The following is a 56876-nucleotide window of genomic DNA, read 5'->3' on the forward strand; positions in this document are numbered from 1 at the left end:
ACGCAAGGAGGCGAGCCACTCCACGGTGTCGTGCATGGGCAGCAGGCGCTGGCCAATGCCACGCACCAGTGCATCGAAGCGCGGCTGGTCCAGCCCCAGTCTCGCGCTGGTGCGGGCAATGACCTCGTCCATGGAGTGCACGCCGCGGTCGTAGTTCTGCCAATCCTCGTGCCCGAAGACCGCGTGGGCCAGGTGCCCCGCATGGGCCGGTGTGTCTGCCTGCTGCGGAAAGCACTCGGCCAGCAGATTCAGCGGTTGCCAGGTGACGAGCACGGCGCCGAAGTCGAATACGTAGTTCATGGTTCTTCCTGTGTCTGCAAGGCGCGGCGAAGCGCCGCGGCCAGTCGTTTCGGTTGTGTCTGCGCCAGTGTCACGCGGGTGAGCCCTTGCCAGTGCGCGAAGCGCGCCACGCACCGGGCCACGTCCTCCACCTGAGCATCATTCCAGGGACTTCCCGGCTCGGCGTACAGTGACTTGACCTCCAGCACGCCCTCCTGCCGGTGTGCCTTGGAATCGAGCCGCCCAATGAGTTCGCCCCGACAGAGAATGGGCAGCACGAAGTAGCCGTAGCGACGCTTGGCTTCCGGCGTGTAGCACTCCAGCCGGTAGTCGAAGCCAAAGAAGTCCAGCGCGCGGGCGCGGTCCCACACCACCGGATCGAAGGGAGACAGCAGGGCCGTGTGGGTGGCCTGCAGTGTGCCGCGCTGCGCGCGCCGCAACAAGGCAGCGTGGTCGGCATGGACGTAGCCCGGCTCATCCCAGCCTTCCACCGCCACCGACAGAAGCGTGCCCGACGCCACTGCCGCATCGAGCTCAGTGCGGCTGAAACGGGGCTTCAGGCGGAAATAGTCATGCAGCCAGCTGGCTTTGGCCACGCCCAGCGCCCGCACCGAGTGCTCGAGCATGTAAGCGCGCACTTGCGCGGGCAACGGCAGAGGTGCGTCATGCAGCGCGGCAGGTAACACACGCGCGGTGAGGTCGTACACGCGCTGGAACTTGTCGCGGCGCGCCACCATGAGGTCGCCATTGGCGAATAGGGCTTCCAGCCAGCGCTTCTCGTCCTTCCAGCCCCACCAGGGGCTGCTGGCCGCGTCGGGCCGGGCAAAGTCGGCACTGCGTACCGGGCCGGTGGCAGCAATATGCTGCAGCAGCTGCGCCACCTGGTCGGCGTCGCGTTGCAGGGTCTGCTTCGCATGCTTCAGGCCCCAGTGGCTGCGCACGCTGGCATTGCAGGCGCGGTGCAACGGCCAGTCGGGCATGGGGGCGAAGCAAGCCTCATGCGCCCAGGTCTCGAAGATGTGGCCCCGCGCCAGCGCCTCGTCCAGCCACTGGGCGGGGTAATCCCCCAGCCGCGCGTGCAGCACCAGGTAGGGGCTGCGCGCCACCACGTGGATGGTGTCGATCTGCAGCAATGCCATGCGGTCGATTGCTGCGAGCAGGTGCTTGCGGGTCGGGGTTTTGGGAGGTGCGCTCAGCAGGCCCTGGGCCGCCAGGTGCAGGTGGCGGGCTTGCTGGAGAGAAATCATGTCCGTTGCGTAAGTCGTGGAGCAGCGCGATGGGGGCGGGCGGCGGGCTCATGCTGCCAAATGCGCAGAAGTCGCCCGCCACCCTCCCCCATCGCGCTTTTCACTATCTTGCTACTTTCGCAACAAAGCCAACAGACCCGCCGTAGAGCCATCCAGCCCCGTCACATCACCGGACGCCAGCCGCGGCTCGATGTCCTTGGCCAGCACCTTGCCCAATTCCACACCCCATTGGTCAAAGCTGTTGATGCCCCACAGGCTGCCCGACACGAACACGCGGTGTTCCTGCAGCGCGATGAGGGCGCCCAGCGACTCGGGAGTGAGATCGTCCAACAGCAGGAAGGTGCTGGGGCGGTTGCCGGTGAAGTGCTTGTGACCACCAGCATCCGATTTACCCAGCATCAGTGCCTGGGCCTGGGCCACGGCGTTGGCCAGCAGCATGGGGTGGTGGCCGGCCAGGTCATGGCGCACCTTCTTCACGACGATGAACTCCACAGGCACCACGTCGGTTCCCTGGTGCAGCATCTGGAAGTAGGCGTGCTGCCCGTTGGTGCCGGGCTCGCCCCACAGCACCGGCGAAGTGCCATACGCCAGCGCCTCGCCCTGTGCGTCGACGCGCTTGCCGTTGCTCTCCATTTCCAGCTGCTGCAGGTAGGCCGGCAGGCGCGCCAGGGCGCTGTGGTAGGGCGCGATGGAGCGGCTGGTGAAGCCGTGGAAATTGCGGTACCAGACGTCGAGCAACCCCAGGCGCACCGGCAGGTTCTGCGCCAGCGGCGCGGTGCGGAAGTGCTCGTCCATGGCGTGGGCACCGGCCAGGAAGCCGCGGAAACCTCCTGCGCCGATGGCGATGGCAATCGGCAGACCGATGGCCGACCACAGCGAGTAGCGCCCGCCCACCCAATCCCAGAAGCCGAAGGTGGTGGAGATGCCAAAGGCTTTGGCCGCCGCCACGTTGGTGGTCAGCGCGGCGAAGTGGCGTTGCGTGTCGGTGCCGCCCTGCGCCAAAAACCAGGCCTTGGCCGACTGCGCATTGGCCATGGTCTCCACGGTGGTGAATGTCTTGCTGGCAATGAGGAACAGCGTGTTCTCAGCCTTCAGGCCCTTCAACACAGCGGCCAGTTCATGGCCGTCCACATTGCTCACGAAATGCAGGCGCTTTCCCGGGTGGGCGAAGGCTTGCAAGGCGCGCACTGCCATCTGCGGGCCGAGGTCGGAGCCACCGATGCCGATGTTGACGATGTCGGTAATGGCCGCGTCGGCACGCACTAGCTCCGCATAGGCCAGCATGGCGTCCAGCGTGACATGCACCTTGGCCTGCTCTGCCGCTACGAAATCAGTAGCTGCTTGCGCAATATTCACGTGGGCAGAAGCCGGTTTTCGCAACCAGACATGGGCCACAGCCCGGTTTTCCGTGTTGTTGATGGCCTCGCCCGCGAACATCGCATCGCGGTGCGCTTCCAGGCCGCATTCCTGCGCCAACTGCAGCAACAGGGCCTCCGTGGCCGTGTCAATGCGGTTCTTGGACAGGTCCGCAAACACGTGGGGGGCCTGCTGGCTGAAGCGTTGAAAACGCGCGCTCTCCTGCGCAAAGGCCTCGCGCAGGTCCATCTGGCGCCCGTTCGCATCGAACGCTGCGCGCAATTGGGCCCACACGGGCGTGCGGTCACACCGGGTACGTACCATGGTGTGCCTCCCTTACGCCGCGAGCAGCAGTTGCTCGAGCTTGACCGCATCCACGCAGAACGCGCGGATGCCTTCGGCCAGCTTTTCGGTCGCCATCGCGTCGTTGTTCAGCGCGAGGCGGAAACCGCCCTCGTCGTAGCGCACGGGCTCCAGCGGCAGGGCCTGGGCGGCTTCAGCACTCAGCGCCTGCTGCAACGGTGCGTTGCTGGCGGCCAGTTCAGCCAACAGCTCAGGGCTGATGGTCAGCAGGTCGCAGCCGGCCAGCGCGGTGATCTGGCCCACGTTGCGAAAGCTCGCACCCATGACCTCGGTGGCAATGCCGAACTTCTTGTAGTAGTTGTAGATCTGGGTCACCGATTTCACGCCCGGGTCGTTGGCACCGGCGTTCTCGGCCTCCACCCAGCCCGCACCCGCCGACTTCTTGTACCAGTCGTAAATGCGGCCCACAAAGGGGCTTATCAGCTGCACCTTGGCCTGGCCGCAGGCCACAGCCTGGCAGAACGAGAACAGCAGCGTGAGGTTGGTATGGATGCCCTTGCGCTCCAGCGCCTGGGCCGCCTGAATGCCTTCCCAGGTGGACGCCACCTTGATGAGCACACGCTCGGGCGAAATGCCCTGGGCCTGGTACAGCTCGATCAGGCGCTCGCCACGGGCCACGGTGGCTTCGGTGTCGAAGCTCAGGCGGGCGTCCACTTCGGTGGACACGCGACCGGGAATGATGGACAGGATTTCGCAGCCGAAGCGCACCAGCAGGCGGTCCACGATCTCGTCGAGGGCACGACCACGGAACTGGGCCACCGTGTCCTTCAGCAAAGGCGCGTATTCGGCCTTCTGCACTGCCTTGAGGATGAGCGACGGGTTGGTGGTGGCATCTTGCGGCTTGAATGCGTCGAGTTGCTTGAAATCTCCGGTGTCGGCGACCACGGTGGTGAAGGATTTGAGTGCGTCGAGTTGGGTCATGGAAACAAGAAGTGCTGGCCGCGAACGGCGAGGTCGATGTAACTAAGTTAGCGAGGGCTTGAATTATCAATGAAACAAAGTTACATTACAACCGTAATTTTCTTGTAACTATTGAACATCAATCAGTATGAGCTTTGATTTGGTTCTCTTTGGCGGCACGGGTGATCTGGCATGGCGCAAGCTCATGCCCGCTTTGTTTCAGGCTTTTCGCCACGGTACCTTGCCCGAGGGTGGGCGCATCATCGGCGTGGGACGTGACGACCTGAGCCACGAGCAGTACCGCGACCTGATTCGCCAACGCTTCGACAAGGTCGACCTGGCCAAACGCCCCTCCGCGGACGAATTTGCGCGCTTTGCTGCACTGCTCGAATTTGTGCGCATGGACCTGTCCAAACCCGACGACTACACCCGACTGGCACAGACCCTGCAGGAACGCCAGGCCGACACCGTGGTGATGTACGTGGCCACCGCCCCGGCGCTGTTCACCACCGTGTGCGAGCAGCTCGCAGCCAGCGGGCTTAACACGCCGCACACACGCGTGGTGCTGGAAAAGCCGCTGGGCCACGACTTGGCCTCGAACCGCGCCATCAACCAGACCGTGCGGCGCTTCTTCAGCGAGAACCAGATCTTCCGAATCGACCACTACCTGGGCAAGCCGTCGGTGCAGAACCTGTTTGCGCTGCGCTTTGGCAATGCGCTGTTCGAGCCGCTGTGGCGCCGAGAACACATTGCCAATATCCAGATCACCATGGCCGAAGACCTGGGCGTGGAAAGCCGTGGTGCCTTCTACGAAACCACGGGTGCGTTGCGTGACATGGTGCAGAACCACGCGCTGCAGCTACTGTGTGCCATTGCCATGGAACCGCCCATCAACGCCCATGCGGACGCCATCCGCGACGAGAAGCTCAAGGTGCTGCGTTCGCTCAAACCCTGGACGACCGAGTCGCTGACGCAGGACGTGGTACGCGGCCAATACAGCGCGGGTGTGAGTGGTGGCAACAAGGTCCCTGCCTACCGCGACGAACCGGGCGTGAACCCGCACAGCAACACCGAAACCTTCGTCGCGCTGCGCACCGAAATCGCCAACTGGCGTTGGGCCGGCGTGCCCTTCTACATCCGCACCGGCAAGCGCCTGGCCGGGCGCGATGCGCGCATCGTGGTCAACTTCCGCCCCACCCCACACGCCATCTTCAATACCCATGCCGGCCTGGCCAATCGCCTGGTCATCAACCTGCAACCCAAGGATGGACTGGAACTGCATCTGATGGCACAGGGGCAGGAAAACCGCAGCAGCCGCGCGGCCGCGGCGCAGAACCTGTCACCGGTGCAACTGGACCTCGACTTCGACAAGCGCTTCGGTGCCGAACGCGTCGGTGCCTACGAACGCCTGCTGCTGGACGTGATCGACGGCCGCCTGAACCTGTTCGTACGCAGCGACGAACAGGAAGAAGCCTGGCGCTGGGTCGAACCCATGATCAACCACTGGGCCACTGACAGCCAAGGCCCGCGACCCTACGCCAGCGGCACCTGGGGCCCCAGTGCATCGAGCGCCATGATCGCGCGCGACGGCTTTTGCTGGTCGGAAGAGAACTGACATGCACCGCCGCTCCTGCGCGCTGAACCACCTTTAGGAAGGAGCACCCATGCTCGACCGTATCAAGGCTTCCCTGCCCTCCCTGGCGCCCGCGGAGCAGCGTGTAGGCAAACTCTGCCTGGCCGATCCACGCGAATTCGCGCGCATGCCGGTCAGCGAACTCGCCGACCGGGCCCACGTGAGCAAGCCCACCGTGGTGCGCTTTTGCCGCAGCGTGGGCTACGACGGCTTGGCCGACTTCAAACTCAAGTTGGCCGGCACGGTCAACGAAGGCGTGCCCTTCATCCACCGCAGCGTGGACGCCGACGACAAGACCGGCGATGTGGCGGTCAAGGTCATCGACAACACCGTGGCGGCCTTCCTGAAATACCGCAACGACGTGTCCACCGCGGCCATCGACAAGGCCGTGGAGAAGCTCGTCGACGCCTACCATGGCGGGCACCAGATCCAGTTCTTTGGCGTGGGCAATTCGGGCATCGTGGCCCAGGATGCCCAGCACAAGTTCTTCCGCTTAGGGATAAATTCCGTGGCCTACAGCGATGGGCACATGCAGGTCATGAGCGCAACGCTCCTGCGGCCAGGCGACTGTGTGGTGGTGATCAGCAACTCGGGCCGCACCCGCGACCTGATGGATTCGTGCGACATCGCCCGCAAGAACGGCGCCACCACCATCGTCATCACCGCTAGCGGCTCGCCCCTGGCCAGTGCCGGCGACATCCACCTCAGCGCCGACCACCCCGAGGGCTTCGACCGCTACAGCCCCATGGTCTCCCGCCTGCTGCACCTCACCATCATCGACATCCTAGCCACCTGCGTGGCCCTGCGCATAGGCGGCGGCAAGCTGCAGCCGCTGCTGCAAGAGATGAAGCAGAACTTGCGCAGCAAACGGTATGCCTGACTACCCAAAAAAAAAGCGACCGCATCTCTGCAGTCGCTTTTTTGATCACTAAACAAACCGGCCAAAGGCCGATGATCAAACTTTAGAAGTTGTGAACCAACAAAATGCTTGTTTCTGAAGCGCGGTCGCCATAGCCAAACTTACCAGCTTGGGTCATGTCGCCTCCGTTAAATGCGGCGCCATCAAAAGACTCAAACTGCTCGTACCCGCTCTTGACCCAGCTCGCATAACGCACCAACACATTGGTTCGCTTAGACAGGTTGTACTTGGCCCCGAGGCTGAATCCATTGGCAGAACCATCGGCTTGTTGCATGATGCTTTTCAACGTAGCGCTACCACTGAAAGCAGAAAGCGGCGTATCAGCCACGCCCGACACGGTTGAAAGCGCATAGGTCGCACCGAACGTCCAAGCACCCATAGGGAAGGACGCACCAAGCAGGATATCCTGTACCTTAGGCCCAACACTTGCCGTCGCCTGTTGGTACCCCACACCAAATTTAGCGAACCCAGCGTCATATCCAAACTGGAAGTTGTAGACGTTGTCTTTCGTCAGCGAGTCAGCAGTAGTGATACTTGTCTTGTTGGTGTTGTCGTATGAACGATAGGCACCTACGATCTCCATCGCACCCGAAGAATAGGCCAGAGCAACATCTGACGTGCGTTGACCAACTGCGGAAGCACCTGCATTCCCCTGAAAGCCAAGGCCTAATCCTTTGGAGGCGCTACTCTCTGAAAGTTTATAAATAAAGATAACGGGGCCAATGGGCGCGGCGTAGCTAATGAAGTCACTGCTTGACTTGATCTGGAAAAGCTTCCCGTCCATGTCAATCACTGGGGCATCGGCGCTGGGAATACCTGCATGCACTGCCGCGCCTTCGGTCGAACCCATTTGAATGCGCCCAAAGGATGTATTTGTATAGGACAGGGTTGCGTCTCGACCGGTCACAGCACCTGAGCTGGTGGTGTTTGACTCGCCAGAGCGGTCGGCACCAGCAAAAGCCATATTCGCTTCGACCGTTTGACCTCCGCCCAAGTCTTCCTTTGCAGTCACGTTGATTTGGGATGTATCCACGCCCAAACCAGCTGATTCTGCGCCACCCGCGTAAGTCGTACCAGTGGCAGCAAACGCATTGCGATTGGATGCCTTGGAGGCCTTATAACCCATGGCCAGACTGCCTGTGATTGAGACTTGGGCAAAAGAAGCACTGCTAAAGGCCAATACAGCCAATGCAACGATCGATTTATTCATAGCTTGTCCTAAATAGATATTAACGTCCGGCGCGCAATGGACGCCGCCGACCTGTCTCCTCGAATTCGTCAAGTTTTCAAGGCATATCAATTGAAACAGAATCGATACAAATCGAAAACAAAAAATTGTACGATCGTGCCTATTAACGACAAAACAGCGAAGGCTCGTAGTTTCGCAGCAACAAAAAAGCCCGCGCTTTTCGGCGCGGGCTTTTTGTATCTCGAATTCAATGCTGGCTTACACCAGCCTCAAATTAGAAATCCTTGACCAGCAGAACGTTGTACTGGCTGGAAGCGTTGGCAGCGCCAACGGAAGCATCCCAACGAGCGTAGTTGGCAACCACGTAAGTGGTCTTGCTCATGTTGTACTGAGCGTTCAGGCTGTAGCCACCGCGGGAACCGTTGGTCAGAACGGTGGAGTCATCCACACGACGGTTAGCCAGTTGAGCACCCAGAGTCAGAGCACCCATGGGAACCTTGATGGCGACCAGAGAGTCGGTAACCTTTTGCTTGCCGGTGGTGGAAGCTTGGGTCAAGCCAGCGCCCAGTTGCACAGAGCCCAGATCGTAAGAACCGGACAAACGCAGTTGGTCCTTAGACAGAGCGTCGGTGTTGTCACCGCGGCTGTCGAATTGGAGCCATTGGCCGTCGACCACCAGAGCGCCGGAAGCGTACTTACCAGCGATCACGTTCAGACGCTGGCCGGTAGCCACGCCGTCACCGGTTTGACCAGCGCCAATACCTTGCAGACCAGCGGACTCTTGGGTAGACAGGGTCAGGGTGAAAGCGCCAACAGGCAGAATGTAGGACAGGGTGTCGCGGTTAGAACGGGCAGAGAACACCTTGTTATCGAAACCGTTCCAGTACACGCCCAGACCAGCAACGCCGCCGGACAGGTAGTCAGCAGCCTTGGCAGAGCCCAGAACGAAAGCACCGACATTGGTGGTCAGGGTCAGGGTGGCGTTACGGCCACGGACGGAACCGTCGCCAGATTCGCCAGAACGGTCAGCACCGGCCAAAGACATGGAAGCAGCAATCTTGGTACCGCCGCCCAGATCTTCGTTCGCGTTGAACCACAGTTGGGAGGTATCAACACCCAGACCACCTGCGTCGGCAGTGGTAGCGCCACCGGTGGTGGTAGCTTGGTAACCCATAGCCAGTTCACCAGTGATAGTAACTTGAGCGAAAGCGCCGGTGGCAGCCAGAGCGGCCAGAGCAACGAGAGTCTTTTTCATGTAGAAATCTCCAAGGTTAAACAAAGGGCACCGGTCCGATGTCTCGGTACCCAGGGCCAACCTCCTAGTTCAGGAAGTTGGGTGTATTCCACCAGACGAATGCCCCGATGGCAAAGAAAAGGGGCAAAAAAACCGGATTCAGGCGCTTTTACGTTGCATGGCTGCAACAAGCAGTTACCTTGCCTGACAAAGCAGCGCAGCGGTAGACTCCAACGCGGCCCTCGCTCGGAAACAGAGGGTTTACCCTGATTCAATCAACACCCTCTGGAAGTCGCCCCGCATGGACGCCCTGTTCCACACTTTCGACACCGCGCTACGCACGCTTTTTGCACCGCACCACAGTGCCCACGCGACGCCCCAGGCCAATGCGCCGAGCGCCGAAATGAGCGATGAAGAGAAGCGCCACGCCGCGGCCCTGATGCGGGTGAACCACGTGGGGGAAGTCTGCGCCCAGGCGCTGTACACGGCGCAGGCCTACGCCACCAGCAACCCCAAATTGCGAGAACATTTCACCCAGGCCTGCATCGAAGAAACCGACCACCTGGCCTGGACGGAGCAACGTCTGGCCGAACTGGGCTCGCGCACCAGCCTGCTGAACCCCCTGTGGTACGCGGGCGCTTTTGGTATTGGCTTGGTGGCGGGCAAGCTGGGGGATGCGGTGAGCTTGGGTTTCGTCGTGGAAACGGAAAAGCAGGTCGGCGCACACCTGCAGAGTCACCTCGATGCCGCCAACGGCGGACTACCGGAGGGCGATCAGGCCTCGCGTGCCATCGTGTCGCAGATGTACGACGACGAAATCAGGCATGCGGACAACGCGACCGCGTCGGGCGCCATGGAACTCCCCACACCGGTCAAGAAGCTAATGCACGCCGCGGGCAAGGTGATGACCACCGTCGCCCACCACATCTAAACGAAACGCAGCCGAACTCAGGCCTCTACCACCTCAAAGCTGGTGGTGATCTCTGCCGTCTTGCCCAGCATCACGCTGGCCGAGCAGTATTTCTCGTGGCTCAGGGCAATGGCGCGCTCCACGGCGGCAGCGGGTACCCCCTTGCCGGTCACCGTGAAGTGCATGTTGATCTTGGTGAACACCTTGGGCTCGGTACTGGCACGCTCGGCGCTGAGCTTGACCGTGCAACCCCGCACCTGGTGGCGGCCGCGGCGCAGGATCAGCACCACGTCGTAGGCGGTGCAGCCGCCGGTACCTGCCAGCAGCAGCTCCATGGGGCGGGCCGCCAGGTTCTGCCCCCCCATTTCGGGTTTGTCGGCATCGGGCGCGCCGTCCATGGCGACGATGTGGCCACTACCGGTTTCCGCCACGAAACCCATGCCCGAGCGGGTGTTGAGGGCGCCGGTCCAGCTGACGGTGCATTCCATGGATCAATCCTTTCAAGACACTCCGCGCGGAGCAAAATTTTGTGAACCTATAATGGGATCAGGAGTTTAACCGCGATGCCTTCCACACCCGCCACAGCCGCTCTCACCCCGGCCGATTACCTCAAGAAGATCCTGACTGCCCGCGTCTACGACGTGGCCGTCGAGAGCGCGCTCGAACCCGCACGCGCCCTGAGCAAGCGGCTGCACAACAGCGTGCTCCTGAAACGCGAGGACCAGCAGCCGGTGCGCAGCTTCAAGCTGCGCGGTGCCTACAACAAGATGGCGCATCTGGACCCGGAGAGCCTGCAGAAGGGCGTGATCTGCGCCTCGGCCGGCAACCACGCACAAGGCGTGGCCCTGAGCGCCACCAAGCTCGGCACCCGGGCGGTCATCGTCATGCCCACCACCACCCCGCAGGTCAAGGTGGACGCTGTGCGCGGTTTCGGTGGCGAAGTGGTGCTGTTTGGCGAGAGCTATTCCGACGCCTACGGCCATGCGCTGGCGCTGCAGAAGAAGGAAGGACTAACCTTCGTCCATCCATTCGATGACCCGGACGTAATCGCCGGCCAAGGCACCATCGCCATGGAACTGCTGCGCCAGGTGCAGACGCTGGGTGCAGACAAGGCCGCCAAGGCCGGACAGAAGGGTCGGGGCAAGGGTGCTCCGCTGCTCGATGCGGTGTTCGTGGCCATTGGCGGTGGCGGGCTGATTGCCGGCGTGTCGAACTACATCAAGGCCGTGGACCCGCGTATCAAGGTCATCGGCGTGCAGATGAACGATTCCGACGCCATGATCCAGTCGGTCAAGGCCGGCGCGCGCGTCACCCTGCCCGACGTGGGCCTGTTTTCCGACGGCACGGCCGTAAAGCTGGTGGGTGAGGAAACCTACCGTGTGGCCAAGGGCTTGGTGGACGACTACATCACCGTCGACACCGACGCGGTCTGTGCCGCCATCAAGGACATCTTTGTCGACACCCGCTCCATCGTCGAGCCGGCTGGCGCCCTGGCCGTGGCGGCGATCAAGCAGTACGTGGCCACGCACAAGACCAAGGGTGAAAGCTACGCGGCCATCCTGTGCGGTGCCAACATGAACTTCGACCGCCTGCGCTTCGTGGCCGAGCGCGCCGAGGTGGGCGAGGAGCGCGAAGCGCTGTTTGCGGTGACCATTCCCGAGGAGCGCGGCAGCTTCAAGCGCTTTTGCGAACTCATCGGCAACCTGCCCGGCGGTGCCCGCAACGTGACCGAATTCAACTACCGCATGAGCGATGCCCAAAAGGCGCACGTGTTTGTGGGCCTGAGCACCCACGGCAAGGGCGAGTCGGCCAAGATTGCCGCCAACTTCGGGCGCCATGGCTTCGACGCGCTCGACCTGACCCATGACGAACTGGCCAAGGAGCACATCCGCCACATGGTCGGGGGCTATTCGCCGCTGGCGAATGACGAGCGTCTGCTGCGTTTCGTCTTCCCCGAGCGCCCGGGCGCGCTGCTGAAGTTCCTGAGCCTGATGCGACCGGGCTGGAACATCAGCCTGTTCCACTACCGCAACCAGGGCGCCGACTATGGCCGCATCCTGGTGGGCCTGCAGGTGCCGGACAAGGACGACAAGGCCTTTGCCAAGTTCCTGGAGACGCTGGACTACCCCTACGTGGAAGAAACCGCCAACCCGGTATACCGGATGTTCCTGCAGCGCAGCTGAGGCACCACGTCGCTACGACTTTCGTAGCTGCATGCGCAATACCTGCGTGGGCCTCAGGGTGTTTTGACCAGCAAAGCCGCCGGCGCAGGCAGCTCCAGCACCGATTCACCGGCACCGCTGGTACTGCGCAGCACCGCGCGGCGCGGCGCCACAGACGCCAGCACCCAGCCCTCGCCCACCGCCGCGCCCACCGCCACCGGCTTGGGCGGTTTGCCGTCCACGGCAATGAGGGCCGCGCCTTGCGCCCCCCGATCCGCTACGACCCCCACCAGCACCAGGCTGCTGGGCGCCTGCGTCGCGGGGGTTGCCGCGCCCGCCGCACCAGCCCCCAGCGCCTGCGCCACCAGTTGCGCATCCACCTGGAGCGGCAGTTCTGGCGCCACCGCCGCGGCGGCAGGTGCCACCAGCGCGCGCAACTTCAACCCCCAGGCCACGGCACTGGCCATGGCCAAGCCTGCGAACGCGAAGGCACTGATGCGCGCGGGCCAGGAGGATGTGGGGGAGAACGACATGCGCCGCATTATCATGGAAGCTTTACCTCCCCCGCCACTGTCCCTGCCATGAAACGTTCCCCCGCTGCCTTCACCGTTCTGCGCCGCTCCCTGCAACGCGGCTTCACGCTGATCGAACTCATGGTGGTACTGGTCATCATCGGGGTGCTGGCCGCACTCATCGTGCCCAACGTGCTGGACCGCGCCGACGATGCACGGGTGACGGCAGCCAAGACCGACATCGGCAACCTGATGCAGGCGCTCAAGCTCTACAAGCTCGACAACCAGCGCTTCCCCACCGCCGAGCAGGGGCTGCAGGCCCTGCTTGCCAAGCCCAGCACCGGCCCCGCACCCGCCAACTGGCGCCCTTACGTGGAAAAGCTGCCCAACGACCCCTGGGGCCGCCCTTACGTCTACATGAACCCCGGCGTCAAGGGCGAGGTCGATGTGCTGTCCTTCGGGGCCGACGGTCAGAGCGGCGGCGAAGGCAACAACGCCGACATCGGCAGCTGGCAATAACTCCGTTGCACCACTGGGCCATGCGCCAGCGCTTTTCCGGCTTCACCTTGCTGGAGCTGCTGGTAGTGGTCGCGCTCATCGCCGTCGGCACTGTGGGCGTGGGCCTGGCCCTGCGCGACAGCGGGCAGGCTGCGCTGGAGGCCCAGGCCCAGGCCCTGGCCGCGCTGCTGGAAAGCGGCCGCGCCCAATCGCGCGCCACCGGCGTGCCCGTCCGCTGGAAGCCCGTTCCCGGCGGGTTCGAATGGGTGGGACTGGACAACAGCGGTCCGGACGCCCTGCCGACCACCTGGCGTACCGAGGGCATCCAGGCCCAGGTAGCCGCGCCACTGCTGCTGGGGCCAGAGCCCCTGATTGGCGCGCAGTCGGTCCAACTGTGGCGCGCCGAGCAACCCCAGCAACGCATCACGGTGGCGACCAACGGCGTAGGCCCTTTTGCCATCGTGTACAACGAAAGCAAGCCATGAGCCGGCAGCGCAACAGTGGCTTCACCCTGGTCGAAGTGCTGGTGGCGCTGGGCATCGTGGCCATCGCGCTGCTGGCTGGTCTGCAGGCGAGTGCGGCCCTGGGCACCAACGCCGAACGCCAGGCCGACCGCGTGCTGGCCACGCTGTGCGCGCAGAACGCCCTGGCGCAGATCCGCCTGGCCCGCCAGTTGCCCGACGTGGGCGAAAATACGGCGGCTTGCGCCCAGGCCGGGCGCACGCTCGAACTGCAACTGCGCGTCCAGCCCACGCCCAACCCGAACTTCCGTCGCGTCGATGCACGGCTGGAACGCGAGGGCCAGTACATCCTGCAGCTAAGCACCGTGGTGGGGCGCTACTGATGCAACAGCGTCGCGCCCGTGGTTTCACCCTGGTCGAGGTGCTGGTGGCCCTGGCCATCCTGGCACTGCTGGGCACCATGGCCTGGCGCGCGGTCCACACCATGACCGAGACCAGCCAACGCACCCAGGCCCACACCGATGCCGTGTGGACCGTGGACGCCGCCCTGGGCCAATGGAATGCCGACCTGGACGCAATCCAGGAAGCCCCGTTCGTCACCCCGCTGGAGTGGGACGCCCGGGCACTGCGACTGACCCGCCGCCCCGCGGCCGACCCCAGTGGCGGCCTGGTGGTGGTGGCCTGGACACGCGGCGAGCGCAACAGTCAGACCCAGTGGCTGCGCTGGCAATCGGCGCCCGTGTTCACGCGCCAGCAATGGAGCACGGCCTGGGCCGCGGCGGGCCAGTGGGCCCAGAGCCCCACCGACACGCTGCGCGCCGCCGAGGTCGCCCTGGTGCCGCTGGCAGGCTGGCAGCTCTACTACTTTCGCGGCGGCACCTGGAGCAACCCCCTGTCCTCCGCCGGCATCGCGCCCGGCGCCCAGGTACCCAACGCCAGCAACACGCCACTGCCCGACGGTGTGCGCCTGGTGCTGGAGGTGGCCGCACCGCACCCGCTGGCCGGCACGCTCACGCGCGACTGGGCCCGGCCCGTCACCCTGCTCGGAGTCACCCCGTGAGTTCGCGCAGGCACCAGCGCGGCGCCGCCATCCTGCTGGCCATGCTGATCGTGGCGCTGGTGGCCGCGCTCAGTGCCGGCGCGGTGTGGCGCCAGTGGCGCAACATTGCGGTGCAGAGTGCCGAACAGCAGCGCCTGCAGGCCGCGTGGATCTTGCAGGGCACCACCGATTGGGCCCGCCTGCTGCTGCGCGAGGACGCCCGCGAAGGCGCGGTGGACCACCTGGGGGAACCCTGGGCCGTGCCGCTGGCCGAAGCCCGACTCTCCACCTTCCTTGCATCCGGCCAAGGTGCCACCGACACCAGCACCGACCTGCCGGAAGCCTTCCTGTCCGGGCGCATGCAGGACCTGCAGGCGCGCCTGAACGTGACCAGCCTGCTCGACGGCACCAGCCTGCACGCCCCCACCGTGCGGGCCTTCACAAGGCTATGGCGCGCCCTGGCTCTGCCCGAGGCCGAACTGCTGGCCCTGACCAGCCAGCTGCAGCGCAGTGCCCAGGAGCCGGCCGCCACACCGGCTGGCGGCGGCGATGCACCGCTCTCGCCCCGCAGCGTCGCCCAGTTGCAGTGGCTCGGTCTGTCCGCCGCCACCGTGCAGCGGCTCGCGCCCTACGTGGCGGTGCTGCCCGAACGCACACCGGTCAACCTGAACACGGCGCCCCCCATCGTGCTGCACGCGGTGATCGACAAGCTGGCCTTGGTCGATGCGCAGCGCCTGGCCAGTGCGCGCAGCCAGAAGTATTTCCGCAGCCTCTCCGACGTGACCCAGGCATTGGGCGGTGGCGAGTGGGTACTGGAAGATGCCCAGCACGGCGTCAACAGCCGCTATTTCGAGGTCGTGGGGCAGATGCGGCTGCAGAACCTGCGCGTGCTGGAACGCTCGCTGGTGCAACGCGACGGACTCAGTGTGCGCGTGCTTTCCAGCGAGCGGCTGGCACCTGCTGGCACTGGTGTTAACCAGAGTGCCGCAAGCACACCCTGACACCTACAATGCCCGGCTGCCTTCCGCTGTCATGACCGTATCCCTCATTCCCCTGCGCCTGGAAACCGGCACTGTCGCCCTGGTGCCCGGCCACTGCATTTCCTGGCACCGTGTGCAGCTGCCGCGCGGCGTGCTGCCACGCACGCTCGCCGCCGACCCTATGGGGCCGCGCCTGCGCAGCGTGCTCGAAGGCCTGCTTGAGGAACACCTGCTCGACGAACCCGCCACATTGCACATGGCGCTGCAGGCGCAGCCCCAAGCGGACACCCCCGTGTGGGTGGCCGTATGCGACCACGGCACCCTGGCCCAGGGCATGCAGCAGCTGGCGGCGCAAGGCCACATCGCCCAGCGCCTGGTGCCCGAATGGGCCCCTGGACGTGGCGAGGATGCCAGCGCGTTGTGGCTTACCGGCACCCAGGATGCACCCGTGGCGCACTGGTGCGACGACGAAGGCGTGCATGCCTGGCCCCTGCCGCCCCAGCAGCAGCACGCCAGCTCCTGGCCCACGGCGGTGCTGCGCCAGCGCGACCGGGGTGGGCCGGTCTATGCCGACCCGGCCTTGGCCGCGTGGGCCGAGCAGGCGCTGGAGCGGCCGGTGTCGGTACTGTCCACCCATGAACGCCTGGAGCAGACCGCCCGAACCAGTACCTGGAACCTGGCCCAGGGCCGCCTGAGCCTGCGCCAGCCCTGGCCCGTTCAGCTGCGCCAGACCCTGGCGCAGCTGTGGCAGGACCCGGCCTGGCGCCCGGCACGCTGGGCCGCTGGCTTGCTGGTACTGGTGCAGCTCGTGGCCCTGAACGCGGCCGCCTGGCAAGCCAAACGCCAGGAAGCGCAGCTCAAGACCGCCATTGCCAGCACGCTGACCAGCACCTTCCCGTCGGTCCAGGTGGTGGTGGATGCACCGGTGCAGATGCAACGTGCGGTCGCTGCCCTGCAGCAGGGCAGCGGTGCCCCCACCCCACGCGACCTGGACGCCATGCTCCAGGCCGTGCAGCAGAACATGCCGCCAGCCCAGGCAGGAAAAGCGCCAACAGCTATTCATTTCGAAGCAGGCCAGTTGCGCCTGGGTGGGCTGGCCTGGACCGAGTCCGACCTGCAGCCACTGCAGCAGGGCCTGCGCAGCCAGGGCCTGCAGTTGCGCCGCGACGGCGATGACTGGATGCTCAACACCCAAGGAACACCCTGATGCCCCACGCCCTGCTCTCCTGGTGGCGCCAGCGCGATCCGCGCGAACAGACCCTGCTGGCCCTGGCCGGTGCCGTGCTGGCCCTGGCGCTGGTGTGGATGCTGGCCCTGGCACCGGCGCTCAAGACCCTGCGCCAGCACGATGCCCGCGTGGCCGAGCTGCAAGGCACGCTGTCCCGCATGCAGGCCTTGCAGGCCCAGGCGCAGGCCCTGCAAGCCCAAGCCGGCAGCGCCATCGATGCCAACCTGGCCCAACAAGCACTGCAGCAGCAGACCACGGCACTGCTGGGCAAGCAGGCGGACCTGTCGCTGCGCGCCGGTGGGGCCAGCGTGACGCTGCGCACGGTCACCCCCGCAGCGTTGGCGCGCTGGCTGACCAGTGTTCGCGCCGAAGCCCATGCCAAGGTCGAACTGGCGCGCCTGCAGCGCAGCGGCGAGGGCTGGAGCGGCACCGTGCAACTGAGCCTGCCCCAATGACCATGCTGCATGCCGCATCGCCAGCCCGCAGCCGCACGGCCACTGCGGCCCCTTGGGGCTGGAGCGGCTTGGGTGCCCTGGCGGGTGCCTTGGTGGCTCTGGCGCTGTGGGCGCCAGCCCGCTGGCTGGCCGATGCGCTGACCTGGGCCAGTGGCGCCCGTGTGCAGTGGGTGCAGGCCCAGGGCACGGTGTGGAACGGTGCGGCCCAGCTGGTGCTGAGCTCGGGCGAAGCCAGTGCCGTGACCAGCGCCCTGCCAGGCGCCGTGCAGTGGACGCTGCGCCCGCGCTGGAACGGCTTGCGCCTGACGCTGCAGGCCAGCTGCTGCATGGATACGCCCTGGGCCTGGGAGCTGCAGGCCAGCAGCGCCGGGCTGACGCTGCAGGCCGACGCCCTGCGCGCCGACACCACCCATTTCCCGGCCCAGGTACTCACCGGGCTCGGCACGCCCTGGAACACCCTGCAATTGCGCGGAACCCTGTCGCTGTCGGCGCAGGACCTGGCCCTGACGGTGCGACGCGATGGCTGGAACCTGGCGGGCCAAGCCGGGGTCGAGGCCTGGGGCCTGGGCACCGCCCTGTCTACTTTGCAGCCCGTGGGCAGCTACCGCCTGCAGTTGCTGGGCGGCACCGAACCGCGCACGGTACTGAGCACGCTGGCCGGGCCGCTGCAGCTGTCGGGACAGGGGCAGCTGGACCAGGGGCGCTGGCGCTTCACCGGCGAGGCCCGGACCGACGAGGCCTCGCAGGGTGCACTGGGCAACCTTCTGAACATCATCGGACGCCGCGAAGGTGCGCGCTCCGTCATCACCGTGGGCTGAGACCATGCCAACGACACATTCTTTCGTCCGCACCGCAGTCGCTACGCATTTGCTAGCGACCTACGCAATGATTACGGGGGCTGCAGGCTTATTTGCCACACAAACCTGGGCGCAGCCGGCGGCAGTGCAGCCCGCACCCAAGCGCGGCGAGCCGGTAACGCTGAACTTCAGCAATGCCGAGATCGAGGCCGTGGCACGCACCATGGCCGTGCTGACCGGCCGCAACGTGGTGGTGGACCCACGCGTCAAGGGCCAGCTTACGCTCAACACCGAAGCCCCGGTGAGCCCGGCCGTGGCCTACCAGCAGTTCGTGGCCGCGCTGCGCCTGCAGGGCTTTGCCGTGGTGGCCGCAGAAGGGCTGGACAAGGTGGTGCCCGAGGCCGACGCCAAGCTGCACAGCGGCACCGTGGCCAGCATCGACGGCGGCAGCACCGCCACCCCAGCCGGCAACCAGCTCGTCACGCAGATCATCCGCCTGCAGTTCGAGAACGCCAACAACCTCGTCACGGTGCTGCGCCCGCTCGTCAGCCCGAACAACCCCATCAACGTGAACCCGGGCAACAACTCCCTGGTCATCACCGACTACGCCGACAACCTCAAGCGCGTGGCCCGCATCGTGGCCGCGCTGGACGTGCCCAACGCTACCGACCTAGAAATCATTCCGCTCAAGAACGCCATTGCCAGCGACCTCGCCCCGCTGGTGCAGCGCCTGGTGGAAAGCGGCGGCTCCGTCGGCGGCGCCCCGGCAGCGGGCAGCGTGGACACCGGTTTCAAGACCACGCTGATGGCCGAGCCGCGCTCCAACAGCATCATCCTGCGCGCCTCCAACCAGGCCCGCCTGGCGCTGGCCAAGTCCCTCATCGAGAAGCTGGACCAACCCAGCCACGGCGGCAACGGCGCAGCCGGCAACATGTACGTGGTGTACCTGAAGAACGCCAATGCCACGGCGCTGGCCAACACCCTGCGCGCTGCCATGAGCGCCGATGGCAAGACCGCGGTGGCCAGCCCCGGCACGGCGACAGCCGGTGGCGCAGCCGGCGCAGCGGCACCGGCCACCACCACTGGCGGCCAGATCCAGGCCGACACCGCCACCAACGCCCTCATCATCACCGCCAGTGAGCCGCAGTACCGGCAATTGCGCGCGGTCATCGACAAGCTCGACGCGCGCCGCGCCCAGGTGTTCGTGGAAAGCCTGATCGCCGAGGTCAGCGCCGACAAGGCGGCCGAGTTCGGCATCCAGTGGCAAGGCGCCCTGGGCAAGGCGGGCGACGGCACCGTGGGCCTGCTGGGCACCAACTTCGGCACGGCGGGCAAGAACATCATCAACCTGGCCACCCAGGGCGCGGCCGGCACCGTAGCGCCAGCGCGCGGCGTGAATATCGGTGCCGCGTCCCAGACCAACGGCGTCTATGTGCTGGGCTTTCTGGCCCGCTTCCTCGAAGAAAGCGGCAGCGGCAACGTGCTCTCCACGCCCAACCTGCTCACGCTGGACAACGAGGAAGCCAAGATCGTCATCGGCCAGAACGTGCCCTTCGTGACCGGCCAGTTCACCAACACCGGCGGCGGAAGCGGCGGCGCGGTCAACCCGTTCCAGACCATCGAGCGCAAGGACGTGGGCCTGACGCTCAAGGTCAAGCCCCAGATCAGCGAGAACGGCACCGTCAAACTCGCCATCTACCAGGAAGTGTCGAGCGTGCTGGCCTCCACCACCACCGCCACCAACGGCCCCACCACCAACAAGCGCACCATCGAGTCGAACGTGCTGGTGGAAGACGGTGCCGTGGTCGTGCTCGGCGGCCTGCTGCAGGACGAATACGGCGGCAACCAGGAAAAGGTGCCAGGCCTGGGCGACCTGCCCTTCTTCGGCAACCTGTTCAAGAGCGAATCGCGCAGCCGCAAGAAGACCAACCTGATGGTGTTCCTGCGGCCCGTGGTGCTGCGTGACGCCAACAGCACGGTGCAGTTCTCGGCCGACCGCTACGAGCAGATGCGCACCAAGCAGATCGACGCCCAGCCCGTGGAGAGCACCCTGGTGCCAATCAACGAGGCGCCGGTGATGCTGCAGTTGGATCGCAAGTCGCCAACGGCCCCCGCTACCCAGCCCTGAGCGCGCGCATGGCCTACCCCCTGCCCTACGCCTTTGCCCGGACGCACGAGCTGCTGCTCGACGAACAGCCCAGCGGCAGCACCCTGTGGCTGCATGGCACCACCTCGGCCCAGGCCGTCAGCGAAGTGGTGCGCAAGCACCGCCCGGAGCGCTTCGACACGCTGGAGCGTGAAGCACTGCTGCAGCGCATCAGCCAGGCCTATGCCCAGGGAGAATCCAGCGCCGCCACCGTGGTGAGCGAGGTACAGGGCGACGCCGACTTCTCGCGTCTGATGCAGGAACTGCCGGCCGTCGAAGACCTGCTCGAAACCTCGGACGATGCCCCCATCATCCGCATGCTCAACGCGCTGCTGACCCAGGCCGCACGCGATGGTGCCAGCGACATCCACATCGAGCCCTTCGAGCGCCACTCGGTGGTGCGTTTCCGCGTCGATGGCGGCCTGCGCGAGGTGGTGCAGACGCACCGCGCGCTGCACGCCGCACTGATCTCGCGCCTGAAGATCATGGCCGACCTCGACATCTCCGAAAAGCGCCTGCCGCAGGACGGGCGCATCAGCTTGCGCATCGGCACCCGCGCGGTGGACGTGCGCGTGAGCACCCTGCCCAGTGCCCATGGCGAGCGCGCCGTGCTGCGCCTGCTGGACAAGAGCGCCAACCAGATCAGCCTGGCTTCGGTGGGCATGCAAGGCGAAGTGCTGCAGCGCTTCGAGGGCCTGGTGGCCCAGCCCCACGGCATCGTGCTCGTCACCGGCCCCACGGGTTCGGGCAAGACCACCACGCTCTACGCCTCGCTGTCCAAGCTGGACGCCACACGCCAGAACATCATGACGGTGGAAGACCCCATCGAGTACGAGCTGCCGGGCGTGGGGCAAACGCAGGTGAACGCCAAGATCGACCTCACCTTTGCCAAGGCCCTGCGCGCCATCCTGCGCCAGGACCCGGACGTGGTGATGATCGGCGAGATCCGCGACTTCGAGACCGCGCAGATCGCCATCCAGGCCTCGCTCACCGGCCACCTGGTGCTCGCTACCCTGCACACCAACGACGCCGCCAGCGCGGTGACCCGCCTCATGGACATGGGCGTGGAGCCCTTCCTGTTGAGTTCATCCTTGCGCGGCGTGCTGGCCCAGCGCCTAGTGCGCAAAACCTGTGCGGCTTGCTCTGGTGTGGGCTGCGAAGCCTGCGGCCACACCGGCTACCAAGGCCGCACCGGCGTGTTCGAGCTGCTGGTGGTGGACGAGGCCATATCCGCCCTGATCCACGAACGCGCCCCGGAAGCCGACATCCGCGCGGCCGGTCTGGCCGGCGGCATGGTGCTGATGCGCGACGACGGCGAGCGCCTGGTGCAGAACGGCGTGACCACCCGCGAGGAACTGATGCGGGTGGTGCGGGACTGAACTGCACTGCGCAGCCCCACGGGCTAAACGCCAACTTCCCGCCAATGAAAAACGGCACCCGAAGGTGCCGTTGCTTGCCGGTTCAGTGCCGTATCACTGCACGTCCAGCCGGGCTTTCATGATGGTGTAGGGACCGCTATAGCTTCCCGTCGCGTTCTTGTAGGCCTTGGTAGTGGCATCGCGCTTGAATGTCAGCTTGAAGGACGATGGGTTGTATTTGTCAGAGGGTGCGTTGCCGATACTGTCTATCGGGCTCTGGTCGCCCAGGTGGGTGAACACCTTGGTGGTATTGCCCAAGCCATTGGCGTCCACTGCAAAGATGTCATTCGAATCCAGGTAGCTGCTGTACTGGTAGCCGACACCGGTCGATCCGATCAGCAGTGACTTGGTGGTGGTGATGGAGCGGTCACTGAACCTGAACGTATCGCCCGCCGTCAGGTAGGAAAGCACGATGCCGCTCGCCGTGAGCTTGCTGCCTGTGGGGAAGGTGTTGGCAGTCTTTTCCGCCACGTACACCCCATTGGCACCGTAGACCGTGGCGACATCGCCATTGAAGAACAGGGCCGTGTTCTCGTTGATGCCGTAGGCGACATCCGGGCCGATGTTCTTGAGTGCATTGATCATGCGACCCAGGCGCCCGGTCGCGGACTTGCGGGTATCGAAGTGGGTTTCGACATTGGCGTTGGGGATGAAACCCAGGCCCTTGATCTTGGCCCCGTAGTCGGGATTGCTGGGCAGGGTGGTGCACGAGGGCTGGGGCGTCGACGGCGGGTTGATCGACTCCCCACCCACCGGTGCGCGGTAGGGGCAATCGGCAATGTTGATGCTGGCCAGGGTGTTCTGGTTCAGGTAGCCCAGGCTGATGCCTTCACCGTACGAGGTGGCGGGCGCAATGGCGGTACCGGCCGAGTCCCCGGCATAGATCAGTGCCCCGGCTTTCTGGCGTGCACGGATGGCCGCCATCAGGGGGGTGTCGGAACCATCGTCCTTGAGGAGGGTGCGGGCCACGCGGAACTGGTCCCCACCAATGATGTAGACCACATCGGCCTGGTTCACGATCGCGATGTTGGCCTGCCCCTGCGTGCTCGTGTCATAGGAGTTGGAGGCATAGGTGTCGTGGTGACTCAGGACGTGCTTGGGCGAAAAGCCGTGGCGCTGGAACAGGTTGTAGTAGGACCAGGACACGGCCCCCGTGGTCGCATTGACCAGGTCGTTGTTGAACTTGTCTACCCCTTGCAGCGACGAATTGGCAGACGCCGTGATGACCGCGATGCGCGGGCAGGGCGTGGTGGCCCAGTCGGTTGAGCAGTTGGCCGTGCTGTTGATGTTCGGTGTCACGCCGGTATTGCGCCCCGTGGCATTGCGCAGGCCATTGACGAACACTGCCGTATTGGTCTGATCCATGCCGCCGCCGTTGAGCCAGACCTTGCCCGTCACCGGTGCAAACCCGGAGCCACCGCCGCCGGTGCTGCCGTTGGGGTAGGTCACATTGACGGTATAGCTGCCGGAGCCGGTGTAGCTCTTGACCCGCAGGTAGTAGGTGCCGGCCGACGGCGCGCTGTAGCTACCGACTTCCGGGTTGCTGGTGGTGGACTTGTAGGCCACATAGCTGCCTGTCAGCGAGGGGTACAGGTACCAGTCAAAGTCGTTGCTGCTGCCGTGCGACACGCTGATGGTGATCGTCCCCGGGCCGGTGACGTCGAACTTGTACCAGTCGAGATCACTGGTACTGCTCAGGCTGGCACTGATGGCCGTCCCCGAACAGACGGAACCATTGGCGGTATCTGCCGTGTTGTTGCTCTCGGTCTCAGTGGTGCGGCAGGTCTGCGCTCCCACCCATGGTGCCGCCGACAACAGCGCCCCCATGAGCAATACCCCCACGACGTTGCTTCGTTTCATCTTGTCTCCAGTCCGGCCGGTGCCGGTGATGTCATCCGTTTGTGAAGACCCTGGGCCATAGCGCTTCAGGGTCGCCCGACTCGCCCCAACTTCGGACGAAGTTGGACAAATCCTTTCACTGAAATTTTTTAACATCTTTTTAGAAGTACACGAAAATTTCAATGCAGGTGAAATTTAGAGTGAAATCAAAATTGCAAAAACAGGGTTTTCCCGCACATTTTCTAGGGAAAACATGGAAAAGAATGGCGTCACCGACGCGCAAATCGGCAAACCCGGCCGAGACGCAGACACCATAATGATGGAAATTATTCTTTCACAAACCCATTTTTTGCACTTGCCGCAGGAGCCCGTTCCGTCATGACCCGTTTCAAGATTTCCCAACGCCTGACCTTCCTGGTCAGCATCCTGTCCGCCATGCTGATCGCCGGAGCAGCCATCGGCCTGTATGGAATCTCCCGCACCGCCGAGGCACTGAACACGGTCTACGCCGACCGCACCGTCGCGCTCGGGCAGCTCGCTGACCTGAGCCGAATCGCCAACCGCAATGCCCTGCTGCTGTCCATGGCCCAGGGCGACACCATGGGCGTGAACGCCCCCGGCTACCTCAAGGAGGTGGAAGAGAACACGGAGGTCGCCGAGCGCCAGTGGAATGCCTACCGTCTGACCGAACTGACCGAACAGGAGCGGGCACTGGCCGCCGCCTATGGAGACCTGTGGGATGCCTACAAGAAGACCGGCATGACACCGACCACCCACGCCATCCGGGAAGGAAAGCTCAGCACCGCCCAGACCATGCTGGCCGAAACCGTGACCCCCATGACGACCCGGCTGAACAATGCGATGCAACCCCTGCTGCAATTGCAGATGGACGTGGCCAAGGCCGAGTACGACGCAGCGGTCACCCGCTACACCATCATCCGCAACCTCGCCATCGGCTCGCTGGGCATCGCCCTGCCCCTGGTGGCCTGGTTTGCCTTCGTGATGATCCGCAACCTCTCGCGCTCGCTCAATGAGGCCGCCCGTCTGGCCCAGGCCGTGGCACAGGGTGACCTGACCTTGAAGATCGAATCCGAGGGCAAGGATGAGATCGCCACCATGATGACCGCGCTCAAGGCCATGAGCGACTCGCTGGTGGGCCTGGTCTCCTCGGTACGCCAGGGCAGCGAATCCGTCGCCATGGCCTCCGCCGAAATCGCCCAGGGCAACAACGACCTCTCCGCCCGCACCGAGCAGCAGGCTGCTGCCATTGAGGAAACCAACGCTTCCATGGCCGAACTCGGCGGCACCGTGAACCAGAACGCCGACGCCGCCCGCCAGGCCAACCAGCTCGCCACCAACGCATCGAGCGTCGCCGTCCAGGGCGGTGAAGTCGTCGGCCGGGTCGTCGACACCATGAAGGACATCAACGACTCCAGCCGCAAGATCGCCGACATCATCTCGGTGATTGACGGCATCGCCTTCCAGACCAACATCCTGGCGCTGAACGCGGCGGTGGAAGCCGCGCGTGCCGGCGAACAGGGCCGTGGCTTTGCGGTGGTGGCCTCCGAAGTGCGCGCCCTGGCCGGACGCAGTGCCGAAGCCGCCAAGGAAATCAAGGCCCTGATCACTGCCAGTGTGGAAAAGGTCGAACACGGCACCACCCTGGTGGACCAGGCCGGTAGCACCATGACCGAAGTCGTGGCCTCGATCCAGCGCGTCACCGACATCATGGGCGAGATCAGCGCCGCTTCCAACGAACAGAGCTTGGGCGTGAGCCAGATCAGCGAGGCCATCGGCTCCATGGACCAGACCACGCAGCAGAACGCGGCCCTGGTGGAAGAGATGGCCGCTGCGGCATCGAGCCTGAAGTCCCAGGCGCAGGAGCTGGTGCAGACCGTGGCGGTGTTCAAGCTCGCCGAGGGCGCCGAAGCCACGCTGACGAATCGCCGCCTTCCTGGCGGGCTGAAGACGCTGTCAGCCCCGAACTACGTCGATCAGTCTTGAAACTTCCAATCCGCCCCATACCTGCCAGGGTATGAATTCCACCGCCCCCCACATCGTCTGCCCGCACTGCCACACCACCAACCGCGTCCAGGTGCAACACCTGGGCAGCGCGCCGACCTGCGGCAGCTGCAAGCAGCCGCTGTTCACGGGCGCGCCCATTGCGCTGGATGCTGAAGGCTTTGCGCGCCATGTGCGCAACAGCCACCTGCCGGTGCTGGTGGATTTCTGGGCGCCCTGGTGCGGGCCCTGCCGCATGATGGCGCCGCACTTTGCGCAGGCAGCCCAGCAGTTGGAGCCGCATTACCAACTGGTCAAGCTCGACACCGAGGCGCACCCCGAGATCGGTAGCCAGTTCAATATCCGCAGCATCCCCACACTGGCGCTGTTCGTCGGCGGTCGGGAGGTAGCACGCCAACCCGGTGCCATGGGGGCAGCGGACATCGTGCGCTGGGCCCGCCAGCACACGCCGCGTTGACTCCCGTTCAAGCTAGTTTTCGTAGGCCGCCAGCCGCGGTATCTCGGCCGGGCTGAAGCGCGACTGCTGCAGCTGCGCCAGTGCGGCGTCCCGCTCGCCGCTGCTGCTGTTGGCATTGGCCTGCAGCACCCGCTGGCGTTCACGTTGGTAGTCGGCAATGCGGGTCTGCCATTCACGTTCCTCACGGTCCACTACCGCCAGCCGCTGCGCTGCTTCGGGGTTGAGCGCCTTGGCGCGCAGGGCAAATACCTGCGCATCGGTGCCGCCTTGGGCGCGCAGCGCAGCCACCTGGTTTTCCAGGTTGATGATCTGGCGCGGCGCCTCGCGCTCGGCCTTCACGGCCGCTGGCATGGCGGCGTCGAGCACCGCCAGCCGCTCGCGCTTCTGGGCTTCGCTCAAGGTCGGATTCTGGTGAACTTCGAGCCGCGCGATGGCATCGCGGTCGTAGGCATCGTCGAAGCCGAACATGGCCTCGTTCTCAACCGGCGTGAAGAATCGGGGCCGCAGCGCCAGCATGCCCTCGAAACGCTGGCGGATCGCCTCCACCCCCTGCCCCTGCGCAGCCGGTGCCTTGTCCAGGGCCACCAGCGCTTCCTTGTAGGCCAGGTACTTGCGCAGCAAGACCTTGGCAGCACCCGCCTGCGTTTGCGGCAGCTGGGCCTGGATTTCCTGGTCGATACGCGCCACGATGGCAGCCAGCCCCTGTTCGCCCAGCCCGCTGAGGAAGTAGTCGAACATGCGCCGCAGTTCGGCATAGGGCAAGCCCCCGCCCAGCGCCGACAGGGTCTTGCCCTGGCCCCACAGGCGCAGGTCACCGTCCGGCACCGTGCCCTCGTGCGAACGCACCAAGGCGCCGTCTGCGCCGGGGCGCAGCACCACCTCGGATTCAGCGGACGATGGCGACGGCCACTGCCACCACGCCACCAGCCCCACACCCAGAAAGAAGGCGACCGCGCCCCATCGCTGGGTGGCCGTCGCCTGGCTCCAAAGTGCTTCGAGCTTCACAGCCCCGCGTTCTTGAGGCGATTGGCCTGCTGGCGGAACAGGGTCACCGGGCTGGTTTCGAACAGGTTGGTCAGGCCCACGGTCTGGTTCACTTCGTCCAGGTGGTTCAGGGCGTAGTCGTTGCGGATGACGCGGCCCAGGTTGGTGGCGCAGCTGGCCACCAGGCCGTCGTTCTTGGCACCACCAAAAGCCAGGCCGGTCAATGCGAGCGCGGGGTCGGCAATGTCCAGCACATTGGTGTAGGTCTTGCCGCCGCTCCAGGAGTAGTAGGCCACGCCATTCACGCTGTAGGCACCTTCGCCGCAGGCCGTGGTGGGCACGCCTTGGGGGTGGCGACTGTTGAAGGCCGCAGTGCCGGCGGTGGACAGGGACTTGGCCGCTTCGATGGACTTTTGCGGGTAGCCGGAACCACCGCCAGACAGGAAGCTGATGATCGTGCCCAAGCCGTCAGCCACGGACGTAATGACCGCACGCGACAGCGAGCCGGGAGGCGCAATGCCCAAAATGATGTCAGCCACTGCCGAGCCCTTGTTCACGCCGCCGATGGACGTGGCCGAGGCCACCAGATCGGGCCGGACCGAGGCCACGTAGCGGATGGTGGGGCCGCCATGGCTGTGGCCCATGAGGTTGACCTTGGAGGCGCCGGTGGCGGCCAGGATCTGCTTCACCTGGGTCAGCAGCTGCTCGCCGCGCACCTCGGTGCTGTTGGCCGCAGACACCTGCACGGTATAGACCTTGGCACCGTCGGCACGCAGGGCCGAGGGAATGCCGTAGAAATACTCCACTGGCCCGATGTTGTCGAAACCGAACAAGCCATGCACCAGCACGATGGGGTACTTGGTCTGGGTGTAGGTGCCCGCCTGCACGGGTGCCATGACGACCGCCACGCACAGCGCAGCAATGGCCTTGATGAAACTCAGCTTCATATCCGTATCCTGTCTAAAGGGCATCGGATGGGCATGCGTCCTCGGCGGGCTCTTTCACGCAGCGCCCCCTTGGGGTCTGCAGCGTCCCGCATCGCATCCGTACCGATCACCGTGGAGCTGCCGTCACGTCGGGCGGCTCCGGGTTAATGAAAAATCAAACCATCGGAAAAGAATGCGACCTCTTGGGTGGGGGCGGTGTCGCGGCGCGACGCGCTGTCTGGACTGTGGTGGAGCCGTCAGCGGTCTTCAATAGCACGGTCGTGCTAATGTGCGAAATTGTATTTTTGAGCGCGAATCGCATGCTATTGGGGTAAACCCCGTGCACGTTTTTGTACGTCATCTGCCGCTACCATCGCGCCATGCCCGCCTTTTCCTACGAGGCCCTGGACGCCCAGGGCCAGTCCCGCACCGGCACCATCGACGCCGACAGCCCAAAGGCCGCGCGCGGCCTGCTGCGCGGCCAGCAGCTGGTGCCGCTCAAGGTGCAGGCACTGGGTGTCGCAGCCGAACCCGGTACACCCACCCGCTCCCGCACGCGGGCCTTCAGCCCGGCCCAGCGCGCGGTCTGGACGCGCCAGCTGGCCGGCCTGGTGAGCGCCGGCCTGCCGCTGGAGCGCGCCTTGTCGTCGCTGGCCGACGAAGCCGAGACACCGGCCCAGCGCGATGTGGTGGCCGCCATCCGCTCCGAAGTGAATGCCGGCGTGGCACTCGGTGCGGCCATGGCCCAGCACCCCAAGGAATTTCCGCCCATTGACGTGGGCGTGGTGAGTGCGGGCGAGCACAGCGGCCAACTGGGCCTGGTGCTGGAGCGCCTGGCCGACGAGCTGGAGGAACAGCAGGCCCTGCGCGCCAAGCTGCTCGGCGCCGCCCTCTACCCCGCCATCGTGAGTGCCGTAGCGCTGCTCATCGTCATATTCCTGCTGGCCTATGTGGTGCCGCAGGTGGCCAATGTGTTTGCGGGCTCCAAGCGGGCATTGCCGCTGCTCACGCAGGTCATGCTGGGCGTCAGCAGCGTCGTGCGCAACCAGGGCTGGATCATTCTGATCGCTATGGTTTTGGTAGCTGTTGGCGCACGTTTTGCTTGGGCCAGCGAGCGATTTCGCATCCAGTTCGATGCCTGGCTGCTGGGCACACCGCTGGTGGGCCGCCTCATGCGCGGCTATAACGCGGCACGCTTTTCCAGCACCCTGGCCATGCTCACGGCCGCGGGCGTGCCCATCCTGAAAGCCTTGCAGGCCGCCGCAGAAACCCTGTCCAACCGGGCCCTGCGCGAAGACGCCCTGGCGGCCCTGGTGCTGGTGCGAGAAGGTGCGCCGCTGGCCAGCGCGCTGGCCCACAAGCAGCGCTTTCCGGCGCTCATCGCCATGTTCGCGCGCCTGGGCGAGCAGACCGGCCAACTGCCGCAGATGCTCGACCGCGCCGCCAACCAGCTGCGCGCCGATGTGCAGCGCCGCGCCATGCAACTCGCCACCCTGCTGGAGCCCTTGCTGATCGTCGGCATGGGCGTGGTGGTCATGCTCATCGTGCTGGCGGTGCTGCTGCCCATCATCCAACTGAATCAACTGGTGAAATGAAGCCCCCACGCTCCACCGCTGCGCGGGTCGCTGGCCTTGCAGGCCGCGTCATTGCCAGAGGCAACGCCTCTTCGGGCTGTCCCACCCTGCGCAGGCAGGCTGGGAGCCGCAGCCCTCAGCCCCAAGGGGGCCCTCGCGCCTAGGGGCGGCCCGTCGGCGCTCAAGATCACTTTAAACCTATGGCACAAACACTCGATGACAAGCTGGTCGTGGCCATTTCGAGCCGCGCGCTGTTCGACTTCGAAGAGGAAAACGAACTGTTCGAGCAGGCCGACGACGAGGCCTACATGCAGCTGCAGCGCGAGCGGCTGGACGTGCCGGCCAAGCCCGGCGTGGCGTTTTCGCTGGCACGCAAACTGCTCGCCTTCAACACCCCCACGCAGCAGCGCGTCGAGGTGGTCGTGCTCTCGCGCAACGACCCCTTCAGCGGCCTGCGCGTGATGAAGTCGGCCAAGCACTACGGACTGCCCATTACGCGCTGCGCCTTCACCCGCGGCACGCCGCCCTGGCGCTACCTGGCGCCGCTGCGTGCCAACCTGTTCCTGAGCACCCACCTGGCCGACGTGCGCGCCGCGCTCGATGCCGGTGTGCCGGCTGCGCAGGTGTACCCGCGCAGTGCCCATGCCAGCGACCGCCACCCCTCCGAAGTGCGCATCGCCTTCGACGGCGACGCCGTGCTGTTCAGCGACGAAGCCGAGCAGGTCTACGCACAGGGGGGTCTGAGCGCCTTCCAGCAGCACGAAGCCGACAAGGTGACGCAGCCGCTGCCCGACGGGCCGTTCAAGCCCCTGCTGGCGGCACTGCACCAGCTGCAGCAGGCCGGGTTGGCCGACATGCGCATCCGCACCGCCCTGGTCACGGCCCGCAGCGCCCCCAGCGACGAGCGCGTGATCCGCACCCTGATGGACTGGGGCATTGCCGTGGACGAGACCTTCTTCCTGGGAGGCCTGGACAAGGGCGAGTTCCTGCGCGAGTTCGAGCCCGACTTCTTCTTCGACGACCAGACCGGCCACATCGAATCGGCCGCGCGCCATGTACCGGCCGGGCATGTGGCCAGCGGTGTACGCAACGAAGCCTGAGCTTCCGCTGCGCCCTCGGTAAACCGCCGGTATGCGGGCGTAACCCTCGGTAAAGCCGCTTTGCAAAGGCTGGTCAAGCGGACCCCAGGGCGCTACAAACGGGGCACACCGCAAAGGACCGCCATGCACACTCCACCCCCAGCCCTCCCCGCACTGCGCCGCCGCAGCGTCCTGGCCACCCTGGGCCTGGGTGCACTCGGCGCAGTCCCACCGCTGCGCGCCCAGAGCAGCGCAAGCACCCCGCCCGAGGTGTGGCGCGCCGTGTCCCGCGTGGGGTACGGCCCCACACCGGCACTACTGGCTACCGTACGCCAGCAAGGCGCCCGCAGCTGGGCGCTGCAGCAGGTGGACGTGGCCCGCACTGCCAGCCAGACGGCGCCCGCCATCCCGGCGGACTATGCCCACATCCTGCAACCCTTGCCGGCCCTCTTTGAAGGCGCACGCAAGGAGCGCGAGTCGGCCAAGTTCCGGCGTGAGAACGCGGCGACCAAGCCCGACCAACCGCTACGCATCGACCGCCCCTCACTGGACGATCCCACGCAGTTCAGCCGCGCCATGGCCATGGGCACCGCAGCCTGGCACCTGCGCAGCAGCAGTGACCCCGCGCTGGAGCCGCCGCTGCTGGCGCGCATGACGGAGTTCTGGTTCAACCACTTCAACGTCTACGTCGGCAAGGGCGCCGTGCGCCCCTTCATTGGGCACTACCTCGTCCACGCCATCCGCACCCATGCGCTGGGCCGCTTTGAGGACCTGGTGTTTGCCACTGCCCGCCACCCCGCCATGCTGCACTACCTGGACCAATGGCAGAGCGTGGCCGAAGGCAGCCGCGGCCCCGAAGGCAAGACCCGCGGCCTGAACGAAAATTACGCCCGGGAACTCATGGAGCTGCACACCCTGGGCGTACACGGCGGCTACACCCAGACCGATGTGCGCGAACTGGCGCGCATCCTCACCGGCTGGACCATCGGCCCACAGGAGGCCAGCGGCTTTCGCTTCGCCCCGCGCATGCACGACAACGGCACCAAGACCCTGCTGGGCCAGCGCTATGGCGGCACCGGCAACGGCGAGCAGGAAGGGGTAGATGCCATCCGCGCCCTGGTGCGCCACCCCAGCACCGCGCAGCGCGTGTGCCTGCGCCTGGCCCAGTTTTTCGTCAGCGACACGCCACCGGATGCACTGGTGCAGCAGCTGGTACGCAGCTTCACGCAAAGCCAGGGCGACATCGCCCAGGTGCTGCGCACCCTGCTGCAGTCCAGCGAGTTCTGGGCCCCCGAGAACCAGTTGTTCAAGACCCCGCTGGACTTCACCTGTTCGGCCATGGCGGCCACGCAGACCGGAAGCGACCCACGGGTGTTGCTGCACACCTTCCACTTCCTGAACCAGGCCGGCCAGCCCCTGCACGGCTGGCAAACGCCCGACGGCTACCGCTTCGACGCCGCCACCTGGCGTGTGCCCGAAGCGCTGACGCGCCGGGCCGACTTCGCCCTGCTGCTTGCGCGCAACAGCGACACGCGCTACTTGCTGCCCTACCTGTCCGAGCGCACAGTGCAGACCATCACCCATGAAGCGCCCGCGCTGCAAAGCGGCCTCATTCTGGCCAGCCCCGAATTCCAGTGGAAGTGAACCGCCATGACTGAACGCAACACCCTCTGTGCTTCACGCCGCCAGCACCTGCAGTGGCTGCTGGGCAGCAGCCTGGCCTGGGCTGCACCCTGGGCCTTGGCACAGACCAACGCCAGCCAGGGCCGCCTGGTGCTGGTCTTTCTGCGCGGCGCCTACGACGGCCTCTCGGCCCTGGTACCGCATGGCGACGCGGACTATTACCGCATGCGCCCCAACATTGCAATTCCCGCGCCGGACGGCAGTGCCAACACTGCCTTGCAGCTCGATTTGCAGTTCGGCCTGCACCCGGCACTCGCTCCCTTGCTGCCGCTGTGGCAGCAAGGCCTGCTCGCCGCCATTCCCTGCGCCGGCTCGCCCGACGCCACGCGCTCGCATTTCGACGCCCAGCACCACTGGGAAACCGGCATCCCCGGCAACAGCAGTGCCAGCCCCGGCTGGCTCAACACCCTGAGCGGACAAACCCAAGCCAAGGCCATCGGCGTGGGTGAGGCCAACCCGCAGATCCTGGGCGGCCCGCAGGCCGTGCAGCTAGTACCCAAGGGCGAAGCCGCCACGCGCAAAGGGGCGCTGGGTGACAACCGCACCCGCGACGCCGTGATGCGCCTGTACAGCGGAGACGACGCGCTGTCGCAAACCTTCCGCGCCGGAGCCGCCAGCCGCACCCAGACCGCCGACATGCTCACCCAAGCTCCTTCCATGGACGCCAGGATGGACGCCGTGATGCAGGCCGCCAACAACGGTGCCGGCAGCGTGAAAGGCCTGGCGCAGGACGCCCAACACCTCGGCACCCTCATGCGTGCCAACCCACAACTGCGCCTGGGCTTTCTCTCGGCCGGTGGCTGGGACACCCACGCCAACCAGGGCGCGGTGACCGGCACACTGGCCAACAACCTGGGCGCGCTGGCCGAGGCCCTGGTGGTGCTTCGGCGTGAATTCAACCGCCGCGACGACGTGGTGCTGGTGGTGAGCGAGTTCGGCCGCACCAGTGCCGAGAACGGCACCCGGGGCAGCGACCACGGCCACGGCAACGCCCTGTGGCTGCTGGGCAACCGCGTGCAGGGTGGTCGCTGGCACGGGCAGTGGTCAGGTCTCGCGTCGGGCAATTTGCACGAGGGACGCGACCTGCCGGTGCACCACGATTTCCGGGCGGTGTTTGCGCAGGTGCTGCGGGCTACGCAGGGGTCTAGCTCTGCGCAACTGGATGCGCTGTTTCCGGGGTTTGTTTGGGATGCAAGGTTGGATGGGGTGATGCATCGGGCTTGATGCATGAGGGCTTTTCGTTCGCCCTGAGCTTGTCGAAGGGCTTTGCGGTTTGCTGCGCTGCAGGCCGGGTCTCGGCCCGGCGGCCGCCTTCATTTAGCGAAACCCGCTTTGCGGGTTTTCTTTTGCTCGCCAATGGCGTGCTTTGCACGCGGGGCTTGCTCACTTCGCGTAGCGAAGTTACGCAGGCACCAAACGAAGCAAAGAAATGGCGAGCCGGATGCGTCGGCCCTTCGGGCTCACTGCGTTGCTCGGCTGGGGCGGGAGGCGCGCAAACTCGGCTATCGCCTCAAACAGCGCGCGCATCTTCATCCGCCCCACCCTGCGCTACTCGACTCCGCATGACGGCGGGGAATACCACGCGCGCCATCGCTTCGCTCGGCGCGATTTGGTGCCAAGTCAGGTGGTAGCCCTGGTATTGATTGCGCAAGAAGCTATAAATTAAATAGCGGACGACTATCAGATTGGGCCGGTCGCAGGGATTCAACTCGCTAAATGTGCCGATTTTGGGAGGCAGCGGCAAGACCGCGAGTTTCAGGATAGGCACTGGTGAAACGCCTCACCGCATCATCCGGCAGACCAATGAGCAGAGTAGCGCTGCTGTCCCAACACACAATTTCAAAAAGGGCGTCGCTCAACTGGGGCGATACCTCGACCCCCTGCCAATAGCGAGGATTGTCATCGACGTATGGCGCTTCTGTAATGTCGCGGCGATAGCCCACAGGGAACGCGCTAAAAACCGCCCATATGAATTGCACTGTGTGCGTAGTCAGGAATCGTTCCAGCTCAGTTCCAGGTATCCATCTGTCATCGTTAGGAAAATCGGTACCGTAGTAATTCGTTTCAACATCACTGAGATACCAATCAAACGCAGATGCACGAAGACCGGCGGCATCGAATACGACACGCATATCTGTATAAAAACTGACTCGATCTGTACGTTCAAGAATGAGGTTCACCGTAGCCTTCAGAAGGATTGAAGCAATAGACGTGATGCGGATGCTACTGTCTGCGATAGGCTTTTGAAGGTCAGTTTTCGCCCCAAAGCAGGACTTAAGAAATCCAACGCCCCCCGCGCCGAGCGAAGCGATGGCGCGTGAATCTCCCCAACCCCCTCTGGCTGCGCCGAGGAGCGCAGCGGGCGCTGGGTGAAGGGGCGCGCGCTGTTTGAGCCCGCAGGGCGAGTTTGCGCGACCCCCAGCGGCTGCGAGCACCGCAGGGTGCCCGAAGCGCAGCGGAGGGACGCAGACAGCGGGGTCGCCTTCTTTTGCATCCTTTTCTTGGCGAGCAAGAAAAGGATGTCGCCCGCCGGGGCGAAACCCGGCACGCCGCGCCCGGCCGGGCGCACCTTCAGGCCCCAAGCGCCCGCTCGCAGAAACATGCCAGAAACACTCTGCCGTTACGATCCCCCACCCACCCCAAATAACAAGAACACCACCGAGACCATGACCTGGACAACCGCCATCCGCCAACGCCTGCACGCCACCAATGTCCTGCGACAACAAGTCTGGGCCCTGAGCGCCCCCTACTTCCGCTCCGACGAAAAATGGAAGGCCCGCGCGATGCTGGCGGCCATCGTGGCGCTGAACCTGGCGCTGGTCTACATGGCGGTGCTGTTCAACGACTGGAACCGCATGTTCTACGACGCGCTGCAGCAGAAGGACGAAGTCGTTTTTTGGGAGCAGTTGTGGCGTTTCAGCTACCTGGCGTTCGGCTACATAATCATCGCGGTCTACAAGTTCTACCTGACGCAGCTGCTGGAAATTCGCTGGCGCGCCTGGATGACGGCGCACTACCTGCAACGCTGGCTCAGCAACCAGGCCTTCTATCACTTGGAGCTGATGCGCTTTGTGAAGCAACCGGACGCGCAAGGTCTCCAAGGCAACCCCGACAACCCGGACCAACGGATTGCTGCGGACATCAGCGGGTTCATCAGCCAGTCGCTCTCGCTCGCCATGGGCCTGCTCAACTCGGTGGTCACGCTGGCCAGCTTTGTCGGCATCCTGTGGGGCCTGAGTGGCAGCTTTGGCTTCAATCTGGCCGGGAAGGAGTTCAGCATTCCCGGCTTCATGGTCTGGGTGGCGGTGCTGTATTGCCTGGCCGGCAGCGTCATCACCCACTACGTGGGCCGCAAACAGATTGGGCTGAACTTTGAGCAAGAGCGCCGAGAGGCGGACTTCCGCCACCACATGGTGCGGGTGCGCGAGAACAGCGAGGCCATTTCCCTGGAACGCGGTGAGGGTGTGGTACTGCAGCAGACCAGCCACCGTTTCAGCAAGGTACTGGAAAACTTTCTGGCGCTGTTGCGTGCCCAGAAGCAACTCATCTGGTTCACCAACTTCTTCGGCCAGGCATCGGTGATATTTCCCTTTCTGATCGCAGCACCGCGCTACTTCTCGAACGCCATCCAGCTTGGCGAGTTGATGCAGATTTCCAGCACTTTCGGCCAGGTGCAGGGTGCGCTGAGCTGGCTGGTGGACAACTACCCCTCGGTGGCGACCTGGCGCGCCACCACCGAGCGCCTGACCAGTTTTGAGGCAGCATTTCAGGCTCTGGCCCGCGTGGAAACTGCGCAGGCAGCTAGCAATTCAGTAGCAGACGAATCGGAAGTGCACGCTACCGACCTGCAGGTGCAGCTGCCCGGTGGCCAGCCACTGCTGGCCCCGGCCACGCTGGCGGTGCAGCCCGGCGAGCGCGTGCTGCTGCAGGGGCCTTCGGGCTCAGGCAAGTCTTCGCTGTTCCGCAGCCTGGCAGGCATCTGGCCGTTTGCACAGGGGCAGGTGGCGCTGCCCGCCAACGCGATGTTCCTGCCGCAACGCCCCTACTTCCCCAACGGGCCGCTGCGCGAAGCGCTGGCCTACCCGCTGCCCGCCAGCACCTACTCCGACGCACAACTGCAGCAGGCGCTCGATGACGCCCTGCTGCCCCAGCTGAAATCCGAGCTGGACCGCATTGACGCCTGGGGGCAGAAGCTCTCGGGGGGTGAGCAGCAACGCCTGTCCATTGCCCGCGCCTTGCTGAAGAAACCGCAGTGGCTGTTTGCCGACGAGGCCACCAGTGCGCTGGACGAAGCGGCTGAAGCCGTGGTGTATCAGCGCTTATGCGACCTGGTCACGGCCCAAAGTGGTGGCCTGGTGTCCATCGCCCACCGACCCGCGCTGGCACGCTTCCACAACCGGCGCTGGGAACTCGTGCCCAACGCCAACGCGGGCACGGACGCTCAGGCCGCCTTGTTCCGGCTTTCCACAAACCCGGCATAGCCGCGCGCGCGCAGCTCGCAGGCCGGGCAGCTGCCGCAGCCATAGCCCCAGTCGTGGCGGTGCACGCGGTCGCCCTGGTAGCAGGTGTGGGTGTGTTCCTGGATGAGCTCCACCAACGCCTGTCCACCGCCGGGCTGTGCGGCCTCGCCCAGGTCATGGGCCAGTTGCCAGGTCTGGGCCTTGTCGATCCACATGAGCGGGGTTTCGATCAGGTAGCGCTGTTCCATGCCGAGGTTCAGCGCGATCTGCAGCGCCTTCATGGTGTCGTCGCGGCAGTCGGGGTAGCCCGAAAAATCGGTTTCGCACACGCCCGTGACCAGCACCTGCAGGCCACGCCGGTAGGCCAGCGCGGCGGCCAGGGTCAGGAACAGCAGGTTGCGCCCCGGCACGAAGGTGTTGGGCAGGCCGCTGGCTTCCATCTTGTAGGCGATGTCGCGCGTGAGCGAGGTGTCACTGACCTTTCCCAGCACCGCCAGGTCCAGTACATGGTCTTCACCGAGCTTTGCACCCCACGCAGGAAAGCGGGCTTTGAACTGCGCCAGCGCTTCCAGGCGCACCTGCAGCTCGACGCTGTGGCGCTGGCCGTAGTCAAAACCCAGGGTTTCGACGCGCTCGTAGCGTGAGAGGGCATGGGCCAGGCAGGTGGCGGAGTCCTGGCCGCCGGAAAAAAGGACAAGGGCTGTCGTATGCATGGGGGCAATGGTAGGGCATCTGCCACGCGGCGCGGGTGCCAAAAGAAACGGCCCTGTCGGGCCGTTCATGGATGCTGCGAGGGTGCAGGCTCAGAGCTTTTCGGTCTTGGTGATTTCCGAAGGCTTGAACTCGGTGGACTGCTTGGCCAGGTTGCCGGGCTGGCTCAAGGGAGTCACGTGCTTGGGGTCGGTCAGGGTGTTGCTCACCTGCTCGATCTGCACCGCACTGGCACTGGCGGTCCACACCGTGCGCAGGTGGTCCATCAGCACCTGGGACAGTGGTGGCGGAGGCGGAACTTCTTCCTTCTTCTGCGCCTGTTCCGGGTGGTGGATGGTCCAGTCCTTGGCCACCTTGCTGGCCTCGGCACTGCGCACCATCGGATCGACCGGGTTGGTATAGACCGGGTCGTTCGGATCGGCGGGCGGCGCCGGGGGCTTGACCATGTTGATCACGCTCGGCGTGGGTTCCAGGTGCGCCGTGGAGACGGCGACAGATGGGTTGACCGGAGCAACGGGCAAAACCCTATTTGCCCCAGACGACACCACCTCCGCGCCGGCGGGGCGCTGGATAGGGTTTCGATCAATGGAAGGCAGTTGCATTTTGGTTTGGGCCTTTCGGCCCCCTCCGGTTACTTCTGTAGGTTGACGTACGTTTCTTAACGGCAGATTTAGCGGGTTATTTAGGCCTATTTCTGATTTTTTTTGAAAAAACCAAAAAACGGCCCACTGACACCCAAATTGCACCACATTGGTGCAATTTGGGACTTTCACCACGGAAAACCGTCCGCTTCATCAAGGTTATCGGTCAATTGGCGGCAGAAACAAGGCCTTTTTCTGGCTTTGCGCCCCAATCTGCCCTACGCCCCCTGCCGCTCAGTTGCCCAGACCCGTGACTCGGTCCGCCGCGATGCCGGCCTCCAGCGCATCGAGCAGGGCCTGGCGTACCTTGCGCTTGGTGGCGGCATGGGCGCCGGGGTTCAGCTTCTTGTAGCGCTGTGCCACCTCAAGGGCCGTGGCCATGAGCTGCTCCGGAGCCACCACCTGGTCCAGGAACCCAGCTGCCAGGGCCTGCTGCGGGTTGCACATCTCGGCGCAGACCACGCTGCGCTGGAAGGCCGGCTTGGTCAACCGGTCCTGCGCCAGCAGGATGCCCACGTTGTGCATGGTCATGCCGATCTGCACTTCGTTGAGGCCAATGCTGAACGGGCCCTCGACGCCGATGCGGTAGTCGGCCGACAGCAATACGAAGGCGCCCTTGGCCACCGCATGGCCGGAGCAGGCCACGATGATGGGCTGGGGGTGTGCCAGCATGCGCCGCGCCAGCGTGGACCCTGCGCTGACCAGGTCGATGGCCTGCTGGCGGCCTGCCGTCATGACCTTGAGGTCATATCCGCCCGACAGGATGCCCGGCTGGCCGGTCACGATGACGATGGCCTTGTCTGCCTCGGCGCGGTCCAGGGCCGCGTTGAAGGCATCGATCAGGGCATGCGAGAAGGCATTGACCTTGCCGTTGTTCAGGGTCAGGGTGGCAATGCCGTCTTCCAGTTGGTACGTGACCAGTTCGCTCATGGCTACTCCATTGTTGAGAGAATAAAAGCGGCAGTCTAGCTGCCCCTGGCGGCCTCCCCCTGTCACGGAGACACGTTGCCCTGCATGGCACCGGCGCGAAGCGCCAAAAATGGAGTCCGAACACCACGGGAAAACCCCGCCATTTCCCATTCCAGTTCATGCTGCGCGCCGCCGATACCAAAGACATGATCGACGCCACCGTACACCTCGAACCCGAAGTCGGCCTGCTGCGCCCGCCTACCCGCGAGTTGCAAGTGCTGACCTGGAGCAAGCAGCTGCGCCCCGTGCGCTTTGATGACCACCGTGCCGTCACCATGCTCAGCCATGCCATCCATGGCCTGCAGTGCGCACGCAACAACCTGGAGCGCCCGCATCTGGCCTGCGGGCATATCCACTCCAGCCTGTACACCCTGTGCCTGGCCACGCTCTACCTGCACGGCCTGCAGCCCTACGGCAAGGAAGGCCAGAAGGAACTGGTGGTGCAGTGGGGGCTGGAGCACCTGCAGATCGACATCGAACGCCGCGCACGCGCCCTGTGGGCCAGGCACCTGTGGCTGACCACCATGGCCGGCGCCTCCGATGGCACGGAGCTGCATGCGGTTCCGGACCTGGTCGAGACCACCACCCAGTCGCTGGCCAACGCCCGCATGCTGCACCCGGACTGGTTTGGCTAGAAGCAACACCCGTTTGCCGGTGCGCACAGGTCGGGCCTAGAATGGCCCGACACCCCGCACCGCACCATGCCCTTTGTCCCCGCCTGGTTTAACCGCATTCGCCGCAGCCTTGGCGTGTGCGCAGCTGCCGCAACACTGGCGTGGCTGAACCTTGCGCCGCCGGTCCAGGCAGGAGAGACCGAGCCCATGGTGTTCATCCACCATGCCAAGGAGTCCGCAGGCGATACCCGCTACGAATACCACTGGCGCGTGCTGCGCGCCGCGCTGGACGCAACCACCGCGCAGTGGGGGCCGTATGAACTGCGCGAAGCCCCGTACATGAACGAGACCCGCCAGGTGGCCGAACTGTCCAATGCCACGGGCCTGCTCAATACCATGGTGCTCGACACCACCGTGGAGCTGGAACAGAAACTGCTCCCGGTGCGGCTGCCCATCGACAAGGGCCTGCTGGGTTACCGCGTCTTCCTGATCCGCAAGGACGACCAGGCCGCCTTCTCGCAGGTGCGAACGCTGCAGCAGCTGCGCGCGTTCAGCATCGGCCAGGGGGCCGACTGGTCCGACACCCAGATCCTGCGCCAGGCCGGGTTCAAGGTGGTTACCGGCTATGCCTACGAAGGGCTGTTCGGCATGCTGAATTACCGCCGCTTTGATGCCTTCAGCCGCGGCGCGGTCGAGGTGCTGGGCGAGATGCGCAGCTTCGGCCCCCAGTACCCGGACATGCAGATCGAAGAGTCCTTGCTGCTGTATTACCCGATGCCGGTGTATTTCTGGTTCAGCCGCGACAGCGCGGGCCAGCAGCGCGCCCGGCGCGTGGAGCAAGGCATGCGTGCCATCCAGGCCAATGGCACGCTCGACCGGCTGTTCAAGACCGAGTTCTCCGCAGTGGAAGCGACGCTGCGCCTCAAGGAACGGCGCGTGCTGCGCATCGGCAACCCGCTGCTGCCCGCCGCCAGCCGCACCATCGACAAGCGCTGGCTTTACGACCCCACCCGATAGGCTCTGGCGCGCTCGTCATTCGACCGTCACACTCTTGGCGAGATTACGTGGTTTGTGGTCTACGCCCACATGCCTGCGGCATATGGGCTTCGCCCCAAACCCAGTAACCCGGAGCCCTTCGGGCTGACGCTTCGCGTCAACAGAGCGTGCCCGTCATTCGACGGTCACGCTCTTGGCCAGGTTTCTGGGTTGTGGCTACGGCACGGCCCTGCGGGCCTTCACTTCGCTGCGCGAAATGAGCCTGCGCCGCAAGCCGCGCAATTGGCTGCGGCCAAGGCCGCAGGGCGCTGCTGTTCTGACCAATTAAAGTCGAAAACAGCGCCCTAGCATCCATGCGGGTTTGCGGCGTACCAAGTTCGCAACAGCACGATCCAAAGTCGAAAACAAGAGTACTCCTCAGCAAGCTAAGCAGATCTAAGCACTGCGCCGACCGTTCATCTCTGCGGCTTTAGCCATCCGTTTGCTCGCGCACAGACCGCCCCGGAATCCAAGGCTAGTGTTGCTCTACGTTGCATTCGCTACGTGTCGGCACCTAGCCAGTCAAACTAAAGGAGTGAGCATGAGTATCAACAAAGATCAAAGCAAAGGACGTGCTGAAGAAGTCAAGGGAAAGGCAAAGGAGGTAATCGGAAAGAGTGTCAAAGACAACGAGACGGAGCTAAGAGGCCGTGCCCAAAAAAAGGTTGGCGCAGTTCGTGCCGCGGTGGGTGATGCAAAGCAAGAGATTGCTGCCGCCATGAAAAATCGGTGACCGACGAACGTTGGCCATATGAGGAAAAGCCGACGCCCGACCCCAAATTTAATCTGGCAGAAGAGCCGATAGATTTCACTCTCGGTGTCAAAGCGCACGGACGCACAGGATCTTGAATGTCAAAGTAACGATCCGATCACTTCGCAAATCCGCGAGACATCGGAATTTAACGAAAGCGTCTATGACTTCATCCGCAGTATCGAATACCAGTGGCAGTGGCAGTGGACAACATACGGCACCAAAGGCCAATCAAGCAGATCGCCGCATTATCCTTGACCGTCGCGAAGCCGCTGGCACCAAGAAAGCAGACAGTGGCCACGAAGCTGGAACAAAAAAACCAGTTCAGCCTAAGAACGAAACTACCCACCGCGCCTATTAGGCGCATCTAGCAAGGAATAGATTCAAAGGTCCCGGCACTGAACCGAAGCGGTAATCAGGCAGTGACCAGGTCCTTTGCCTTCAGAGGCGTTGATACAGACTTATCCCGTGCATCACCCCATCGCAGGATCGACGCGTCATCGCCTTTGTACAGAGTGTTGCCATGACGATCAACGCAGTACTGGCGTGACACAATCATTTCATAGATATCCATATCTGCTGCGATCCGGGTGTATTCAAATAGAACGCTTCTAGTGATTCGGGAGCCAGATTTAAGTACGCATCCATGCCCTACCCAGACAGGGCCCTTGATCTTGACCCCTGGCTCAATGCATACCCCAGAACCCAAGTAGACCGGCCCTTCGACATCAACATCATCCCAAGCCACTGAGACGTTAAGTCCGACCCAGACTCCAGGTCGTATCTCAACACCGGGCATGGGCATGTTGGGGACTGTCCCCGCGAGAACGCGTTGCAGAACCTGCCAGTAGTCGCTCACACGGCCAATGTCTATCCAGTTGAAACTCCGACGCTGCACAAAAAAGGGCAAGTCACGTTTGACTAGTTCAGCAAATAACTGTGAGCCGATGTCATAGACGGTGTCAGGAGGAATCAAATCCAGAGCTGCGGGTTCAAAGATGTAGATGCCCGTGCTAGCGATTGTGGACCGTGCTAATGCTGGAGTTGGTTTTTCCTGGAACGATTGCACTCGCCCATCGTTGTCGGCAAGAATCACGCCATAGGACTGCACATCTTCCCGCGGAACCTCCATGCCAATCACACTCGTGATTGCTCCTTGGGCACGGTGCTCTTGTATAGACGCAGTGATGTCCAAATCAATGAGCGCATCCGCACAAAGAACCAGCGTCGTTGAATCGAAGAACCTGGAAAAATCCTGAATGCGACGCATACCTCCAGCGGACCCCATCGGGTGAGGAACAATCTCACCGTGCTCACAGCGGCCTTCGTAGGAGTAGCCGATCTGTACCCCCCACCGACTGCCATCGCCAAAGTAGTTCTCGATTGTCTGGTGGTGCCAGGCAACGTTGACCATGATCTCGTTGACGCCGTGCAAAGCTAGGTGATCTATCAGGTACTCCATGACCGGTTTCCCCAAAATCGGCACCATGGGCTTGGGTAAATCCTGTGTCAAGGGGCGCACACGAGTGCCCTGTCCAGCCGCCAAAATCATTCCCTTGGTCATTGCGTTCTCTACTTTTGAAGTCGATGGAACTTCAGAGTTTTGAAGCGAAATAGTTGCCCGGTCTGTACGGTAAAGGACATACAAGCAGGCCACTCGCCCCCTAGGCTACAGGGTATGTCAGTCCTACCATGGGTTGGCAATTGCCCCTGGCCGAGCAGCACTGCGATTTAGTGAATCGTGAGTACTTCCAGTCAGGATGCAACGGCACCTTCGACACATCAAACTGGAACATCACATGAGAAATAACCTAGTTTCACTCGCCATTGCAACAGCACTGGCGGGCACAGGCACCGCACATGCTGCTACTTACTCGGTAGGCGACCTCACAGCCTTAGGCGATCCCGGGTACAGCCAATCGACAGACTTTTTTGCAGGGACCATCAACGACCAATACTCCTTCTCGATCTCTGGCGGGCCAAACGCATTTAGCTCCATCGCATCCAAACTCTCACTAACCATCGACCAGGTCATCACTTTCGCAAGTGGTCAACTTACGGGTCCTGATGCGTTTGTAGCAAACCTGACGCCTTGGGTGAATTCCCTGGGAGGGTTCACAGTCAATGGGATCGGATACGAAGGTCTGTTGAAGACTGGTGACTACACCCTGTCACTTCACGGCGTATCGCAGAAAGACGGTCATTACAGTGTATCGATGCTGGCGCAACCGGTTCCAGAACCGGAGTCCATTGTCCTGCTTATGGCTGGACTTGGTCTCATTGGCGGACTAATCCGTCGCCGCAATCGACATACTGAAAAGGTTCAAAGCACCGAGACTGGCGTTCTCACGACAGCAACGCTCGTCTAAATACATCATGTATCAATCCAGCGTGAACTTCGAAATGCCTGTCGTCAGAGAGGCATTTGAAAACACGCTTGGTCAGAATTCAGACGATCATTTTGATAGGGTGATTGCACAGTCTGCATCGTTGCGAAGTCATCAGGATGTATTCGAGTGGCTTCAGGGCGACGTGCAACGTCATCTTCCGCATCAAATCATGGTGTCAGCGTGGGGAGATTTTGATCGTGGTCATCTCCAACATGACATCATCTCCTCGTTAGCGGGTGTTCGCTCCCAACATGTCAACTCAAAGGCTCTGGCACCCCTTGTTACGCGGTGTTTTGCGAAATGGGGAGAGAACGGTGGGCAGGCTTTTGTCCTAAGCGCTGGTACCCGGGGATTCCTACTAGACAGCGATGGTCTAGATTGCAACCTGACTTGCGCGCTACGTCAAATGCGCTCGGTACTTGTGCATGCCGTTCAAGATCTCCGCAGAAATGAAGTTTGTCTTTACTTGGCGTTTAATACAGCAGACAAATTTGATGCTGCCCAATGCTCTGCCATCCAGTCAATGTTGCCGCACCTGGATAACGCACTGCGTCAAGTAGCCACATTGCCCGCCGTTAAGTACCCAGCGCACATTCCCCAAAAGCTTACACCTGGTCGACACAAGCGCGTTGAACGTTTAACCCAGCGCGAACTCGAAATTTTGCAGTGGATTGCCCTAGGAAAGACCAATCCAGAAATAGGCTGCATTTTGGATCTCAGCCTTTATACGGTTAAGAACCACATCCAGCGAATGTTCCGCAAGCTCAACGTCAGTAATAGAGCACAAGCAGTTGCCGAGGTTGCGCAGAATGACTAAGACTGTCGCCGCACACTCGCCGACATTGCGCACGAATGTTCGTGTGCTTACGCCAGGAACCGGCAGCCTTTTGGGGGCGATAGAGCGCCTCATTACGCCTTTTGCTCTGATCACAACTCTGTGTTTGATAACTGTGCTTCTTGATGGCAATTTGAGTGCGGCGACACTTCTCCTCTGCGTTTTGGTTTTTGCTCTCAGTTTTCCTGGCCAATTGCGACTCCAATCAAGGCCACTCCGTTTGGCTTGTGACATTGGGCTTCAATGGTTGTGGATTTTCTCGTTGCTGCTCTTAACTGGATACGCCACGGGTTACCTGCATGCGTTTTCCTCGGATGTACTGTGGACATGGGGTTGGGCTGCGCCACTCTCTGAGTTGCTAACCGCGTTCGCGCTGCGAAATTCAGCCCCGGCAGTGGTGCGCATGCAAGGCCCAGCGCAGCGGGCAATCATTGTCGGATTGAACTCGCAGGGACGCGACTTTGCCACCTGCGTCAAGAACTCTCCCTACTCTCGCATCGAGCTTGCTGGATTCGTTGACGAACGAAGTGCAGAACGCCTCAATGCCGTTGGACCGCATCGTGTCATTGGGACACCGAGTGATCTGGCCACGTTAGTAGCAAGACAGCGCATCGGACAAATCTACCTGTCACTTCCGATGGCATCGCAGCCACGCATTTTGCAGATCCTCGATGGTCTCAAAGACACAACTGCATCAATTTACTTCCTGCCCGACATGTTTGTGACGGATCTGATTCAGGGGCATGCAGACGAAGTTTGCGGCATGTCCGTCATCTCTGTCTGTGAAACACCATTCGTTGGCTTCAACGGCTTTGTGAAGAGGGCGAGCGATGTGCTTCTTTCGCTACTGATATTGCTATTGATCTCACCGCTAATGGTTGGGATTGCCATAGCCGTTAAGCGCAGCTCACCTGGGGCGGCAATTTTCAAGCAGCGTCGCTACGGATTAGATGGCCAAGAAATTCTTGTTTACAAATTCCGCTCTATGCGCACCACCGACGATGGTGCCGCCATCGAACAAGCCACAAGGAATGACAGCCGCACGACCCCGCTGGGAGCCTTTCTTCGCAGGACTTCGTTGGACGAACTACCTCAGTTCATCAATGTATTGCAAGGCCGCATGAGCATCGTGGGCCCACGACCACATGCGGTGGCACACAACGAGGTGTATCGCAAGCTGATCAAAGGCTACATGGTTAGGCACAAGGTAAAGCCGGGCATCACTGGCTGGGCACAGGTCAATGGCTTTCGCGGCGAAACCGACACGCTCGACAAGATGCAGGGGCGCATTGACCTTGACTTGGATTACTTGCGTCACTGGAACCTGGCTTTGGACATAACCATCATTCTCAAAACTATTCGCTTGGTCCTCAATGACCACAAGGCGTATTAAGCATGCAAGCACAACCAATTCGCTGCCTCTTGGTCACTTCTATTGGCTTGTGCACGAGCAGCATTTGCCTGGCGCAGGATTTACCAGAGTCAGAAATCACGGCAACTTACGCAGTACAAAATGGCAGCAACCTTTCGTATGTTCCAGATGCCTTGCTCACTGAAGGCAACAATACACATCACGTGGAGACCGCGACAGTGGGGTTCAGTGTCCGTACCAAGCAGGGTATGCAACGCCTAATGCTTGATGGCAGCTTAGTCAATCGCAGTTTCGAGAGCACCCAAACCGTCAACGCAGTTACGAGCAATTACAACCTTCTGTGGCAATGGGTGGCAACGCCGCGGTGGACAGGGGAACTCGGTGCGTCTCGACGAGAGTCGTTCGATACCCTTGTGAGTAGCCCATTCCAAGGGCAGGCCAATAGCGTACTCACCAATGACAGTCACTTTGACGTCGCATGGCAAGTGGATGGACCTTGGAGATTGATAGCTGGTGTGGCGCAAGCGCGAACCGCCACCACCCGAAGCGCCCCGAGTGATCAGAACACTCGTTCAGCAAACGCAGGTATCCGTTATGTGTCCGGAACCGGGAGCTCTTTAACATTTAAGCAGATATCTACAGATGGCGATTTTTCCTCTTCCTCGACATCTGTCCGCTCTGACTTCACACAACGTGACAGTGACATCCGCTTCCACTGGGTTATCAGTGATGGAAGCACCGCAGATGCCTACACGACATATTCAGAAAATTCACGAAACCACCCAAGCACAGGGGGCAAGCAGGGGTTCGACGGCTGGAATGCCGGTGGCAGTCTCACATGGTCATTTGGAGGCCTGTCGACATTGCAGATAGACCTGGCACATACGTTGGCAGCTACAGGCCTAGACAGCCCTCTGTTTAGTGAGACCGATCGTGTGACTGTCGGCCCGGTTTGGCAAATCGGAAGCAAAACTGCACTCACTTTGCACCACACATGGGCTCAGCAAACATTTGGGGGGTACTCGAGCAATGCATTGCATCGGCTCGATAAGTTGAGGGTCACAGCACTTGGCTTTGCATGGAAACCTTACAAGCACTTGTCTCTGAACGCCGGTTTGCAGCATCTCTCTCGCGAATCGAACGATCTCTACGCAGTGGTTGCTACCAACGCCGCCACCATATCGGCCCACATTTCTTACTGAACACGATTCTCCGCATTACGAATGAGCAACACCATGACTATTTCGCTACCAACACATTCACCGCGAGCACATTCTGGAGGCATTAGTTATTGGATGCTCGCCTCAGTTGCGACTACGCTCCTGATGCTCACCGCATGTGGGGACAAGGAATCGCCAAAAGCTGTCACGCAAGTTGCCGCCAAAGTTGGAAATGACGAGATCTCAGTCCACCAGATCAATGACGCTTTATCCCGACGCAACACACAAGGTGCAAGCAAGCAGGAAATTTCAGCATTCAGCAAATCGATACTGGAGAAATTGATCGACCAGCAACTTGCATTAAATCAAGCGATTGAAGCCAAGCTGAATCGATCGCCCGAAGTCGTTACGCAGATTGAATCGGCGCGGCGCGAAATCCTGGCAGCCGCGTGGGTCAAACAACTGGCCGGTACGTTGCCGCGACCAACCGAAGCTGAAGCAAGACAATATTTTGCTGACCACCCATACCTTTTTTCTCAGCGCAAAATTTTTCATATTCAGGAAATTGTCACTTCGAAAACAAGTGGTTTAGCTGACGAGCTTCGTGAATACACCAAAGCGGGGAAAAGCATTCAGGATGCAGCGACTTTTCTGAAGTCTCGCAACATTGCTTTCACAGGGGGTGAAGCAACGCGTGCCGCAGAGCAAATTCCATTGGAGTCCTTGGCTCAAATTTCAGAGCTAAAGGACGGCCAAACGACATTGATCGACACCCCCATGACACTGACGCTTATGCGGTTAGTGGCATCAGAGGCATCTCCCGTTTCCGAAGCCTTGGCACTACCTCGAATTACACAGTTCATGTTGAACCAGCGAATCAATAGCGCGGTTGCAAGCAATTTGAAAGACAAGCGAAGCACGACCAAAGTCGAGTACTTGGGTGAGTTCGCAAATATCGACTCTGGTTTGCCTGATGTTGGAAGAGTTGCCCTGACGACACCCATTGAATCAGGCCAAGTTCCGGCTGGAATATCTGGAAAAGCCAAGGAAAAAGGGGTGGCCGGATTGAAGTGAGTGGATTTCTTGCCCATCCACAAACAGTTTTTCTCCAACCATCAATGAACCTATCCAAACCGGGAATATCAACATGAACTTCTTCAAATTTCCCCAGTTAAGTCACATGCTAGTTCCTGGCGCAGTCACCCTGATTCTTGCGGTCGGAGGGGGCCTTGCACATGCCCAAGAAAGTGTCGTTGCAGGCACCCGATCGATTGTCGATGCAAGCAGTCCTAGCACAACGGCTGAAAACGGCTCGCCTATCGCAGAGACCATGTCCGGTCATCCGATGTATGTGGACTACCTCCTGAGCGCAGGGGACTCAATCCGCATTCAGGTATACCAAAACCCCGACCTAACAATCGAGACGCGCGTTTCTGAGAATGGAGTGATCACCTACCCACTGGTCGGGGCTTTATACGTAGGGGGGCGTTCTCTTGCGAGCGCTGAAAATGTCATTGCGCAATCGCTGAAAGCGGGGGGGTACCTGCAAAAGCCTCAAGTCAATATTACGCTTTTGCTTGCTCGTGGGAATCAAGTATCGGTCCTTGGACTAGTCGCTCGTCCTGGACGGTTCTCTCTCGATACGGTCAATACCCGTTTGAGCGACATATTGGCGTCTGCTGGTGGCACTCTGGGCGGTGGGGATGACGTAGCGATTGTTACTGGATTGCGCGACGGTAAGGCATTCCGGCAGCAAGTCGATATCCCCTCGATTTTCATTGACGCCAATCACTCCAGCGACCTCGTGCTTCAAGGGGGGGACAGCATCTATGTCCACCGCGCTCCAGTTTTCTACATCTATGGAGAGGCCCAGAGATCCGGCTCTTACCGCATAGAACGCGATATGACCATCATGCAAGCGCTTGCACAAGGTGGCGGTGTCACAAGTCGCGGAAGTGAGAACCGATTGCGACTACACCGCCGATTCAGTGATGGGCGGGTACTTCAAATCGATCCAAAACTGACTGACCTTGTGTTGCCCAACGACGTACTCTTTGTCAAAGAAAGCATGTTCTAGCCATGAGCATCTATCAATTTCTCCTCATCATGCGGGCACGCTATAGGGTTGCGCTACTGCTATTTGTGCTTACGGTATCAACCGTACTTGGCATTAGCATTTTCATGGAAAAGCAATATACAGCCAGCGCTGCCTTGATTCTAGAAGTCAAGTCCCCGGACCCCGTGAGCGGCATCATGCTGCAAGGAATGATGTCACCGGGTTACATGGCTACACAAATCGACGTCATCAACAGTGATCGCGTAGCAAAGGCAGTAGTTCAACAACTGCGTCTTGACCAAGGCCCCACAGTACGGGAACTATGGCTGGCAGATACCAATGGAAAAGGGCAACTTGACGATTGGCTTGCTAATCTTTTGCAGCAGAAGCTCGACGTAAAGCCATCGCGAGAGAGCAACGTGATCAACATCACGTATACCAGTCCCGACCCGGATTTTGCTGCTGCGGTTGCCAACGCATTTGCGAAAGCATATACAGACGTAAATCTGGATTTGCGCCAAGCACCCGCGCGGCAGTACGCCGCATTCTTTGATGCGCAAACGCAAGCTGCCAGAGAAAAAATAGACAGCGCTCAACGCGCACTTTCCGAATATCAGCAGGAGAACGGGATAACGTCTTCTGATGAGCGAATGGACTTTGAAACCGCAAAACTCAGTGAGACATCCAGCCAACTCACCAGCGTCCAAGGACAAACAACGGAAAGCCAAAGCAAACGCGGCAGTGCCCGTACCGAAACGCTTTCAGATGTCATGCAAAACCCCGTCATCAATGGCCTCAAAGTTGATGTAGCGCGGCTGGAATCCAAACTTGCTGAGAACAATGTCAACCTAGGGCGCAATCACCCCCAAACGCTTCGCGCGGAATCTGAACTTGCCGCACTAAGAGTTCAAATTGAAGCGGAAACGCGCAAGGTGAACAGTTCCATTGAGACATCCTATGCAGTCAGTCGGGCTCGGGAGGGACAGTTGCAGGGTGCCATATCAGCACAAAAAGCGCGAGTTCTGGTTCTCAACAAACAACGTGGTGAACTTAACGTCTTGCGTCGCGACATCGAGTCAGCGCAGCGCAGCTTTGAAGTACTGAGCGGCCGAGCTGCCCAAGCCAGCATAGAGAGTCAGGCCAATCAAACAAATATCTCTGTACTCAACCCGGCAGTTGCACCTATTGAACCATCCAAACCCCGAGTCCTTATCAACACACTGATATCAGTGTTTCTCGGACTTCTGCTGGGAGTTTCGGTTGCTCTCGTATTGGAGCTTACACACAGCAGAATTCGTTCACGCCAGGACATTTTCGGTAGCCTGGGACTCCCCCTGTTAGGTGCCGTCGTAAGTACATCTTCGCGAATTGGTTACTCCACAAACAAGGGGCAAAGATGACCGTGCCAGCATTGATGCATTTAGACGGCGAAAGGCATGAACTACCACGAGGATCCGCCCGCTCTATGGGTGACATTCTTGTGTCCACAGGCCGGTTGAGTACTCAGGACGCCTTGCGCATTTTGCATCAGCAAAAAGTCAGCAAAAAACCGTTTGGGGAAATCGCCATTGCTCTCAAGGTGTTGACACGCGCTGACGTCGACTACGCGCTTTCTTTACAGTTTGACTATGCCTATTTGAGTGATAAAGAAAGCGATCTAAGTCCTGCACTCATTGCCGCATACCAGCCATTCAGCAGGGTCGGCGAAAACCTTCGTGCCTTGCGGAGTCAGCTAATGCTGCGTTGGTTTAATGCCGATCCGCACAATAAACTGCTGGCGCTTGTCAGTCCTGGTACCGGTGAAGGGCGAAGCTTTATTGCCGCGAATCTGGCAATCGTTTTTGCTCAACAAGGTGAACGTACTTTGCTGATTGATGCGGACATGCGCAGTGACCCAGCTAACGGTCAAGGCGCATTGTTCAAACTACGTGGCGGCGTGGGTTTGTCGGGCATTCTGGCAGGTCGCACAACCATTGAAGCTGCACAGGCTGTCCCAGGGCTAGCACGCTTGGTAGTTCTTCCAGCAGGTGCACAACCGCCCAATCCACAAGAACTTCTGGGCAGGGTTAGCTTTGCACAACTTCTGTTTGAAGCATCACAAAACTTCGATGTCATATTGATCGATACACCTAGTGGAACCAAGTATTCTGATGCGGAGATCATCGCTGCGAGGGCTGGGGCCGCAATGATGGTCACAAGAAAAGACAAAAGTCAGTTGTCCGATGCCGCCTTGCTATCTCAGCGTCTGCAGGATCAAGGAGTTCTATTGTTGGGCGCGGTGCTAAACGATGCGTGAACTGCAAATAGATCGGCTGCACGAACCCTCCGCTGTTCATCATTCCAGTGTTCGTCGGAGCATGGCTCAGCACCATCGCACACTTAAGACTGGCGCGCGAAGCGTTGTGCCAGTGAACTTAATGTTGCTGGCAAGCTTGTGTCTTCTGTATTTGCCGACATTGATTGATCTGTTCATTGGCGTGTGGAGCACTGAAGCCCAGATGCAGGGGCCCGTCGTGCTAACTCTTTCGCTCTGGCTAATGGCACGCAATTGGCTCAACATGAAGCACATGGTAGCCGACAAAAAATCGGCAGCATGGGGATGGCCAGTGCTTTTGCTTGGATTGTCCATGTATGCAATTGGTCGATCTCAAGATGTATTGTTTCTTGAAGTCGGCTCCAGTGTCTGGGTTATCGCAGCACTGCTACTTTTGCAATACGGCACCAGAGCATTAAAGGTTCAATGGTTTCCGTTGTTCTTCATGCTTTTCATGATTCCACTGCCAGCCGCGGTGGTAGACACCGTCACCATGCCAATGAAGATGGTCGTTTCATATGTGGCGGAGGAAGTTCTTTACTGGGCAGGATATCCCATAGGACGTAGCGGGATCATTCTCCAAATTGGGCACTACAAACTGCTTGTCGCGGATGCTTGCGCCGGCTTGCATACCTTGCTTACGCTCGAAGCCTTGGGGCTGCTTTATCTCAATCTTGTGCGGCGTGACTCACTGTTTCGAAACATTGGGTTAGCTCTGCTCATCGTCCCTATTTCCTTCTCGGCCAATGTCATACGGGTGGTCACACTTAGTTTGATTACCTACCACTTTGGCGATGCAGCCGGTCAGGGATTTTTGCATGGCTTCGCTGGGATGGTGCTTTTTATGAGCGCGCTGATTCTCATCATCGTTGCGGACACTGCCCTGCATGCAATGCAATCACGCACAAAAGGTTCGAAACATTCTGCAGTCAATGCACTACAAGATGAAAGACCCGGCACAAATGCAATTGTTGCTCCCTCAAACAGATCGGTCACACCATGAAAAGTACGAGCGGTATCGGACTGCGCATTGTTCCAACGAAAGTTGTTGATTGGTACATATTTCTCTTCATTGCACTTGCTGCCTTGATTGCATTGTTACTACAACCGCGCTTGAATATTTCTGATAGACGGCCAGAAGTGATCCTTGCAGAGCTCATTCCAACCAACATTCATGGGTGGACGCTTCTTCCTGATGCGACGGCACAGGTCATTGACCCACAGCAGCAACAAACAATTGAACGGACCTACAGTCAGACGCTATCTCGTACATACGTCAATCAACAAGGCTATCGCATCATGCTGTCAGTTGTTTACGGGAAGACGCAACGGGGTAACCTGCAATTGCACCATCCAGAGATTTGTTATCCCGCACAAGGATTTGAGGTGCTCACGAATACGACCTCGGTATTTAGTACGCCCATGGGGACTATTCCGGTTCGACAGTTGCAAACGAGACTTAGTGCCTCACGAGTTGAGCCCGTGAGTTATTGGGCGATGGTCGGCGATGAAGTCGTCTTGGGCAGTGCGCAACGGAAGTTGGTTGAGATACGTCATGGCCTTTCAGGCTTCACCACAGATGGGTTGTTGTTCCGGATTTCCAGCATCGATAGCAATACTCCCCGGGCATTTGAGCGGCAGCAGAATTTTGTTCAACAAATGCTCTATGCAATGCCTAAGGATGCCCGGCGTCAGCTCGCCGGTGTGTAGATCATGGGGCCCACAACAACTAGGGACATGTACCAAGGCTCGCGACTGCCACGTGCTGCTCCGCTTGTTTTCCCCCCGCTAAATTTCACACAGTTTACTAGGCTGACTGGGGCTTTGCTTGTATGTTGCATAGCCTACCTGACGGTTCTGAGTTTTCTGAATGCCCGAGGGGTACGAATAGGCACCGCACAAGTTGCACTTGTCGAAGTGCTGATTTACGTCGTTTGTCTTGGTTTGCAGATGAGGCGCATTCCTCTAGTCACTGTTGCTGTGACTGCCTGGGTCTTGACCTGGATCGTTTTCACTTGGTTAATTCGTCAAAACATAGACCCAAAGAGCATGCGAGACATGCTGATTCCGCTCCTATTTATCGGCTTGGGCATGCAAAACGGATCTGTCAAATTTGCGGATCGTGTTCTAACGCTCATTGTTCTTATTGTTGTGGCAGTTGCCATTTTTGAAGCAGCTTTTCTGGACATCTACGGAAGAATCTTTAATCCACTTTCCTTCTACGGAAACATCGGAGGAATCCGAGAGAGTGCAGCCATGTACGGCGGACAGACGCTCACCCTGAATGGCTTTCGCCCGGAGGGAATCGGCAGAACACTCTTGCCGATGGTGTTAGGTGTACATCGGACATCGTCAACCATGATGGAGCCGGTTTCCCTAGGCAATCTCGGCGTGATCTTGTTGGCTTGGGGGCTGACAAAGCCACGAAAAGAGATGCTTCAGTATCCGGTGTTCTTGCTGAGCGCTGCTTTGTTGATCGTTCTGGCGGACTCAAGGTTCGGGCTGGTCATGGGCCTTGTCTTTTTCATTGCACGCATTCTTCCATTGGCGGTGGTGCGCCGATTGGCACCAGTATCTCCAGTCATGATCTTGGCGTGCGTCTTGTTAATCACTTTGCAAACATCGGCAGTGAGCGATGACATTTTGGGGCGAGTCAGGCAAAGCGGTACTGCGCTCCTCCACTTTGACGCACTGATGTCGTTAGGCCTGCGAGGCCCCCTTCCGGGGTTCGGCGATATGGGTTTTGCTTATGTGATTTCACGTTTTGGCATTCCTGTCTGCATGCTGCTCACATTCGGACTTTTCTTGGTACCCATGGCAGACACGCGTGGTCAGTGGTTCCGAGCATTTGTCGTTCTCTACATATTTTCCAATCTTGCTATCAGTGGCACATCAATATTTGCACTAAAGACGGCTGGGATTCTCTGGTTCCTATTTGGAGTTCTTAGTGTGGGGGAAAGAAACGCTCAATCTGCCGAATCAGATCGCTCACGATTGGATGGCATAGCAAACCAGAACCCGAAGAGTGCATTTTTTCAACCGGGCTATATAAGCGCAGGCTCAACAGATGCCGGGTATCGCATGCGACCGCCATGAAAGTTCTGCATGTCGTACGTCAGTATCTTCCGTCCGTTGGAGGCATGGAAGAAGTCGTTCGCAATTTGGCACATCACCAAGTCCATGACTCCAATTACGCGCCACGAATTGTTACCCTCAACCGTGTCTTTCGGGAGTCTGCCCATCGGCTTTCACCCACCGAGCTTATCGATGGAGTTTCCGTTCGGCGGTTGGGATTTGCTGGCTCTGAACGCTACCCGCTTTGTCCCCAGGTATTGCGCGAGCTTCATTCAGCAGATCTGATTCATGTTCATGGAATCGATTTCTTCTTCGACTATCTTGCGCTAACCCACTTCTTACACCGAAAGCCCATGCTTGCGTCCACGCATGGTGGATTCTTTCATAGCAACTTTGCACCCCGTTTGAAACAAATTTACTTCAAGGGAATAACTCGCCTCTCCGCGTTGGCATATCAACGAGTCGTATGCACAAGCCAGAGCGATGGCCGCGTGTTTTCTAGGGTGGTAGCTCCCAAAACTATTTGTGTCATTGAAAACGGGGTTGATGTCGAAAAATTCCACGACTCAAGCTCTAAAGCGCTTTTGCCAAGGATGCTGTACTTCGGCCGTTGGTCGGTCAACAAGGGGATACTGGAAACGCTAGATGTACTAGCAGCACTGAGATCGCAGTTCCCAGAAGTTCCGTGGCATCTCACCATTGCAGGTCGTGAATACGACTTGAATGCGATGAGGCTTCGTACGCAAGCGCGCCTTAGAGGTGTCGACAATGCCTTAACAATCGTTACGAACCCAAGTAATCAGACATTACGCAGTCACATGGCTGAATGCAGCTATTTCATCTGCCAGTCTCATCACGAGGGCTTTGGAATCGCGCCCATCGAGGCCATGAGTGCTGGATTACTGCCACTTCTTAGTGATATCCCACCATTTCGCAAACTAGTGGAAACATCACAGAGTGGACTGGTGCTTACCTCAACATCCGCCACATTTCAGGCACAGCAGATCTACCAGTTTCATCAACGCAACGCTATTCAATTCAGCACCAATACCGCTGATAAAAAAAATCCACGCGCTAGTGCGTGCAAAGCATCAGGTGTCTATGCGTGGGCAGGTGTCGCGCAACTCTATACGCAGCAATACAACCAAATACTGGGGACCTCATGAATTTGCAGCAACTCTTTTCGCTACGAACAAAGCTAACGTATTCCTCTTTCGCGTCATACGTTGTTGCGCTTGCAGCGTTGTCATTCACTTGTGTCGCATTCGCTGACTGTGAGAGCAGTCCATTGCGGGGGGTAAACCTATCTGGCGCTGAATTTGGTAAGCAAAGACCTGGCGTGATGTTTAAGGACTACACCTATCCAAGTCGCAATACTATGCACCATTTCCGCGAAGCTGGTATGGGCGTCATCCGCCTGCCGTTTCTATGGGAGCGTGTCCAACACACACCATTCGGTTCATTGGATAGACGAGAGTTGGATCAGCTTCGACAAGTAGTGAATTGGGGCAAGGAGTTGAATCTGTGTGTTCTACTGGATTTGCACAACTACGGTGGATTCAACGGTAAAAAATTAGGCTCCCCGGAGTTAATTGTCGATGCTTTTGTGGACGTTTGGAGAAGACTACAGAAAGAATTTCCTGATCCACAGTGGGTCGCGCTCGGCTTAATGAACGAACCCGCTGCAATACGTAGTACGCAATGGATGTCCGCAGCGCAGACAACCGTATTGGCACTTCGTCAAGCTGGTGCTAAGAACTTACTACTTGTCGCCAGTCCACGCTGGAGCGGTGCGCATGAATTTGAAAAGATGTTTGATGGAACCTCGGCAGCACAGGCATTTGCTGTATTCAAAGACCCACTAAATCATTTCGCAATCGAACTGCATCAGTATGCGGACAAAGATTACTCAGGCACCACCTCACATTGTGTCGACTCAGAGCGACTTCGTTCGGTAATGTTGCGCGTAAGCACTTGGGCACGAGAACACAAAGTCAAATTATTTCTTGGCGAATTTGGCGTTGCAAATACACCTGATTGTCTGCAGGCATTAAAGGTCATCTTGGAAGAATCCCAGCAAGCAGATGTCTGGTTGGGCTGGACCTATTGGTCAGCAGGCGCATGGTGGGGAGATTACCCATTCAGTATCCAGCCCAGCACCAGCAAATTCGATGTAACCAATGGCCCGGCCCGCATTGAACCT

54 protein-coding genes (2 of these 54 only partly in view) are annotated in these 56876 nt (G+C 61.2%); 38 read left to right on the forward strand and 16 right to left on the reverse strand.

The window, feature by feature from the left end; genetic code table 11:
* The 4 genes from RQP54_RS16845 to tal all read right to left on the reverse strand — a co-directional run.
* Positions 1-300, reverse strand: the start of a protein-coding gene (locus RQP54_RS16845; protein WP_315679591.1) for an HAD family phosphatase. It extends 342 nt beyond the left edge of the window; 300 of the gene's 642 nt are visible here — the first part of the coding sequence; its start codon is at positions 298-300; its stop codon lies off the left edge, out of view.
* Positions 297-1526 (reverse strand): winged helix-turn-helix domain-containing protein, encoded by a 1230-nt coding sequence (locus RQP54_RS16850; protein ID WP_315679592.1) that lies wholly within the window; start codon positions 1524-1526, stop codon positions 297-299. The genes RQP54_RS16845 and RQP54_RS16850 overlap by 4 nt, the downstream gene beginning before the upstream one ends.
* 111 nt (positions 1527-1637) lie before the next feature.
* Positions 1638-3206 carry a glucose-6-phosphate isomerase gene (gene pgi / locus RQP54_RS16855; protein WP_315679593.1) on the reverse strand — a complete coding sequence of 523 codons (1569 nt, stop codon included), beginning with the start codon at positions 3204-3206 and terminating at the stop codon, positions 1638-1640.
* A gap of 12 nt (positions 3207-3218) precedes the next feature.
* Positions 3219-4166 (reverse strand): transaldolase, encoded by a 948-nt coding sequence (gene tal / locus RQP54_RS16860; RefSeq protein ID WP_315679594.1) that lies wholly within the window; start codon positions 4164-4166, stop codon positions 3219-3221.
* A gap of 127 nt (positions 4167-4293) precedes the next feature.
* Between tal and zwf the strand changes: the two genes are divergently transcribed.
* Positions 4294-5760 (forward strand): glucose-6-phosphate dehydrogenase, encoded by a 1467-nt coding sequence (zwf, locus tag RQP54_RS16865; RefSeq protein WP_315679595.1) that lies wholly within the window; start codon positions 4294-4296, stop codon positions 5758-5760.
* A gap of 49 nt (positions 5761-5809) precedes the next feature.
* A complete protein-coding gene (locus RQP54_RS16870) occupies positions 5810-6658 on the forward strand; it encodes a MurR/RpiR family transcriptional regulator (protein ID WP_315679596.1) in 849 nt (282 codons plus the stop codon).
* An 82-nt stretch (positions 6659-6740) separates the two neighbouring features.
* Here RQP54_RS16870 and RQP54_RS16875 read toward each other — a convergent pair whose 3' ends face one another.
* Both RQP54_RS16875 and RQP54_RS16880 read right to left on the reverse strand, forming a co-directional pair.
* Positions 6741-7907 carry a porin gene (locus RQP54_RS16875; RefSeq protein ID WP_315679597.1) on the reverse strand — a complete coding sequence of 389 codons (1167 nt, stop codon included), beginning with the start codon at positions 7905-7907 and terminating at the stop codon, positions 6741-6743.
* 253 nt (positions 7908-8160) lie between these two features.
* Complete coding sequence (locus tag RQP54_RS16880; RefSeq protein WP_315679598.1) at positions 8161-9141, reverse strand: porin; 981 nt, start codon at positions 9139-9141, stop codon at positions 8161-8163.
* Between the two features lie 280 nt (positions 9142-9421).
* Between RQP54_RS16880 and coq7 the strand changes: the two genes are divergently transcribed.
* Positions 9422-10051, forward strand: a complete 630-nt coding sequence (gene coq7 / locus RQP54_RS16885; protein WP_315679599.1) for a 2-polyprenyl-3-methyl-6-methoxy-1,4-benzoquinone monooxygenase — start codon at positions 9422-9424, stop codon at positions 10049-10051.
* Positions 10052-10068: 17 nt separating this feature from the next.
* Here the strand turns inward: coq7 and RQP54_RS16890 are convergent, their stop codons facing one another.
* Positions 10069-10518: an OsmC family protein gene (locus RQP54_RS16890; protein WP_315679600.1), complete on the reverse strand. Its 450-nt coding sequence runs from the start codon at positions 10516-10518 to the stop codon at positions 10069-10071.
* A gap of 75 nt (positions 10519-10593) precedes the next feature.
* Here RQP54_RS16890 and ilvA point away from each other — a divergent pair, with 75 nt between their 5' ends.
* Entirely contained in the window at positions 10594-12213 is a 1620-nt protein-coding gene (ilvA, locus tag RQP54_RS16895; protein ID WP_315679601.1) for a threonine ammonia-lyase, biosynthetic, read from the forward strand.
* A gap of 53 nt (positions 12214-12266) precedes the next feature.
* Here ilvA and RQP54_RS16900 read toward each other — a convergent pair whose 3' ends face one another.
* Positions 12267-12725 (reverse strand): type II secretion system protein N, encoded by a 459-nt coding sequence (locus RQP54_RS16900; RefSeq protein WP_315679602.1) that lies wholly within the window; start codon positions 12723-12725, stop codon positions 12267-12269.
* 48 nt (positions 12726-12773) lie between these two features.
* On the opposite strand from RQP54_RS16900, the gene gspG reads away from it, so the two are divergent.
* The 10 genes from gspG to RQP54_RS16950 are packed head-to-tail and all read left to right on the forward strand — an operon-like array spanning position 12774 to position 21687.
* Positions 12774-13223, forward strand: a complete 450-nt coding sequence (gene gspG, locus RQP54_RS16905) for a type II secretion system major pseudopilin GspG (protein WP_315679603.1) — start codon at positions 12774-12776, stop codon at positions 13221-13223.
* A gap of 20 nt (positions 13224-13243) precedes the next feature.
* Entirely contained in the window at positions 13244-13687 is a 444-nt protein-coding gene (locus tag RQP54_RS16910; RefSeq protein ID WP_315679604.1) for a prepilin-type N-terminal cleavage/methylation domain-containing protein, read from the forward strand.
* Positions 13684-14046, forward strand: coding sequence for a type II secretion system minor pseudopilin GspI (gene gspI / locus RQP54_RS16915; protein WP_315679605.1), 363 nt, complete (start codon positions 13684-13686; stop codon positions 14044-14046). The genes RQP54_RS16910 and gspI overlap by 4 nt, the downstream gene beginning before the upstream one ends.
* A complete protein-coding gene (locus RQP54_RS16920) occupies positions 14046-14723 on the forward strand; it encodes a type II secretion system protein J (protein WP_315679606.1) in 678 nt (225 codons plus the stop codon). Before gspI ends, RQP54_RS16920 begins: the two co-directional genes overlap by 1 nt.
* Positions 14720-15703 carry a type II secretion system minor pseudopilin GspK gene (gene gspK, locus RQP54_RS16925; protein WP_315679607.1) on the forward strand — a complete coding sequence of 328 codons (984 nt, stop codon included), beginning with the start codon at positions 14720-14722 and terminating at the stop codon, positions 15701-15703. Before RQP54_RS16920 ends, gspK begins: the two co-directional genes overlap by 4 nt.
* A gap of 31 nt (positions 15704-15734) precedes the next feature.
* Positions 15735-16889 carry a type II secretion system protein GspL gene (gspL, locus tag RQP54_RS16930; protein ID WP_315679608.1) on the forward strand — a complete coding sequence of 385 codons (1155 nt, stop codon included), beginning with the start codon at positions 15735-15737 and terminating at the stop codon, positions 16887-16889.
* Positions 16889-17365, forward strand: a complete 477-nt coding sequence (gene gspM / locus RQP54_RS16935) for a type II secretion system protein GspM (RefSeq protein ID WP_315679609.1) — start codon at positions 16889-16891, stop codon at positions 17363-17365. Before gspL ends, gspM begins: the two co-directional genes overlap by 1 nt.
* Positions 17362-18183, forward strand: a complete 822-nt coding sequence (gene gspN / locus RQP54_RS16940; RefSeq protein WP_315679610.1) for a type II secretion system protein N — start codon at positions 17362-17364, stop codon at positions 18181-18183. Before gspM ends, gspN begins: the two co-directional genes overlap by 4 nt.
* Positions 18184-18187: 4 nt before the next feature.
* Positions 18188-20290 (forward strand): type II secretion system secretin GspD, encoded by a 2103-nt coding sequence (gspD, locus tag RQP54_RS16945; RefSeq protein WP_409997584.1) that lies wholly within the window; start codon positions 18188-18190, stop codon positions 20288-20290.
* Positions 20291-20298: 8 nt separating this feature from the next.
* Positions 20299-21687 carry a GspE/PulE family protein gene (locus RQP54_RS16950; protein WP_315679612.1) on the forward strand — a complete coding sequence of 463 codons (1389 nt, stop codon included), beginning with the start codon at positions 20299-20301 and terminating at the stop codon, positions 21685-21687.
* A 93-nt stretch (positions 21688-21780) separates the two neighbouring features.
* Here the strand turns inward: RQP54_RS16950 and RQP54_RS16955 are convergent, their stop codons facing one another.
* Positions 21781-23586 carry a pre-peptidase C-terminal domain-containing protein gene (locus RQP54_RS16955; protein WP_315679613.1) on the reverse strand — a complete coding sequence of 602 codons (1806 nt, stop codon included), beginning with the start codon at positions 23584-23586 and terminating at the stop codon, positions 21781-21783.
* A 357-nt stretch (positions 23587-23943) separates the two neighbouring features.
* Between RQP54_RS16955 and RQP54_RS16960 the strand changes: the two genes are divergently transcribed.
* Together RQP54_RS16960 and trxC are read left to right on the forward strand one after the other, a co-directional pair.
* A complete protein-coding gene (locus RQP54_RS16960; protein WP_315679614.1) occupies positions 23944-25569 on the forward strand; it encodes a methyl-accepting chemotaxis protein in 1626 nt (541 codons plus the stop codon).
* Between the two features lie 31 nt (positions 25570-25600).
* Positions 25601-26044, forward strand: coding sequence for a thioredoxin TrxC (trxC, locus tag RQP54_RS16965; protein WP_315679615.1), 444 nt, complete (start codon positions 25601-25603; stop codon positions 26042-26044).
* A 12-nt stretch (positions 26045-26056) separates the two neighbouring features.
* Here trxC and RQP54_RS16970 read toward each other — a convergent pair whose 3' ends face one another.
* Both RQP54_RS16970 and RQP54_RS16975 read right to left on the reverse strand, forming a co-directional pair.
* Positions 26057-27049, reverse strand: coding sequence for a lipase secretion chaperone (locus RQP54_RS16970; protein WP_315679616.1), 993 nt, complete (start codon positions 27047-27049; stop codon positions 26057-26059).
* The gene (locus RQP54_RS16975) at positions 27046-27975 is read right to left on the reverse strand and encodes a triacylglycerol lipase (protein WP_315679617.1); all 930 of its coding nucleotides are present in this window, start codon (positions 27973-27975) and stop codon (positions 27046-27048) included. Before RQP54_RS16975 ends, RQP54_RS16970 begins: the two co-directional genes overlap by 4 nt.
* Before the next feature lie 359 nt (positions 27976-28334).
* On the opposite strand from RQP54_RS16975, the gene gspF reads away from it, so the two are divergent.
* The 4 genes from gspF to RQP54_RS16995 all read left to right on the forward strand — a co-directional run bounded on the left by gspF (position 28335) and on the right by RQP54_RS16995 (position 33514).
* Positions 28335-29549, forward strand: a complete 1215-nt coding sequence (gspF, locus tag RQP54_RS16980) for a type II secretion system inner membrane protein GspF (protein ID WP_315679618.1) — start codon at positions 28335-28337, stop codon at positions 29547-29549.
* A 179-nt stretch (positions 29550-29728) separates the two neighbouring features.
* A complete protein-coding gene (locus RQP54_RS16985; protein WP_315679619.1) occupies positions 29729-30628 on the forward strand; it encodes a 5'-nucleotidase in 900 nt (299 codons plus the stop codon).
* 123 nt (positions 30629-30751) lie between these two features.
* Positions 30752-32251, forward strand: a complete 1500-nt coding sequence (locus RQP54_RS16990; RefSeq protein WP_315679620.1) for a DUF1800 domain-containing protein — start codon at positions 30752-30754, stop codon at positions 32249-32251.
* Between the two features lie 6 nt (positions 32252-32257).
* Positions 32258-33514 carry a DUF1501 domain-containing protein gene (locus tag RQP54_RS16995; protein WP_315679621.1) on the forward strand — a complete coding sequence of 419 codons (1257 nt, stop codon included), beginning with the start codon at positions 32258-32260 and terminating at the stop codon, positions 33512-33514.
* A gap of 488 nt (positions 33515-34002) precedes the next feature.
* Here the strand turns inward: RQP54_RS16995 and RQP54_RS17000 are convergent, their stop codons facing one another.
* Positions 34003-34470: a hypothetical protein gene (locus RQP54_RS17000; protein ID WP_315679622.1), complete on the reverse strand. Its 468-nt coding sequence runs from the start codon at positions 34468-34470 to the stop codon at positions 34003-34005.
* Between the two features lie 486 nt (positions 34471-34956).
* Here RQP54_RS17000 and RQP54_RS17005 point away from each other — a divergent pair, with 486 nt between their 5' ends.
* Positions 34957-36771, forward strand: coding sequence for an ABC transporter ATP-binding protein/permease (locus tag RQP54_RS17005; RefSeq protein ID WP_315679623.1), 1815 nt, complete (start codon positions 34957-34959; stop codon positions 36769-36771).
* Here the strand turns inward: RQP54_RS17005 and queC are convergent.
* From queC to RQP54_RS17020, 3 genes are all read right to left on the reverse strand, one after another.
* Positions 36732-37463, reverse strand: coding sequence for a 7-cyano-7-deazaguanine synthase QueC (gene queC / locus RQP54_RS17010; RefSeq protein ID WP_315679624.1), 732 nt, complete (start codon positions 37461-37463; stop codon positions 36732-36734). The genes RQP54_RS17005 and queC overlap by 40 nt on opposite strands.
* A 90-nt stretch (positions 37464-37553) precedes the next feature.
* Positions 37554-37982 (reverse strand): hypothetical protein, encoded by a 429-nt coding sequence (locus RQP54_RS17015; protein ID WP_315679625.1) that lies wholly within the window; start codon positions 37980-37982, stop codon positions 37554-37556.
* 354 nt (positions 37983-38336) lie between these two features.
* Positions 38337-39032, reverse strand: coding sequence for a crotonase/enoyl-CoA hydratase family protein (locus tag RQP54_RS17020; protein WP_315679626.1), 696 nt, complete (start codon positions 39030-39032; stop codon positions 38337-38339).
* 158 nt (positions 39033-39190) lie between these two features.
* Here RQP54_RS17020 and RQP54_RS17025 point away from each other — a divergent pair, with 158 nt between their 5' ends.
* The 4 genes from RQP54_RS17025 to RQP54_RS17040 all read left to right on the forward strand — a co-directional run bounded on the left by RQP54_RS17025 (position 39191) and on the right by RQP54_RS17040 (position 41832).
* Positions 39191-39706 (forward strand): hypothetical protein, encoded by a 516-nt coding sequence (locus tag RQP54_RS17025; protein ID WP_315679627.1) that lies wholly within the window; start codon positions 39191-39193, stop codon positions 39704-39706.
* Positions 39707-39772: 66 nt separating this feature from the next.
* Positions 39773-40702 carry a hypothetical protein gene (locus RQP54_RS17030; RefSeq protein ID WP_315679628.1) on the forward strand — a complete coding sequence of 310 codons (930 nt, stop codon included), beginning with the start codon at positions 39773-39775 and terminating at the stop codon, positions 40700-40702.
* A gap of 559 nt (positions 40703-41261) precedes the next feature.
* Entirely contained in the window at positions 41262-41453 is a 192-nt protein-coding gene (locus RQP54_RS17035; RefSeq protein ID WP_315679629.1) for a CsbD family protein, read from the forward strand.
* A 181-nt stretch (positions 41454-41634) separates the two neighbouring features.
* Positions 41635-41832, forward strand: a complete 198-nt coding sequence (locus RQP54_RS17040; RefSeq protein WP_315679630.1) for a hypothetical protein — start codon at positions 41635-41637, stop codon at positions 41830-41832.
* A 54-nt stretch (positions 41833-41886) separates the two neighbouring features.
* Here RQP54_RS17040 and RQP54_RS17045 read toward each other — a convergent pair whose 3' ends face one another.
* Positions 41887-43035, reverse strand: a complete 1149-nt coding sequence (locus tag RQP54_RS17045; RefSeq protein ID WP_315679631.1) for an NDP-sugar synthase — start codon at positions 43033-43035, stop codon at positions 41887-41889.
* 235 nt (positions 43036-43270) lie between these two features.
* Here RQP54_RS17045 and RQP54_RS17050 point away from each other — a divergent pair, with 235 nt between their 5' ends.
* From RQP54_RS17050 to RQP54_RS17110, 13 genes are all read left to right on the forward strand, one after another.
* On the forward strand, positions 43271-43840 hold the full coding sequence (locus tag RQP54_RS17050) for an FxDxF family PEP-CTERM protein (RefSeq protein ID WP_315679632.1): 570 nt from the start codon (positions 43271-43273) through the stop codon (positions 43838-43840).
* Positions 43841-43847: 7 nt separating this feature from the next.
* On the forward strand, positions 43848-44678 hold the full coding sequence (epsA, locus tag RQP54_RS17055) for an XrtB/PEP-CTERM-associated transcriptional regulator EpsA (protein WP_315679633.1): 831 nt from the start codon (positions 43848-43850) through the stop codon (positions 44676-44678).
* A complete protein-coding gene (locus tag RQP54_RS17060) occupies positions 44671-46089 on the forward strand; it encodes an undecaprenyl-phosphate glucose phosphotransferase (RefSeq protein ID WP_315679634.1) in 1419 nt (472 codons plus the stop codon). Before epsA ends, RQP54_RS17060 begins: the two co-directional genes overlap by 8 nt.
* Positions 46090-46091: 2 nt before the next feature.
* The gene (locus tag RQP54_RS17065) at positions 46092-47270 is read left to right on the forward strand and encodes a hypothetical protein (RefSeq protein WP_315679635.1); all 1179 of its coding nucleotides are present in this window, start codon (positions 46092-46094) and stop codon (positions 47268-47270) included.
* Between the two features lie 21 nt (positions 47271-47291).
* Positions 47292-48302, forward strand: coding sequence for an EpsD family peptidyl-prolyl cis-trans isomerase (locus RQP54_RS17070; RefSeq protein WP_315679636.1), 1011 nt, complete (start codon positions 47292-47294; stop codon positions 48300-48302).
* A 73-nt stretch (positions 48303-48375) separates the two neighbouring features.
* Positions 48376-49305 (forward strand): polysaccharide export protein EpsE, encoded by a 930-nt coding sequence (gene epsE, locus RQP54_RS17075; RefSeq protein WP_315679637.1) that lies wholly within the window; start codon positions 48376-48378, stop codon positions 49303-49305.
* A gap of 2 nt (positions 49306-49307) precedes the next feature.
* Entirely contained in the window at positions 49308-50684 is a 1377-nt protein-coding gene (gene epsF / locus RQP54_RS17080; RefSeq protein WP_315679638.1) for a chain length determinant protein EpsF, read from the forward strand.
* A gap of 65 nt (positions 50685-50749) precedes the next feature.
* Positions 50750-51580 carry a chain length determinant protein tyrosine kinase EpsG gene (epsG, locus tag RQP54_RS17085; protein WP_315679639.1) on the forward strand — a complete coding sequence of 277 codons (831 nt, stop codon included), beginning with the start codon at positions 50750-50752 and terminating at the stop codon, positions 51578-51580.
* Entirely contained in the window at positions 51573-52601 is a 1029-nt protein-coding gene (gene xrtB / locus RQP54_RS17090) for an exosortase B (RefSeq protein ID WP_315679640.1), read from the forward strand. The genes epsG and xrtB overlap by 8 nt, the downstream gene beginning before the upstream one ends.
* Positions 52598-53308 carry an exosortase-associated protein EpsI, B-type gene (epsI, locus tag RQP54_RS17095; protein ID WP_315679641.1) on the forward strand — a complete coding sequence of 237 codons (711 nt, stop codon included), beginning with the start codon at positions 52598-52600 and terminating at the stop codon, positions 53306-53308. Before xrtB ends, epsI begins: the two co-directional genes overlap by 4 nt.
* Positions 53309-53656: 348 nt before the next feature.
* A complete protein-coding gene (locus tag RQP54_RS17100; RefSeq protein ID WP_315679642.1) occupies positions 53657-54694 on the forward strand; it encodes a polysaccharide polymerase in 1038 nt (345 codons plus the stop codon).
* A complete protein-coding gene (locus RQP54_RS17105) occupies positions 54691-55839 on the forward strand; it encodes a glycosyltransferase family 4 protein (protein WP_315679643.1) in 1149 nt (382 codons plus the stop codon). The genes RQP54_RS17100 and RQP54_RS17105 overlap by 4 nt, the downstream gene beginning before the upstream one ends.
* Positions 55836-56876, forward strand: the 5' portion of a protein-coding gene (locus tag RQP54_RS17110) for a glycoside hydrolase family 5 protein (RefSeq protein WP_315679644.1). The gene runs 57 nt beyond the window's last position; 1041 of the gene's 1098 nt are visible here — the first part of the coding sequence; it begins with the start codon at positions 55836-55838; the stop codon falls past the right edge of the window. The genes RQP54_RS17105 and RQP54_RS17110 overlap by 4 nt, the downstream gene beginning before the upstream one ends.

Origin of the sequence: Curvibacter sp. APW13 (assembly GCF_032337135.1) — a bacterium.
Taxonomy (GTDB): domain Bacteria; phylum Pseudomonadota; class Gammaproteobacteria; order Burkholderiales; family Burkholderiaceae_C; genus Allorhodoferax.

Bases quoted from the DNA above. Each gene is read 5' to 3' on its own strand.
- RQP54_RS16960 (WP_315679614.1), top strand. From the start codon at position 23,944: ATGACCCGTTTCAAGATTTCCCAACGCCTGACCTTCCTGGTCAGCATC.
- coq7 (WP_315679599.1), top strand. From the start codon at position 9,422: ATGGACGCCCTGTTCCACACTTTCGACACCGCGCTACGCACGCTTTTT.
- gspL (WP_315679608.1), top strand. From the start codon at position 15,735: ATGACCGTATCCCTCATTCCCCTGCGCCTGGAAACCGGCACTGTCGCC.
- RQP54_RS16990 (WP_315679620.1), top strand. From the start codon at position 30,752: ATGCACACTCCACCCCCAGCCCTCCCCGCACTGCGCCGCCGCAGCGTC.
- RQP54_RS17005 (WP_315679623.1), top strand. From the start codon at position 34,957: ATGACCTGGACAACCGCCATCCGCCAACGCCTGCACGCCACCAATGTC.
- RQP54_RS16910 (WP_315679604.1), top strand. From the start codon at position 13,244: ATGCGCCAGCGCTTTTCCGGCTTCACCTTGCTGGAGCTGCTGGTAGTG.
- RQP54_RS17045 (WP_315679631.1), bottom strand. From the start codon at position 43,035: ATGACCAAGGGAATGATTTTGGCGGCTGGACAGGGCACTCGTGTGCGC.
- pgi (WP_315679593.1), bottom strand. From the start codon at position 3,206: ATGGTACGTACCCGGTGTGACCGCACGCCCGTGTGGGCCCAATTGCGC.
- gspD (WP_409997584.1), top strand. From the start codon at position 18,188: ATGCCAACGACACATTCTTTCGTCCGCACCGCAGTCGCTACGCATTTG.
- gspG (WP_315679603.1), top strand. From the start codon at position 12,774: ATGAAACGTTCCCCCGCTGCCTTCACCGTTCTGCGCCGCTCCCTGCAA.
- queC (WP_315679624.1), bottom strand. From the start codon at position 37,463: ATGCATACGACAGCCCTTGTCCTTTTTTCCGGCGGCCAGGACTCCGCC.
- RQP54_RS17060 (WP_315679634.1), top strand. From the start codon at position 44,671: ATGACTAAGACTGTCGCCGCACACTCGCCGACATTGCGCACGAATGTT.
- RQP54_RS17030 (WP_315679628.1), top strand. From the start codon at position 39,773: ATGCCCTTTGTCCCCGCCTGGTTTAACCGCATTCGCCGCAGCCTTGGC.
- RQP54_RS16890 (WP_315679600.1), bottom strand. From the start codon at position 10,518: ATGGAATGCACCGTCAGCTGGACCGGCGCCCTCAACACCCGCTCGGGC.
- RQP54_RS16955 (WP_315679613.1), bottom strand. From the start codon at position 23,586: ATGAAACGAAGCAACGTCGTGGGGGTATTGCTCATGGGGGCGCTGTTG.
- RQP54_RS17020 (WP_315679626.1), bottom strand. From the start codon at position 39,032: ATGAGCGAACTGGTCACGTACCAACTGGAAGACGGCATTGCCACCCTG.
- RQP54_RS16985 (WP_315679619.1), top strand. From the start codon at position 29,729: ATGGCACAAACACTCGATGACAAGCTGGTCGTGGCCATTTCGAGCCGC.
- RQP54_RS17070 (WP_315679636.1), top strand. From the start codon at position 47,292: ATGAGCAACACCATGACTATTTCGCTACCAACACATTCACCGCGAGCA.
- RQP54_RS16880 (WP_315679598.1), bottom strand. From the start codon at position 9,141: ATGAAAAAGACTCTCGTTGCTCTGGCCGCTCTGGCTGCCACCGGCGCT.
- gspN (WP_315679610.1), top strand. From the start codon at position 17,362: ATGACCATGCTGCATGCCGCATCGCCAGCCCGCAGCCGCACGGCCACT.
- RQP54_RS17025 (WP_315679627.1), top strand. From the start codon at position 39,191: ATGCTGCGCGCCGCCGATACCAAAGACATGATCGACGCCACCGTACAC.
- zwf (WP_315679595.1), top strand. From the start codon at position 4,294: ATGAGCTTTGATTTGGTTCTCTTTGGCGGCACGGGTGATCTGGCATGG.
- gspF (WP_315679618.1), top strand. From the start codon at position 28,335: ATGCCCGCCTTTTCCTACGAGGCCCTGGACGCCCAGGGCCAGTCCCGC.
- epsG (WP_315679639.1), top strand. From the start codon at position 50,750: ATGGGTGACATTCTTGTGTCCACAGGCCGGTTGAGTACTCAGGACGCC.
- RQP54_RS17040 (WP_315679630.1), top strand. From the start codon at position 41,635: ATGACTTCATCCGCAGTATCGAATACCAGTGGCAGTGGCAGTGGACAA.
- gspI (WP_315679605.1), top strand. From the start codon at position 13,684: ATGAGCCGGCAGCGCAACAGTGGCTTCACCCTGGTCGAAGTGCTGGTG.
- RQP54_RS16900 (WP_315679602.1), bottom strand. From the start codon at position 12,725: ATGTCGTTCTCCCCCACATCCTCCTGGCCCGCGCGCATCAGTGCCTTC.
- epsF (WP_315679638.1), top strand. From the start codon at position 49,308: ATGAGCATCTATCAATTTCTCCTCATCATGCGGGCACGCTATAGGGTT.
- epsE (WP_315679637.1), top strand. From the start codon at position 48,376: ATGAACTTCTTCAAATTTCCCCAGTTAAGTCACATGCTAGTTCCTGGC.
- RQP54_RS16870 (WP_315679596.1), top strand. From the start codon at position 5,810: ATGCTCGACCGTATCAAGGCTTCCCTGCCCTCCCTGGCGCCCGCGGAG.
- RQP54_RS16975 (WP_315679617.1), bottom strand. From the start codon at position 27,975: ATGAAGCTGAGTTTCATCAAGGCCATTGCTGCGCTGTGCGTGGCGGTC.
- gspM (WP_315679609.1), top strand. From the start codon at position 16,889: ATGCCCCACGCCCTGCTCTCCTGGTGGCGCCAGCGCGATCCGCGCGAA.
- RQP54_RS17050 (WP_315679632.1), top strand. From the start codon at position 43,271: ATGAGAAATAACCTAGTTTCACTCGCCATTGCAACAGCACTGGCGGGC.
- epsI (WP_315679641.1), top strand. From the start codon at position 52,598: ATGAAAAGTACGAGCGGTATCGGACTGCGCATTGTTCCAACGAAAGTT.
- RQP54_RS17105 (WP_315679643.1), top strand. From the start codon at position 54,691: ATGAAAGTTCTGCATGTCGTACGTCAGTATCTTCCGTCCGTTGGAGGC.
- RQP54_RS17065 (WP_315679635.1), top strand. From the start codon at position 46,092: ATGCAAGCACAACCAATTCGCTGCCTCTTGGTCACTTCTATTGGCTTG.
- RQP54_RS16850 (WP_315679592.1), bottom strand. From the start codon at position 1,526: ATGATTTCTCTCCAGCAAGCCCGCCACCTGCACCTGGCGGCCCAGGGC.
- RQP54_RS17035 (WP_315679629.1), top strand. From the start codon at position 41,262: ATGAGTATCAACAAAGATCAAAGCAAAGGACGTGCTGAAGAAGTCAAG.
- ilvA (WP_315679601.1), top strand. From the start codon at position 10,594: ATGCCTTCCACACCCGCCACAGCCGCTCTCACCCCGGCCGATTACCTC.
- tal (WP_315679594.1), bottom strand. From the start codon at position 4,166: ATGACCCAACTCGACGCACTCAAATCCTTCACCACCGTGGTCGCCGAC.
- RQP54_RS16875 (WP_315679597.1), bottom strand. From the start codon at position 7,907: ATGAATAAATCGATCGTTGCATTGGCTGTATTGGCCTTTAGCAGTGCT.
- trxC (WP_315679615.1), top strand. From the start codon at position 25,601: ATGAATTCCACCGCCCCCCACATCGTCTGCCCGCACTGCCACACCACC.
- RQP54_RS16950 (WP_315679612.1), top strand. From the start codon at position 20,299: ATGGCCTACCCCCTGCCCTACGCCTTTGCCCGGACGCACGAGCTGCTG.
- RQP54_RS17100 (WP_315679642.1), top strand. From the start codon at position 53,657: ATGCTGATTCCGCTCCTATTTATCGGCTTGGGCATGCAAAACGGATCT.
- RQP54_RS16995 (WP_315679621.1), top strand. From the start codon at position 32,258: ATGACTGAACGCAACACCCTCTGTGCTTCACGCCGCCAGCACCTGCAG.
- epsA (WP_315679633.1), top strand. From the start codon at position 43,848: ATGTATCAATCCAGCGTGAACTTCGAAATGCCTGTCGTCAGAGAGGCA.
- RQP54_RS16920 (WP_315679606.1), top strand. From the start codon at position 14,046: ATGCAACAGCGTCGCGCCCGTGGTTTCACCCTGGTCGAGGTGCTGGTG.
- xrtB (WP_315679640.1), top strand. From the start codon at position 51,573: ATGCGTGAACTGCAAATAGATCGGCTGCACGAACCCTCCGCTGTTCAT.